Source organism: Kluyvera sp. CHPC 1.2972 (assembly GCF_036759925.1).
Classification (GTDB): domain Bacteria; phylum Pseudomonadota; class Gammaproteobacteria; order Enterobacterales; family Enterobacteriaceae; genus Kluyvera.
The window spans coordinates 1-57,671 of the sequence record NZ_JAPKIB010000010.1; the positions used below are offsets into that span (position 1 = coordinate 1).

Below are 57,671 nucleotides of genomic sequence, written 5' to 3' on the forward strand. Positions count from 1 at the left end.
CGAAGGTGCCCGCCGGAACGGTGAGGCTAAAGCTGCCGTCCTGCGCCACGCTTTGAGTCGGGATCGCTATTGCCACTTCCGGTGCGTCGTTCACGTTCACCACAAACAGGTTAAAGGTGGTATTGGCGGTGGCGTTGCCCGGGTCGGTGGCGGTGAGTTTAACGCTCAGGATACCGACATCGGCGTTGCCCGGTGTGCCGGAGAAGGTATGGGTTGCTGGGTCAAAGTGCAGCCAGGTCGGCAGGGAAGAACCGTCTGCCAGGGTGGCGCTCAGGGTCAGAGTGTCGCCATCCGGGTCGCTAAAGGTACCGATTGGAACGGTGAAGTTCAGGCTGCTGTCCTGCAACACGCCTTGTGCCGGGATCGGCGTGGAGACAACCGGCGCGTCATTGACGTTGATAACTGTCAGGCTAAAAGTGGTGCTGACAGAGGCATCACCGTCATTGGCGGTGACTTTGATGCTGATGCTGCCCACATCACTGTTGCCCGGTGTGCCGGTAAAGGTATGGGTTGCCGGGTCAAAGTGCAGCCAGGTCGGCAGGGAAGAACCGTCTGCCAGGGTGGCACTCAGGGTCAGGGTATCGCCATCCGGGTCGACGAAGGTGCCCGCCGGAACGGTGAGGCTAAAGCTGCCGTCCTGCGCCACGCTTTGAGTAGGGATCGTTATTGCCACTTCCGGTGCGTCGTTCACATTCACCACTAACAGGTTAAATATGGTGCTGACGCTGGCATTGTCCGGGTCGGTGGCGGTGAGTCTGATGTTGAGGTTGCCCACATCCGCATTGCCCGGCGTGCCGCTAAAGGTGCCGGTGGTCGGGTTAAAGTGCAGCCAGGTCGGCAGGGCAGAGCCGCTCGTGAGGGTGGCACTCAGGGTCAGGGTATCGCCATCCGGGTCGCTGAATGTACCTGCCGGAACGGTAAAGCTCAGACTTTGGCCCTGCCACACGGCCTGTAGCGGGATCGGCATGCTGACCACCGGGGCATCGTTGACGTTAGTGACCGTCAGGTTAAAGGTGGTGCTGACGCTGTTTCTGGCGGTATCGGTTGCCGTGACTTTAATGCTGAGACTACCGACATCGGCATTGTCCGGCGTGCCGGAGAACGTCCCCGTTACCGGATCGAAGTTCAGCCAGGCGGGCAGGGCGGAGCCGTCAGCGAGGGTGGCGCTTAGGGTCAGCGGGTCGCTATCCGGATCGGTAAAGGTACCCGCTGGTAAGGTAAAGCTCAGGTTGCTATTCTGCGCCACGCTTTGTGGCGGAACAGGGGTGGAAACCACCGGTGGACTGCCCGTGATAATGGTCAGGCTGGATGTGGCGGAACTGATGGCGTCATCGTTGACGGTGACCGCTATCGTGCGGATACCGCCGGTTGGCGTGTTCGCCGTGTTGACGTACATTATCGCGCTTAGCACGGCCTGGAAGGCTTCCCGCGTGGCGCCGCCGGTGAGGGTTATCGTCTGGCCGTCGCTGATAATATTAATCCCTGCAGCGTGGGCCGCGAGGCGCGCGCTCTGCGACAGGGTCAACAATTCGCTGCCGCTATCCTGTACGCCGTTAAGCGACAGGGTCATGCTCCAGATACGGCTGTCGCCGTCGGTCTGAATAAGTGTGGCCAGCGCATCGGCAACGGGCACCCCGTTGCTGAGTCCGCTATTGACCGTGGCGGCATAATTGCTGCCTGCGCCCGTACCGCCGAGATCGATCTGCGGAGCGGTGCCTGCGGCAAACTGCGACTCATACGCGCCGATATCGACTCCGCCCTGACGGATGCGATTCAGGCCGCGTACGTCGGTATCGCCTGTGACATAGAAGAGGTCGCCCTGGTTGATGGCATTGGCGGCGTTTGCAGCCAGGCGCGGATCGGTTGCGGTGAGCTGGTTAAGCACGTTGGTGCCGATCAGGTTATTGGTGCCAAGGACATTGAGAGTAGGGCTTGTCCCACTGCCGTAATTATTCATCACCATGGCTACGTCGGTGGCGTTAATGACCGAGTTACGTACCGTCAGGTTCCAGATTTTGGCGTTATTGAAGTAGTCAAAAATAATCCCGTGTTTTTGCCCGGTGATCGTCACGTTATTGAGGGTAATAAAGGTGTTGACCGGGTTGGCCAGGTTACCCATAAAGTCCAGCGCGGCGTTGCCCGTGCTGGTTGGGTCTGTGTAAACCGATTGATTATTGTTAACGAATGCTGTGTTAGTGATCGACATGGACACCGTTTGCATGGTGCCAGAGACAAAGAGCCTGATGACGGCGTCACCGTTGGCGACGCCGTACAGAATATTGTCGTGAAAATTGACCCGATCGAAATCGAAGTTAAATGTCCCGGCGCCCAGGTTGAACATATCGATAATGCCGTTACCCCAGCCATTATCGATATTGTTAGACATATCAACGTTGTAAAGGCGTAGGTTGGCACCAAACAGATTTGGCTGGAAGCCAATGACGCCCCCGCTAACCCCATTATTCTCGGTGGTGAAATTGGTCAGCGTCAGGTTCTGAATGGCGAAGGTGATCGACGAGGTGGCTATCTGGAAACCAGAATAGCCGCCGCCGTTAAGGGTGAAGCTCTGGCCGTCAATCAGCATGGTTTGCGTTGGCGCGATGATGGAGCTGGCGAGCGTCACGTCGGTCTGGAAAACAATACGATCGACGCCCGGCATCTGGTTGGCCCAGTAGAGCGCTTCACGCAGGCTCAGGCCGCCACCGTCGTTAACGTCATCCTGAATGGAGCCACCAAAACCGGCATCGTCGCCGGTGTCGCTGCCCGAGGTGACGTACAGTGCAGCGTTGCTGGCCAACACGTTCACCGAGGCGCTGATGTTCACCACGGTGCTGTTATTGCTGCTGCCGCTGTCGCTGATATTCACCAGGGTCACCTGCCGGATGCCTGCTGTGACGTTCTCGTTGCTGTTGCCATAGCGCAGGCCGTCGACCAGCCCGTTAATCTGCTCGCTGCTGGCGTTCAGTTCGCTCAACACCAGGATAGCGAAATTACCCGTTCGGAAGATGGTATATTTGCCGATACCGCTCAGGGTGCCCGAATCGCCGCCGTCAAGGCTGAGATTGGTGCCGCCCACGTTAATAAATTCGCCGCTGTTGCTAAGACCTTCGACGCGCAGTGTCATTGAGCGGAAGGTCTGTCCGCTGTCGTTGGTACTGGAGATTACTCCGCTGAATAGATCCACAGAACCCGCCATACCACCGATAAACACCGTATTACTGCCCGTCGCGCTCACGCTGGGTGCAGTGCCTGCCGAGGCGGTGGTGGCATCCATTTTGACGACGCTAACCGTATTATTGCCCGCGCTGTCTTTTGCCACCACGTAGACATCGTACATGGTGCTGGCGGCAAGGCCGCTAAGGGCCAGGCTGAAATCATAAGGCGAGGCATTCAGGAGCTGGTAGCCAGAGGCGTTCGCGAAGCCTCCGCTGGCGTTTTGCCCGGCGATAACCTGTGCTGCGGTCGGTGCGCTGGCGCCGTCCGGTACTACCACATAGTACAAGGTGCTGGCTTCGGTCACGCTACCGCTAATAGTGAAACCGCCGGAGGTCGCGTTGCTGATAGCCGGTGCCTGGTCAAAGGTCGGGGCGATATCATCGACAACGGTCAGGAGGACCACTTTGTCGAAGGTTGCCTGGCCGTCTGAGACCTGAAGACGCACGGAGTAGGTTCCGGCTGACATGCCAGAAGCATTAACCCGCAGGGTATCGCCGAGCAGCGTAAAGCGGGCGTTATCGGTATCGCCAGCGCCTGAAACCAGGCTGTACGTAAAGGCGCTGGAATCCACATCGGTGGCTGTCAGTGTGGCAACCACTGCGTTGCTCCCTGTGGACTGGCCGAATGCGGTGGATGATAGGGTGATCCCGGTCGGCGCGTCGTTGACCGGCACTACCGTGACCGCGCTGCTGATATTGGGGGCAACGGTGTTGTGGCTGGTGCCGGAGTCGGTCAACTGGGTCAACGTGACGACGCGCGTGGTGTTGCCTGGGTTGTCGCTGCTGTTACCGTAGGTGATGCCGGAGAGCAGGCTGCTCATATCGGCATTGCTCAGCGTGGCTCCGCTCAGGGTGATGGTGGCAATTCCCCCGCTCAGGCTGACGCTGGCGGTGCCGTAGCTGCCGCCCAGCAAAATGCTGTTGCCGTTACTCAGGGCGACGTTCACGCCATGAATAGTCAGGTATTCGGTGTTTGCCGACACGTTGCTGACGGTGAGCAGTGCGCCGGTGAAGGTCTGCCCGGTGTCGTGGGTATCGGCGGTGACGCCGCTGAACAGACCCACTGCCGCACCGTTTTCGGTGAAGGTCGGATTGCTGGCCGTGCCGCTCACCGTCGGGGCAGTGTCTTGTACCGTATTGGTCGAGGTAAAATGCCAGACCATCACGCCATCGCCGCTGGTTTCATCCGTGTTTATATGGAAGCTAATCGTTTTGTCGTTGCCGTTGACGCTGGCTGAGATATCCGCTGCGCTGGTAGTCCCGGCGTTATCTTTAGTGATTGACGTAATCGCATCCAGGGTGCTGCCTGAAAAGTTGAGCTGAAAACCGGTCAAGCCGGTGTATGCTGCTACCCCGTCACGCATCGTCATGGTGATGGTCGATGTAGTGGGATCGATATCGACATACCACAACGAGGTGTCTGTATCTGGCATCAGATCCAAAAACACTTCGACACCCGCCCCAACCGGGCTGGTGGAGTAACTGATACCGTTAAGCACATACTCGACGTTGGTATCGCTGACATCCAGCAGATGCTGATAGCCGTCAACATGTAGTGCCGCGGCTTCAATGCTGCCGGTATGGCTTTCCAGCGTCCAGTCGCCGCCCTGCGCGCTGTCGCCGGTGAGATCGCTGGAGGCGGCGATATCCGCCCCGGTCAGCTGTGCTAACAGAGAGACAAAGCTTTGCCCGGTGTTTTCTGCTACATCGCAGCCGTAGAGCAGCAGATCGCCGGATTCGGTCAGGGCTGAGCCGAGCGTGGCCAGGTCGGCGGCGCGCGTCGTGGCAGTGGCGCTGTTCAGCATCAGCGTACCCAACTGCACTTCCCCTTCTCCGCCGTGGCTCAGGATATGAATGGCGTCATAGCCGCTGTGGCTCTGCGCCCATTGAACGAGCTGGCTGAGACCATCTTTGCTGCCGTCAAATAGCTCAACTTCAATGCCTGCCGGAACGTTGTCCACCAGGGTTTTATAATCGGTCAGTGAGGTGTCGATAAACACCACTTCTTTACGCGTGCTCTCTCCGGCTGCCGTGATATCGCTGGCGGCATGGGTATCACTGTCGGTGTGGTTGTCTGTCGTGCCCTGCGTTTTCTGGTTGTCCTGGCTTTCCGTGTGCTGGGTCTGGGTGCCGTCCCCGGCATGGGCGCTGTCGCTGTTGGCCACGGTCGTCGTGGCGCTGGCCGCAGTGGCGGCAGCATCGGCGGTTGGTTGGGCATTCTCAGCCTGGTTGACCGTGGCGGCGATTGCACCATCAAACATCATGCGCGCTTCAAGCGCGAAACCGATCGGGGCAGGCGAGGCGCTTGGCTGGGCGCTGCGGGCCTCATCGCTGTTTCTGTGTGTTTGTAACAAATGGCGCCATAACATAATGGGTACTCCAGAAAATCAACGAGTTATCAAAAAGGCCCGCGCTGTAATACGGAGGGACTGCAAAAGTGATGCGACGAAATGGTAATTAAATAATTGCGAAATAATTGCTTTGTTTTCTATATGTAAAATTAAGTCAAAATAATAGTGTTTGTAATGTTAATTTCATGCATCTAATAAAAAAGTATGAGTTCTGCTTCTGATTTCAGATAAGGCCACCATTTCACGCACTGGTGGCCTGTAATAAGCATTATGGGCGCGAGGGGTAAAGGCCGTTCGCCGCGATACAAGCAGTCAGACCAATCGCCGGATCGCGTACTGAAAATGCCTGCCCACCCCCGGTTACACCAATCTGGGTTTCCGGCACCTTAAAGGAGAACGATGGGATGGTCGGGGTACCGGTGACGCTGACATCCGCAGGCAGGGTGGAACCCGACGCAGGTTTGCCCTGCACATACGGGCCTTTGAAGGTGGCATTTTGTGCCGCCAGCCCTACAGGCACCGTTGCGCTGATCGCCGAGAGGTAGTTGGCGCCTACAGTGGGTGCCGCTCCGCCCGATGCTGGCGTGGTGGTGGCAAGCGGTAGGCTGGCGGTAATCGACTGATTCCCCGTTATTTCAGGAATCGTGACGTTATTATTTGTGGGCTGAACGGTGGTGACCGGATGGTTATGGGGAGCTAGGTTACTGACGGTTAATGTCGCGGTTTCCGCACCAGGTTTCTGACCAAGAATGATGGTGCTTAGCCCCGGTCCTTGCCCGGTGCCGATAGCGCTTCTGCCTCGCAAGTCAGGCAGGTAAAACGCGGTAGCGGTTGCCGGGCCGTAATTAGAACCCAGCAAGGAGTAGAGCGCCTGATTCACATTAATATTTACTGACCGCCCATCTGCTGGCAAATAGCCTATCGGGCAGAAGTTTGCCGCGGTGTAGCAGATGGACCCTATATAAGTACTGTCAACTTCGGTACAGGCTGCGGCATTTTCAGCATGGAAGATAACAAAAGCAAAAGACGCGGCCAGTGCGGATTTAACGAATAACGACGAGGTATTTTGCATATTGATTATCCTTGTAATAAACACGGTTTGAGATGAGAAAACACGGATGTAAAAAATCTAGCTGTACTCTTGTTTTTTTAATGCAGTAATAAAGTGGCAAAAAACCGTTATATAAAAACCATAGACCCAGGATCTTTAACTTGAAACCAGATGGCTGAAAAATAATTCGATGAAATTAAAAGGAAATATCGTGATGTTTATATCCGCTAATTAACTATTTAGCAGGGGTTACTTATTCTCATTTTATTTGGGATAAATAATCCCGGCTATAAAATATATTCTGATGGGAATCAGAACCCGCTCTCGCGTATTCCCAGCGCCGCAATACGTCTCCATATTGCCCTGACGAACGATTCATTATCGCCGTCCAGAATCACGCTACCGCGCAGAGGCTGCTGCGGGATCTGGCTGTCTGCCGCCAGCGTAAAGCGCACGCTGTACTGTGCCTGCACCGGCTGCGCTAACTGCTGGCTGTCGCGACGCACGGCAATAGGACCGTGGCGATCGGAGGCCAGCATCTCCTGCTGCAAAGAGGCGCTGCCGGTCGGGGCAATCGACAGCAGGCTAACGTGCTGGCGTGGATACGCCGGGTCGTCGGAGATAAACACACCTTCCATGCCCGCGCGGGCCTGCGCCAGATTATCTTCTGGAATATAACCCACCACGCGCCCCAGAGTGGGCTCCACCACGCGCAGCAGCGGCGTATCGGCGGAGACCCAGCGGCCTGGCGTCATATCACGGGCAATATCCCGCACGATACCCGCCTGCGGCGCACGCAGAGACAACTGCTGTTGCTGGGACGCCAGACCGCGATAGCGTGCCAGCGACTCGGCCAGCTGCCGGTCGAAGACCTGGGTTTCGCTGGCGGTTTCTTGCCGTGCGGCGCCGCGTCGCAGCTGCTGTTGCAGCAAGGCGATGCGCTGGTGTTCAATGTCGAGGCGATAATCCACATCGCTGGAGGTCAGTTCCAGCAGAATATCCCCGGCCTTAACCTGCTGCCCGTCTTTGACGTGCAGGGTTTTCACCTGGGCGGCCAGCGGCGAATAGAGCGTACTGACGCTGGCGGCTTCCAGCACCGCCGGAATGCGCACGCTACCACGCCACGGGAAGAACAGAACAAACAGCAGCACCACGAATAACAGGGCTGTGCGGAGCAGTTTTGCAGGATGTATGGCAGAGCGCATAGACCACCAGGTAACCATTTCTTTTACGACAGGCATCGCGATAAACCAGATGATTTCGACCAGCATCAGACCGATGCCAACCACTTTGATAAAGAAGTGATAGACCACCAGGGCGATGCCGAAGAACAGGAAGAAGCGCCAGATCCACGAGGCGTATCCCCAGATAAGCAGTTTGCGCTTCATCATGGGTGACCAGGTTTCCGGCGGCGGATGACCGTAACCAAACAGCATCTCCCGCAGCCGCCAGCGACACAGGGCGTAAGCGCGTTCTTGCAGGTTCTCCACCCGCCAGAAATCGCTCAGCAGGAAGTAGCCATCAAAGCGCATCAGCGGGTTGAGGTTGACGGCCAGCGTCGTTATCCACGTGGCGCTGGAGAGCATAAAGGCCGCCGTGCGCAAAGGTCCGTCTGGCAACAGCGTCCACACCAGCAGCGCGATAACTGCCAGCAGTATCTCGGCCAGAATGCCGCCTGCGCCAATCAGCAGTCGCGAGCGGCGGCTTTTGAGCTTCCACGCGTCGCTGACATCGGTATAGAACAGCGGGAAGAGCACGATAAAGGCCACCCCCATGCTCTGCACCCGGCAGCCCGCGCGCTTGGCCATAAAGGCATGGCCAAGTTCATGAATAAATTTGGCAATGACCAGCGACACGCCGAACACCGCCATCCCTTGCAGGCTGAACAGGTGCGGGAACGAGTGGCTGTAACGCACCCAGTCGCGGCTGACCAGAAACAGCCCTAGCGCCAGGATCAGTGGGAAGACCACCATCAGCAGCGGCGTGCCGTAGCGCTTAAGCCAGGGCCAGCAGCGGTTGAGAATGGGGTCGGGTCGCCAGAGTGGGATACGGAAAAACAGATACTGGTGTAGCACCTTCTTCCACAAGCTGGTGCGCATGGCGCGGGCTTTGCCGAGATAACGCTGGCGCTGTTCGGCGTCGCCCGAGGTCACCAGATCGTGCTGGCGTAAAAACTGCAGCAACTGTTCCAGCTCTTTGACCTGCAACGGCAGCCCCGGCTCCTGGTTGGCCGCCGCGAGGATCTGTTGCGGCAGGCGTAGCGACCAGTGACGCAGCAGGCGAATGGCCGTGGGCGTCAGGGTGAAATAGCGCCCCGTGAGCGGGTCCGATAGCACCCATTGCGGCGCACCGTTAATGCCTGCGGCAGATTCTGCCACCTGGAGATCGGAGCGCAGCGCCGGTAACAGCGTGTTCATAGGCCGATAGCCTGGCGGATCACTGAGAGCGGACGGCGGAACAGGTAGACCGCCAGCGGCACATATTCGCCGGACAGTTTGGCGGTACCGCGCAGGCCGATACGCGGTGGCGCGTCACTAAAGCGCCCATCCAGTCGGTACGCCAGGTTACCTGCTGGGGTCTGCTCGGATTCATACGCAATGCGCTCGAGCCTGGCGGCATGCGGCGTGATGGGGTCGCTGTCGAGGAACAGGGTAATGAGCGCATCCTGTTTTAACTGGATAGCGTCACCCACATCCAGCTCAATGCGCAGCGCGGCCAGCGTCGGGTCTGCCAGCTCCATTAAGCGCTCACCGGTGCGAACTGGTTTGCCAATCCAGCGGTCGGCGTCGGCAAATACGGCAATGCCGTCCCGGTCGGCGCGGATTTCAGTACGGTTAAGCAGGGCGCTGGCGTAGTCGCGTTCGGCCCGTTTCTGCGCCACCTGTGCGGCCAGGAAATCGAGTTTGGCTTTGGCGTCTGCATCCTGGAATGCGCGTTGCGAGCTGGCGCGAAACTCGGCTTCTGCCACATTCAGCGCGCGTTCGGCCACATCGGCCTGTGCTCTCAGGGTGGTATCGTCGAAGCGAACCAGCACGTCACCCTGGTGCACGCTCTGGTTTGGCTGCACGGCAAAGGACTGGATCACCCCGTCCAGCGGGGCGGCGACCACACGCCCCTGGTGAGGGACCACTTCGGCGGGAGCCAGCACCGACTGGCGCACCGGAATAAACAGGCAGGCAAGTATCACCAGCAGCGGGATAGCCATTTTCCAGCGCCTTTTGCGGCGATGCCAGCGGTTGGTTTGCGGCTCCAGCGCCAGCCAGGCGTGGCTGAATGCGCCGCCAAGCTGCTCCGCGAGCACCCGATCGGCGTTTTGCCACGGCTGCTCGCGGGCATACCAGATGCCACCAAAGACTTTTCCCTGACGGTCTTTTAGCGGTGACCACAGGGCTTCCGGGGCGGAAAGGGTCTGCCAGTCGCTGCGGCTTTGTTCGTCGAGCAGTGAGGCTTCAATGATCCCGCACTGGTTGAGCGGTTTGTCGTCCGCCGCCTGTAAGCGGGCGCAGGCGCGTTCGATAAACGCTACAAACGGCGCGTGAGGCGCGGGCTGGGTTACGCCGGTCACCGCGCGCACGCGGCCATTGATCATCAGCGCCGCGTGGCGATAGCCAAACAGCGGCTGGCTGTCGTTGACGATGCAATATGCCAACTCTTCGCTGCTGGTGGCGGCTCTGGCCTGCTGCTCAACATCAAGAAAACGGGCAAAGACCGCCGCGCTGGCTGTGGCAGGCGTGGGGGAAGTACTCACTTCGCCTCCGGGAACTGTGCCGTGCCGCTCATGCCCGCCATGAGGCTGGCGTCAGCCTTCACCAGCGTACCGGTCAGGCCGATGGTCTGGCTGCTTTCATCAATACGCCCGCCGAGTCGGGCGACACTCGCTTCTAGCGGCGTACCGGTTTCATCCGGCGTAAAGGTGAAGGTCAAACCGGGTTTCAGCACCGACAGCAGGCGGGAAGAGACCAGCAGGTTGATTTCGAGGTGGCGGTTGTTGACCACATCCAGCAGTGGTGTGCCTTGAGCGACGCTTTCAAAGGTTTGCGCGCGGCGTTTCACGACCTGGCCGTCAAACGGTGCGGTGATACGGCAGCGGTTGACCTGAATCTGGTAGACCTGGCTTTCGGCCTGCGCCTGGGCTGAATGGGCAGCGGAGAGTGCTACCGCGTGTTTGCCCACCGACTTGAGCTGTGCCAGCTGTTGGTTCTGGCTGAGTTCGGCTTCGGCTGCCCGCGCGGCCGCCTGTGATGCCGAGAGCTGTGCCTGATAAATGCTGCAATCGAAGCGTACGAGGGTATCTCCCTTTTTGAACGCTTCGCCCTCTCTGAACGGCATCTCGACGATGCGACCAGCCAGTTCGCTTGAAAGAGTGGCCTGATCGAGGGCCACCAGAATGCCACGCGCTTGGTTATCGGCGTGCGTCTGTGTGGTGTCGCCAGCGCCAGGGGATGTCAGGAGCGGATTGGCAGCCAGGGCTGGGGTCAGATAGAACAGCGAGCCCATTAACAGCAGCCCCAACGTACAGCGGTAAATCGATACGTTTGCTTTCTTCACGCGTGTCTGCCTTTCCTACGTAACCGGTTGTTAATGCGATGTATTCACAATGCAATTGAATGTTTCATTGTGTTAATTATTTGTAATCTAATGTGTCGCAGTATAGCAAGCAAGGAAAAACTCGGTGGGGGATAAGGATACACAGGGTAAAAAATGCCTGTCTGCGTGACGAGGCATAACACGTCATAATTCAGATAAAAACTATTGACTTTGGCACTTGTAATACCAATTGCATTCTGTAATCTGTTATGGGAATGATCTAATTAAAATAAGGGGCGCCATATGTCCGTTGAGGAAAAACCTGTTTGGGGAATTACCGGTCATCGGCGCATATTGCACCCTGATAATCTATTTCAAATGCTATTACGCCAGGGGGAGATATTACTTGCGAGCGGTAACGAGGTATGTGGATTAACGCCACTTGCAGAAGGTGCGGACCGTATTTTTGCCCGGGTGTTAGTTCAGTTAGGTATCCCTTACAGCGTCCCGCTTCCCCTTGCGCAAAAAAATTACGAAAGCGATTTTCCTGATACCCTCGGAGAATTTCAAATGCTGCTGGAAAAGGCGCAAACCGTGTTTACGCTACCGCGCTGCCCTTGGCTCACCGAGAACGATGTACAGCCTGATGCAGCTGGCCGCAACTTTCAATACCTTAGCGTTGGTGTTTATATTGCAAACCAGTCTGATGTGCTTTTCTCCGCATGGGATGGTAAACCGGCTCGGGGGATGGGCGGTACCGCGCAGATTACTCAGCTTTTTCAGGATTTCACTTCATTGAAAACCTCAGTCACTGAAGAACAATATCGTTATTTTCAGGCATTAGGCAAAAGAAAAACGACAGCTAAACGTAAATTAATATCTTTGGACGTGGTACAGGATAAATGAACCCTTTACATTTTGCGCTTAAACATATTTCAATTCGGCATAACGCTTATTTAAAGAAACACAGCAAACCTCAGGAAGATTCTCATCAGAACGATGCTCATGAGGAGAAAACGCCTACTCTCAATACCGAAGAGTGGCGCGATCTGAGCTGGCATGAGGAGCAGTCACATCATTACAGTTGCTTATTCCGTGGTGGCGTTCTGCTGAGTTATACCCTGGGATTCCTCGCAGTGGTATTCGCTGTTATCCCTATTTCTGGAATGCTAGGGGAAGAGGCGGTCCATCATTATGGTTTTATTTTCGTATTACTTGAGCTTTTCGCGATTGCGTTGATCATCACCATTTATGCCTCTGGAATGGCGAATAAAGATAATAAGCCTGGTCGCGTCCTTTTTCAGGACTGGCGAGGTCATTGGCAGCGGCATCGTACTATAAGTGAAATTTTGCGTTATCAGGATGCGATCGTATGGCTTAAGCCAGATAATGTGATCGATAAATATCAGATCCCTGAGGCCATACTGGCCGCCACGATGCCTTCCGCTGAAACGATGTTGCGTCGTTTGCAGGTACTGCTGGCCGGGCAGCAGGCTTATAATGCGCAAAAAGCACGCGAATATCATTTTATCCAGCATCGTCTGCACGCCATTGCCAAATGGAGCTTCATTCTGACGCTGGTCTGCTGTCTGGCACATTTTGTTGTTCACTCCGCGGCGCTCTCAGCGCTTTCCGCCATTCTTCCGGCATTAGGCTCATGCTGCCACGGCATCGCCTCTACTGCTGAATATGAAAAACTCGCGCAGCAGTGTCACCAAACAAAACGTTTACTGGATAACTTCGCGCAAGGGTTGGTTGCTAACGAACAGCGCTTGCTGGTTGATGATGCTGCGTTGCGCGATGGCGTTAAGACGTTCCTTGATATCGTCTTAGACGATAGGGATAAGTGGTTCATCTTCACCAGTTCAAGCAAATTGCCGTTATGACTTTATTTTGATTTCAGGAAGAGATAGACATGTCATCACCTATTTTTATTAGCCACTCCTCCCGTGACCGGGACTGGGCATATCGACTGATTAACGACCTTGAAAAACGCGGCGTTCCTTGCTGGATCAGTTCCCGTGATATTGAGCCTGGTGCTGATTATCAGAAATCAATCGTTGATGCGCTTGAAGCGGCCCCGGCGATGGTGCTGTTATTTAGCGATCACGCCAATAACTCCAAAGAAATTCCGCGTGAGATGGCCATTGCCAGCGGCAAAAGCAAACCGATGATACCGGTGCGGATTGAGGATGTCGTCCCGCGTAATGCGCTGGAATATAGCCTGACGAACGCCCAGTTCCTTGATTTATTTGCCAACTATGAAGAGACCATGACCCGGCTGACGGAATCGCTTTTGCGTCAGATTGCCGCCAGTAAGCTGAATGTGTCCAGTGCGAAACCGGCTGCCGTGGTTGATAAACCGGCCTCGGCGCAACCGAAGAGCGGGAAAGGCCCAACAATCCCTCCCCGGGCGGAAAAGCCTCAGCCTCTGCCACTGAAGCCGAAATCCAATAACAAAGTTTATATGGGCGTCGGTGCCGTGGCGCTGTTAGCGGTCGCTGGTGTGTTTGTCTTTACCTCACAGGATGATGCGACTCAGGTGCAGACCGTGCAGTCAATACCGGCTCCGCAAGCAGCGCCTCCTGTTGCTAAACCCGCGCCAGCGAGTGTCGAGCAACCGTCGAAAAACGAAGCGAAAAAAGTCACTCCGCCGCCAGCACCTGCTGTTGAAAAGGCACCTGAGAAAGAGGCCACACCTGCTGTCTCTGCTGCACCTGAAGAGAGTGAAGCCGCCGGGGGCATTGATGCGCTGGTCGCGAGTGCTAAACAACTGCGTGCGAGTGACCGCGTTGAGGCATTACAAAAAAGCCCTCTCATAGAAAGTCAGAAGATTAGCGCCGGACAAATGCTGTCGCTATTGAGCGGCACCAGCAACAGTGAACGTAGCCGGTTGATCGAGCGTCTGCTGCCTTTCACGGCGCAGCCTATTGTCGTCGCCGACGCGCTGAAATTACTGAATTTAACCGGAGATAGCTGGGACTCTACCGTGATAACGCTGAATCCGGCGTTACCCGATAATCTTAAAGACGAGGAGATTCTGGCGCTGCTGGGAACCACGGCGTCTTCAAGCCGTGCGCGAGTCCTTGAGTCGCTGGCCCCGAAAGGCGTGGCGCCTTTTGATATGACCGTTGTTGAAAAAATTCTCAGGCCGATGAACGACAGCCGCAGCAGTGCGATTCGTACGCTGGTAAATTTACTGCCACAACCGCTTCCGGAAGACAGTTTCAATATGCTGCTGACTTCCCTCAATGGCAGCACGCGCAACAATACCATTGAAGCGATGCAGCCCGTGCTGGCGAATACGCTGACGCTTTCAGGCTCGCTGAAACTGCTTGAAAATACTAACGATAGTTGGACTTCTGCGCTTTCTACGCTTTCGCCAAGACTGCCTGAGAATCTTACGGCAGCAGAAGGCGCGCAGTTGCTGGGGCGTACACAAAACAGCTCCCGTTCACGCAGCCTGGAAACGGTTGCACCGCACCTGGCTCCCGGCCTGAAGGGAAGCGATGCCGAGTCCATGTTAAGAGGCATGAATGATTCGTGGTACTCCGGCGTCTATTCGCTGGTCCCGCGCCTTGCCAAAGCTCAAGATAACGCCTCCATTTTGACGTTGCTAGGCACGACGAAGAACAGTACCCGTAATCGCACGATAGAAGCACTCGCCACCGTTTTACCCGCCAAAATTAGCGTGGATGACGCTGTCAGTATGCTTGACGGAACCGGGGATAGTCGGTTATCGACTGCGATTTTCTTACTGCCCTATTTGCCACGACTCAGCCAGCAAGACCTGGATAATCTGGCGGGAAATATAAGCACTTCCGATCGACAAAGATTGGTAGAGGCTACCAAAAGGTAATTGCGGTCATTGCCTGAATGGCGGATTGTTGGATGATTCCGCCCTCAACTCAATGTGATGCCTCCAAAATGAAGGAGGCATCCTAAGAGTATGACATTCAAACTTAATGGGAAGTATTGGCGGCCGTGATGACACCATCCGCCATCTTTAAATGTCTCTGGGAAATAAGGTTGCCGATCCTCTCCTCTAGCGATTGAGAAATTTTCGCGGTCGCGCGTCCAAAGCCCAGAAGATCCAACGCGCCAGAAATGGCATCCTCACGACTCATTGAGAAACCGAGCATGATGGTTTCTAACAGCGCCCGATCGATTTCTTCAGGTGCTACCCATTCCAGTTTCCGTTCTGCTGACTCCAAATGGGCACGGTTGCGAATTGGAATCGGTAAACTATCCGTGGAATAGACAAAATCCCCTTTGGTGCTGAAGATGTTGCGTCTGGTACCAAGGTTAATGGCCCCCTCAACGGCAGCGGTGATTCTCGAACCCGCACGGGTCACGCCAAAAGCTTCCATCAGACGTCGGGTGACTTCGCTGGTGTGCACCGGCGCTTCCGTATCAACAACCGTTTGAATCATCTGCATTAAGCGTTCTGGCTTCTCTTGATGGAGATTGATTGCTGCCATCACCGGCGCCAGCCTGGTTTTCACGTAGGGTTGACTCAAGCTGGAGAGCACTTCCGTTTCTGCGGCCGGTGCGCCTCGCTCAATTTCATGTTTGGGCTCGGAAACGGGCTCAACCACACTTCGCCCTTCAGCAATCTTCGCTCTGGCTGCTTCAATAGCCGCGACTGCCCGGGTAATCTCCTGTTGCGGGTTGCGGAACCAATCGGTGCTCCAGATTCGATGGAAGTTCCAGCCTAGTCCTTCCAGGACGCCTTGACGCAAGCGGTCGCGATCTCGAGCTGAACGTGAGCTATGGTAAGCCGCGCCGTCGCACTCAATGGCCAGGATATAGCGTCCTGGATACTCGGGGTCTTTGACCGCAATATCGATAAAATACCCGGCCGTTCCTACCTGCGGCTCAACTTCATAGTTGCGCTCACGCAGCGCCTCAATAACCTCTTGCTCAAACGGTGAATCGGGGGCCTTCCCGGTTTCTACTGCGACCTCAAGTTCGCCCGTTTCCGCATACTTCAGGAAGTTTTTTAGCGCTCTGACGCCAAGGCTGGCGCCAGAATCAATCTCAAGTTCTTCGGCTCTGAAGTTACAAAATACCTGCATCGACAGCTTGGCGCGGGTGATCAGAACATTGAGTCGGCGGTGTCCGCCTTCACGATTAAGCGGGCCAAATTCTTTCGCTATCCGCCCGGATTCATTGCGCCCGTAACCGATGCTGATAAAGATCATATCCCGCTCATCACCCTGGATGTTTTCCAGGTTTTTGACGAAGAACGGTTCGCTACCCGCGCTAGTGAAAAAGGCTTCGGCTTCAGGTCGCTGGCGGCGCAGTAGTTCAACCTCAACCTGGATGAGATCGCGTTGCGCTACGCTGAATGCTGCGACGCCCAGAGAGAGCGTTGGTGTGCGAATGGCGTGATCAATGACGGCCTGGGCAACCGCCCTGGCTTCACCTTTATTGGTACGCGTCCGTCCCCGGTCATATAAGGCTTCAGGCAGATAGTTGAAACTGACTCCGCGCGCATGCGGATGCTGCCCAGCAGAAGGGAATACCACCAGTTTGTTGTCATAGAATTCCACGTTAGAGACGGCAATCAATGATTCGTGACGGCTCCGGTAGTGCCAGCGAAGATAGCGCTCCTGGCTACCAGCGGCCTTAAACATGCTGAGGATACTTTCAATATCGGAAATGGCGGCCTCGTCATCGTCTAGCTCAACGTCGCGGCTGAAGAAATCAGTCGGTGGCATCTGGCGGGTATCCCCGACCACAACGACCTGTTTACCGCGCATAATTGCGCCGAATGCATCAACAGCCTTCACCTGAGAGGCTTCATCGAACACGACAACGTCAAATTCAACCTTCCCTGGAGGAAGGAAGTTCGCAATCGACATCGGGCTCATCATAAAGACCGGTTTGATCTGCTGAATGGCCCGGCCAGCCTTATCAATCAACTGTCTTATCGGGATATGTCTGCGTTTCTTGTTCAGTTCAGCGCGCAGTACGGCCATTTCGCCGGGCTGATTGATGTTAGGCATTCCTTCCCATACCTGCTTAGCCAAATAGGTTTGGGCATGATTAAGCGAAGCCAGATCGAGTGACTTGAAACGGGCAATCTGGTGATCGTGTTTAATGCGATCAAACCGCTGCAGCGCGGGTTTCTCGGCGTATACCTTCTGGACCAGACCTGAATACCATGAGAAGTCTAAAATCGCCGTGAGCCGATCGGGCTTATCAATGCTGATGGCAATCTCTAGCAGATCGTCCAGATTAGCCTTGCGCAATTGCTCTGCCAGTACGTTAAATCGCGCTATCTGATACAGCGCATTCAGGCTTTCCTGCCACAATTGTAACCGTTCGCCAAGCGTGGTGAGACCTTGTGTCCTTACGCTGGATTTGGTGCTTTCCGTCTGCATTCCAGTGACTTCAAGCGCGCTATGCAGTCCCTTTTCCAGTCCGCTGATGTGTTGTTCTATTTCGGCAACGGAATTGCCCAGACCGCTGGCATCGGCATGCCCGGATAGGAAAGCGATGATACCTTTTGGAATCTGCCCATTTCCCAGATCGTCATGCAGTTTAATAACCCAGGTGCTCAAGTGTTCAAGCACTGGCCAATCCGTTTTCTGGCGCTGCCATTGTGCGCCGAACAGGGCGCTACCCAGCACTTCATGCTGATCGTACACTTTCTTACTTTGCTGGTAGGTCAGTACTGAATCCACTAACTCCAGCATCGCCGCGTTGGTCTTCGGTAATGCATTCTGGGATAACCCTTGCAAACGCGTACGGGCTGCCCGGAAACGGCCAGAAAACACCTTCCACCATTTATTGCCATAAGCCACAAGGCTTTGACGGACCTCTAAAAGGTCTTGTTCCCAGGCCGCGTCGATCAACTGGCTATCGTGTCTGGTACGGCAAGCCGTCATTCGCTCACCGGCGTCCAATAGCTCACGGATCTCATCACGCCTTGACTGCCACTCACCCGTAGAAAGCTGCACCCCATCGAGCTGTGGCGCTTCGGCCGCACGACGTGCTGCCCGGCACACGATATCGACGTCTGCCAGCGTTGCGGGTTGGGTGAGCATTAATCGTTCAGAAAGCGCAGACGCCGTGGACTGAAGCGCGTTGAGATGCGAACTCGCTAACTGCAGGGCATCGTTAGCGCTGCTCTGCTCAATCGGTGAAAAGTACGTTCGGTCGCTTCCCCAGAAGGTGCTCTGATCCGGGCGTCCCATCTCTTTAAGATGCAGGACAAGTTCATCAACCAGTTCACGACGCTTTTGCTGATCGGCATAGCTCCAGGCTGCCATTGGCGCAAATGGAATGACGGCCATCCCAGCATTAACGCGTTTAAGCTGCAGATAGCGACCCAGCACGTCGATAAACGGTAGCCCGCTAGACCCGGCTGAAGCACTGACTGCTTCACAATATTCATTGAGGTCGTTTTGCAGCGCATTTAAACTGGAAAGGTCTTCTTCGCCCACTTTGGTCAGCGGGCGTCCTTGATCCAGCGTTCTGCCTAACTCTTTGAGTACCGATTGCTTTGTGGATTTATGGCTGTGTAATTCGAGGACGGCGTCGCCCAAATGGCTTTCATCAAGGCGTCGTTTTACCACCTCAAGTGCAGCCATTTTTTCGGCAACGAAAAGCACCGTTTTTTTCTGACCGATCAATTCTGCAATGATATTCGTGATGGTCTGTGACTTGCCTGTCCCCGGCGGCCCCTGAATGACCAGGTTGGACCCTTCACGCACTTCCAGAATGGCTTCCGTTTGGCTGCTATCGGCGTCCTTCACAAAATGCACGTCACCCGGTTTAATGACCGAGTCAATGTTTACACCTTCACTGTATGCCGCGCGTATATCGCCGAAGCCTGGCCCAAGTAAACGCTTCATGACCGCGTTGGCATCAGGCTGTTTCTCATCAGGCCAGCTTTTAGGATCCAGATCCTTAAACATTAAAAACTTACCGAAAGAGAAAAAGCCGAGTGCTATTTCGTTGTTGGCAACCTTCCAGCGTCCCTGTTTGCTAACCACATCGGTAACATCATTGTAGAATTGATCAAGGCTGTTCTCATCTGCCGCAAAGCTATCTTCATCAAATGAACAGGACGCCATATCCAGACCAAAATCCGTCTTGAGTTTGGCTATCAAAGAGAGGTTTGCGACCAGTTCGTCGCCTGAATATTGCAGCTTGAAAGCATCTTTGGCGCCGCTGCGTTCAAGGCTTACTGGCAGCAACAGCAAGGGGGCTTTACGCAGGTTTTCCGAACTGTCCGCTTCATACCAATGCAGGAAACCGAGGGCCAGAAACAGCGTGTTAACGCCCTGCTCCTCAATAAATCCTTTTGCCTCAGTGTGTATTTTCAAGAGCTGAAGGAAGAGCTTTTCATCGGACAGGGCCGTCTGCAGGCGCGTATCCAGATGGCGGCGCGACTTGCCGGTTTCATCCTCATCATCAGCCTCGGCAAATATGCCAGCGTAGTCCTGGCTCTCCAGTTCAGACAGCAACGCCTCTTCGCTCTCAGCCCCTTCCTGTTTCGCCAATTCTTCCAGCTTCTTGCGAGCCATCGGCGAAAACGTCATCGCCTTTTCCTGGCGATAGAGGAGGTTAAATACCTCTTCGGAGAGTTCATCCACCACCATCAGCGTTTTAGCTGTCTTACGGAAATTGAGCATGTTGTTGCGAAGCCCAATATCCAGCAACTCTTTACGGCTGCTTTGTAGCTTCTGATTGATTGCTGTTGTCATTGGAAACCTACTTATTAAACACTGAGACCTGAATGGCTGGAGATATCTTCGGCTATGAACTTTAGCTCATGGTTTATTTTTGTCTCGCCGAACCGGACCTTATTTGCCGCTATTATTGAACTCGCGAGACAACCACCAGGCTTGATGAGAATGCGCCTGTTCCAGAAAAACAAAAGCGTACGCAGGGAAGCGTCATAGCGATGATTTAATTGGAGGGGTGCGGGTATATCAGGGATCATACCCTGATGTCTAAGCGATACCAAGATAAGGGCATCGTTTCCGCATCATTACCTTGAATAATGGCTACACGGCCTCTCCCCATCTACGCTCTATGATGTCATTCACTCACACAAGGCCTTCCCCCATGAGCGAAGTTAAGATAGTCGCCACACTCACGCCTCTGCCCGAACACCTCGACGCCGTCCGCAATGCGGCGAAAGCCATGGTGCCGCTCACCCATCAGGAAGCCGGATGTCTGCAGTACGATCTCCACGAAAGCAGGGCGATTGCGGATGTGCGCGTGCTGGCAAACGAAGGCAAGGTGTCGTTCGTGTTTATTGAGCGCTGGAAATCAGAGGACGATTTGAAAAAACATGTCGCCATGCCCTATCACGATGATTTTCTGGCAATTCTGGATGGTAAGCTGGAAAGTCTGAACGTGCAGAGACTGAGAGCGCTATAAGTCAGCAATAACAAGGGAGCGGCATGCGCCGCCCCCTGAATCATCAGGATTTCGGGAATACCCAAACGTGTTTTTCCGGCAGCGACAGGTGGCAGTGCTGCGGGTCGCGGAGTTCGTTGCCGTAGGCGCGGATAGCAAAATCATCCCCGGCCGTGCGGAACAGATACTCCCAGCGGTCGCCGAGGTACATGCTGGTGACCAGCGGCAGCTCAAGCTGGTTATCTCCCGGGCCATCGACCAGCGCCACGCGCTCAACGCGGATCACCGCCGTGCCGTCGTTGCCAACTTGCACGCCTTCTTCTGCCTGGCCCCATAGCGCCCAGCCGCTGCCTTCCACGCGCGCTTTGCCGTCGCGGATTTCGGTCACTTTACCGTGCAGACGGTTGTTGCTGCCCATAAACTCGGCGGTGAACAGCGTTTTCGGCGAGCCGTACATCTCCTGCGGCGTACCCTGTTGCTCGATTTTGCCGTTGTTGAGCAGCAGGATACGGTCAGAAATCGACATCGCTTCGTTCTGATCGTGCGTGACCATCAGCGCCGAGAGGCCGAGCTTGATGATAAGCTCGCGCAGGAATACACGAGCCTCTTCGCGCAGCTTGGCGTCGAGGTTGGACAGCGGCTCATCGAGCAGAATCACCGGCGGGTTGTAGACCAGCGCGCGGCCAATCGCCACGCGCTGCTGCTGGCCGCCGGAGAGCTGGTGCGGGTGGCGTTTGCCAAGGTGCCCAAGGCCTAGCTGATCCAGCACGCCTTGCACCCGCTGGTTGATCTCTGACGTAGACACTTTACGCAGCTTCAGCGGGTAGGCCACGTTTTCAAACACCGTTTTATGCGGCCACAGGGCGTAGGACTGGAAAACCAGCCCCAGGTTGCGCTCCTCGGCGGGAATTTCGCTGCGCGGGGTGCCGTCGTAGACCTTGTTGTTGCCGATAGTAATCGACCCCTGCGTCGGTTTTTCTAATCCCGCGACTGCGCGCAGCAGGGTGGTTTTGCCGCTGCCGGATGGCCCCAGCAGCGAGACCACTTCACCGCGCTTGAGGTTCATGGTCACGCCTTTTAACACCGGGTTATCGCCGTAGGTTAAGTGCAGGTTCTCGACCGATAATTCAATCATGTAATTTCACTCCAAAACGAAGGGCAATCCCCAGGCCAATCACCACTAACACAATGTTGATAAACGAGAGCGCCGCGACGATGTCGATAGCGCCCGCCGCCCACAGAGAAACCAGCATCGAGCCGATGGTCTCGGTGCCCGGCGACAGCAGATAGACGCCCGTTGAGTACTCGCGCTCAAAGATCAGGAACATCAAAAGCCAGGAACCAATCAGCCCGTAGCGCGACAGCGGAATGGTGACATGACGGGTGATCTGCCCGCGCGTCGCACCGGTGCTGCGCGCGGCTTCTTCCAGCTCTGGCCCCACCTGCAGCAGGGTTGAGGAGATAAGCCGCAGGCCGTAGGCCATCCACACCACGGTGTAGGCCAGCCAGACGCTGAACATGGTGCTGCGTAACGAGCGCAGCCAGACAATCAGGTTATCGCGCAGCCACTGGGACCACGGCATGCCGGAGAGCCAGCCTGATTTCAGCGCGTTATCGAGCCACATCGGTAAGAACAGGAATACCCACAGGAACGCCAGACCGGCGAGCAGGCCGGGTACCGCGCGGGGCACCAGCACGCTGTAATCGAGGAAGCGGGTGGTGTTATCCGGTTTACGGTGCATGGCGATGCCGATAAACAGATAGCAGCCTACCGCCAGCGCGCCGCCGATCACGCCAATCGCCATCGAGTTGACGATAGCGCGCAGCAGGTTCGGCTGCTCCCAGATGGTGCGGAAGGTGCTGAGCGACAGCTCATCCCACAGCGAAACGCCCACGCCCCAGTTGGAGATAAAGGCACGCAGCACCACGCCCATCAGCGGCACGCCGATGGTGATGGTTAGCCAGAATGCCACCACGGCGCCCGCTACCCAGCGCCATTTGCCGAGCGGCAGCGCGCGGGCCTGCGAGGCTTTGCCCTTCATGGTGACGAAACGGTTGGCGGTGCGCATCAGGCGGCGCTGCAGCATCACCAGCGGGATGGTCAGGCAGATCAGCACCACGGCGACCGCCGCCATCAGGTGGTACGACGGCGTGCCGAGCTTGTTGGTCAACTGGTACAGGTAGGTAGCCAGTACCATGTTGCCTTCCGGGTCGCCCAATACCAGCATCAGGCCAAACACTTCCAGCCCGAGGAAAAACAGCAGCACCACGGCGTAGAGAATTGATGGCCGCACCATCGGCAGGCTGACCGAGGTCATCACTTGCAGCGGGGACGCGCCGGAGATACGCGCGGCTTCTTCCACGTCCGAACTGACGCTGCGCAGCGCTGATGAGATATAGAGGTAGGCGTGCGGTACGTGGGTCAGACCGGCAATCACCACGATGCTCGACATGTCGTAGATGTTCCACGGCACGAAGCCAATCAGCGACTGCGCCCATAGCGACAGGAAGCCCACCGGCCCGGCGGCGACCACGTAACCAAACGCCAGCACCATCGGCGAGACAAAAATCGGCACCAGGATCAGCGGCTCAATCAAGCGTCTGCCGGGCAGGTCGGTACGCACCATCAGGAAGGCCAGAATACCGCCCAGCGGGATGGCGATGATGACCAGGCCGAAGGCAAGAATAAAGCCGCTTTTCAGCGCCTTATAGAAGTCAGGGTCGGTAAAAATAAAGCCAAAGGACTCAAGGCTCCAGGCCTTTGCCGGTGAGAAAAACGGCGCGTTCAGGAAGCTTTGGATCACGATAAACGACAGCGGCGTGTAGATAGCCAGCGCGGTTATCAGCACGACGACGCCGCGCGGCAGGCTCTGCCACTTTCTACGTAATGCGTTCATAAGCAAAGAGATCCGATAACACGAATTCAGGAAGCGAGGACCCTGCGCGCCAGTGAAGGCGCGCGTGGTTCAGGCGCTTATTTGGCCGCGGCTTCACGCCACTGTTTGATGTAATCCAGACGTTTTTTCGGCTGCAGGTATTCCAGCAACGACTCATCAACCGGGATTGGCTTCAGCGCCGTGCCCAGCATTTTGGTCATACCGTCGATGTCGTTTTTGCCTTCGATATCGTTACGGATAGAGGGGATATCCGCCTGATTGGCCAGAATGTTCTGCCCTTTTTCCGACAGCACGTAATCCATCCACAGCTTGGCGGCGTTGCTGTGCTCGGCCTGCTGGCTGATGAAGGAGACGCGTGACAGCACCAGGGTGTAATCCTTCGGATAGGAGATGCCCAGCGATGGGTCGGTTTTGGCGCGCGCTTCGGCATAGGAGCCGAGGATGTTGTAGCCGATCAGGTTTTCGCCCGAAGAGACCCTTTCCATCATCGTGCCGGTGGAGGACTGCACCGCTAAGCCGCCTTTTGCCACGTCCGCCAGCGTTTTGAAGTAGTGAGGATCGGCTTTGTAATCCATCACCGACAGCATAAAGCCGACGCCGGATTTTTCGATATCGTAGGTGGTGACTTTGCTTTTGAATTTATCGACTTGCCCGGCAACCAGCTTCGCCAGCGCGGCGTGTGAATCTGGCACGTCAGACGCCGGGATCAGGCGTTTGTTGTAGATAAACACCACCGGTTCATAGGTGGTGCCGTAGGCTTTGTTGTGCCAGACCGCCCATTTCGGCAGCTGCTTTTGTTCAGCGGAGACGTACTCCATGGCATAGTCGGTCGCGAGCTTCATCGCGGTGTCCATGGAAGAGCTCCAGACCACATCACCGCTGCCGCCGCAGGAGGCCTGCTCGCTGATGAAACGGTTGTACAGCTCGGTGCTGTTCATGTCGTTGTATTCAACCTTGATGCCCGGGTAGGCGGCTTCAAAGCCCTGAATCAGCGGCCCGGCTGCTTTGGTGTCGGTGGTGGAGTAGATCACCACTTTGCCTTCTTTGGTGGCGGCATCGACGACTTTTTGGTAGTCAGCCGGATAGCCCTGAGGCAGCGCGGACAGAGCGGAAAACGACATGAAAACGGTAGCGGAGAGTAGGGCGATACGGAATGTGTTCGACATTATTATTAACCTTTTAGTTACGTTTGAAGAACTAAAAGTAAACATATCGGATGAGAGGTGGGAGACAAGAGGGGGAGAAGAGCGGGCTGGTGGAAATGTGACTGTTGGCGTTGTTTCGGCAATTAACACCATAGAAACCGCGAGTGTGAAGGCATTCAGGAGCGACTTATTGACGTATCTAACGTCATTAAGCCGCGACAGGAACCGATGGGGGATGCCTAGCCTCCCATCACCACCCGATACCCCGCTTGTTCCACCATCGCCTGAATCGGCGCAATCTCCTCGGGCTCCGGCGCTTTTATCCCCGCCATCGCCCACTCGCGATCCAGCAGGGAATACTTCGGCTCGCCGTACTGATGGAACGGCAGCAGATGCACTTCATCAACCGGCAGCGGCGCCAGGAACGCCAGAATCTGCGCGACGTTCTCGGGGTTGAGGGTATAACCGGGGATCAGCGGCAGCCGTGGAATCACCTTGATGCCCTCCGCCACCAGCAGGCGAAAGTTCTCCAGCACCCGCGGCTGGTTCATGCTGAGCACTTGACGCGCCTGCGCGCAGTCCATGATTTTCAGATCAAACAGTACCTCATCGCACGCTTGTGCCAGCGGCAGCAGGCGGCGAGGGGAGGTATCGCCCGCAGTTTCAATGGCGGTGCGAATGCCCCACTGCTTGAGGCGCTGCAAAAAGCGGGTGGCAAACTCGGCCTGCATCAGCACTTCGCCACCGGAAAGCGTTACGCCGCCGCCCGACGCGCGGAAGAAGACGTCGTCTTTGAGCACTTCCCGCTCGAGGGATTCCAGCGTCACGTCGCGGCCAATATGTTCCCACGCCCCGGACGGACACTCCTCGGCATCCTGCAAACAGGTGGCGCAGTGCAGGCACTTGCTCTCCCGGCGGACGGTTTCGATTTTCGGTGACATCGACTCCGGGTTGGCGCACCACGGGCAGGTATGCGGGCAGCCTTTAAAGAACACCACCGTGCGGATGCCCTGACCGTCGTTCAATGAATAGCGCTGGATATTGAAAATGCGCGCCGTGTCGGCGCGCGTCTCAATCACCTCACAGCTGATGCGCGGTGCGGCGGATAATGTCATCCTGAATCTCCTTCGACAGCTCGACAAAGAAGGCGCTGTAGCCTGCGACGCGTACCACCAACCCGGCAAAATCCTGCGGGCGCTGCTGGGCTTCGCGCAGGGTCTCGGCGTTCACCACGTTGAACTGAATATGCTGAAGCTTGAGCTTGGTAAAGGCGTGCAGGAAATCCGCCAGCTTGTTGAGGCCGCTTTCCCCCTCCAGCGTCGCCGGGGTGAACTTGACGTTCAGCAGCGTGCCGTTAGAGAGCAGGTAGTTATCCAGCTTGCTCACCGATTTCAGCACCGCCGTCGGCCCCTGACCGTCCTGTCCGACCATTGGCGACAGCCCGCCGTCCGCCAGCTGTTCACCGGCAAAACGCCCGTCCGGCGTCGCGCCGACCACCGACCCCAGCGGTACGTGCGCAGAAACAGTATAGGAACCCGGCGTAAACTGGCCGCCGCGCGGGTTACGGTAGGTTTCCACCTCTTTGCAGTAAAAACGCAGCAGATCGGCGCTGATGTTATCCACATCGTCGATATCGTTACCGTACTTCTCAAAGCGGTTAATCAGCCGCGCGCGAACCTTTTCGCCCTCCGGCGTGGCGAAGTTGGCCTTCAGCACCGCCAGCAGTTCATCGAAGCTCATGCGCTGCTGGTCGAACACCATTCCTTTCAGCGCATGCAGTGAATCGCTCAGGTTGGCGATGCCGATGCCCTGTACGCCGGAGAAGTTGTAGCGAGCGCCGCCGTCGGTAATGTCTTTGCCGTTGGCGATGCAGTCTTCAACAAACGAGGAGAGCAGCGGCACCGGCGCCCAGTCGCGGTGGCCGATATCGCAGATATTGCTGCCTTCGACCATCAGCTTGATGTAGTGACGAATCTTGTCGCGAATGCTCGCCAGCAGGCCGTCGTAGGTGAGCTGCGGGTCGCCTTCGTGCTCAAGCATGACGATTTCCATCACCTTCAGCAGGTTGAACATGGCGATATCGTGCAGCCCGTAGGTACGCCCTGGAATCGACAGTTCGACGCAGCCGACCACCGCATAATCGCGCGCATCTTCCAGCGACACGCCGCGGTTGAGGAATGCGGGCACCACCACTTCATCGTTGAAGATCTGCGGAATCCCGGTGCCGAGGCGCACGGTTTCGGCGGTTTTGCGCAGGAACGGACGGTCAATCAGTTCGTTGACCCGCACGCCGAGGTTCGGCTGCGGCAGACGTACGTTCTGGTAGGCATCCAGACAGGTAAAGGAGAGGATGTTCACCGCGCTGCGGCCGTTCTCGGTCAGGCCGCCGAGCAGGGCGGTGTAGCCGGTCGGGAAGCCCGCGAAGTAGCGGGCGCTGCTGGTGGAACGCAGCAGCACGATATCGTTGCACTTCACCCACAGCGACTCGAGCAGTTCCTGCATAAACGCCGGGTCGTCGCCGTGGTTCAGCGATGCCTGCCAGAACGGCAGCATGTACTGGTCAAAGCGGCCGAGCGAGATGGAGCTGGCGTTCGACTCATACTGCAAAATGATGTTCATGTACCAGAACAGCTGGCTGGCCTGCCAGAAGTTTTCCGGCTTGTGCGCGGCGTTATGGCGCGAGATGCGGGCGATGGTCTCCAGCTCCTGACGACGCTGCGGATCATGGCAGCCGCTTGCCATCTCGTCGGCCAGCGCGGCGTAGCGCAGGATATGGCGCTGGGAGGCTTCCAGCAGAATCAGCACCGCCTGATAAAAGACGTTATCCGGCTGTTCGCGTAAGTGGGCGTGCATCTCAGTGACCAGCGCGTCCAGGCCGTTATTCAGCAGGCGTGGGTAGTCGATGATGATATGGCCCTGGCCTTTGTCGGTCTGGTTGACGCTGAAAATCTGCGTGCTGACGGCAGCTTTCACTTCATCGGTCATCTGGGCGTTGATGAAGTCCTTCATCGAGCGCTTTTCCCAGTATGGGAACAGCTCGTCGCGGTACAGGCGCTTATCGTCATCGCTAATGTTGAAACGGTCCTGTGGGCGAGTCGGGAACTGGTCCAGCTCTTTTAACAGCCAGTACGGGTCCATCTCCGGCGACATAATCCCGGCGCGTGGTTTGATGGTGCGGTTCCCGGCAATCAGTTCATCGTCACGAATGCTGATGGCGACGTTATCGAGAATATGGGCGGTGGCTTTGGCGCGGCGAATCATCACCGGCTCGCCGTCGGTCTGGCGATGGCTTTCGGTATAGAGGACGGCGCGTTCAAGGGAGATTTCGCGCGGGTTGGCGAAAAGAGCGTCTTTCAGGCGCTGAATACGATTAGTCATTTTGCGGGCTCCTCGGGAGATTAACCTGACGTTTGTTATGGGATCTACGTTAGGCAAATGCGGGGCGGGGAGACAGAAGAGAATGAGGTGATTTACTGGATTATTGTGATCAAAAAGGAAAAATGCGATCTCAATTTTGTCTGGGTGCAATACCCGGCGTCGCGTTGCTCGGCCGGGCTACGGGGCGAGCGCAGCGACGCCGGGGGAATTTAAGGCAGCGAAGCAATCCAGTTCATCGCCAGCTCTGGCCATGCAGCGGCGGGCAGGCCTTTGGCGCCACGGATACCAAAGCCATGCTTCCCTTCGGCGAACAGATGCAGCTCGGTCGGCACGTTGTGCGCGCGCAGGGCGTTGAACATCACCAGCGAGTTATCGACCGGTACCGACGGGTCATCCACCGCGTGCATCAGGAAAGTCGGCGGTGTTTGCGCGGTGACGTTCCGCTCGGGAGAGTAGTGCTTAATCTGCTCGGCCGTTGGCGTATCGCCAATCAGCGCCGTGCGCGAGCCGGGATGGGCAATGGTTTTATCCATCGAGATAACCGGGTAGCCGAGCACCACGAAGTCAGGGCGCGCGCGCTGTTTATCGACGGCATCAAGTGGGGAATATACCGTTTCATCGTAGCGCGTCTCCAGGCTTGCGGCCACGTGCCCACCCGCCGAGAAGCCCATCACGCCGATTTTTTGCGGATCAATATGCCACTTCGTGGCGTTAGCGCGTAGCGTGCGTAGCGCCCGCTGGGCGTCAGCCAATGGCGCATTGGCCCCTTCGGCATGACCATCGGCAGGCATACGGTAGGTCATCACGAACAGGGTGTAGCCTTTGGCGTTAAACGGCGCGGCTAAATCGCTGCCTTCTTTATCCAGCACCACCCGCTGATAAGAGCCGCCGGGGGTAACCAGCAGCGCGACGCCGTTCGGATGCGCAGGGGCATAGACGGTGATTTCCGGGGCGCGGATGCCGGTAACGGCACGGTCCGGCAGACTCGGGTCTTTGCTGCGTTCAACCAGCGCGTAGTGCACCGGGCTATTTTTAGCGCCGGGCGCTTCGCCATCGGGCCAGACGGAAAAAACGGGCAGGGCGGCAACAGCCGTCTGTACGGAAAATGCCAGGGCAAGAGCGGCGGACAGAGGTAAGCGAATCATAGACGTCTCCACGGGGAAAACGCTTATTTAACATCCATGACAGGGTGAGAACGGGAATGAATTCACAAAACGATGTTTCATAAATAGAGAAACGAGAAGGTGTGAGGTGGGTGCTATTCCCGGCGTCGCGTTGCTCGGGCGGGCTACGAAATGAATGTAGCCCGCCCGAGCAACGCGACGCCGGGGAAAACTTACGCGCGGGTGGCGATCAGAATCGCGGACGCTTTGATCAGCGCAATCGCGCGGCTGCCTTTCGCCAGCTTCATCTCGCTCTGGCTTTCGTTGGTGACCACGGCAACAATCTCAAAGCCAGCATCGGTTTTGATGTGTACGGTAGCGTTCACCGCGCCTTCGGTAACCTGAGTTACTTCACCGGCAAACTGGTTGCGGGCGGAGAATTTCAGACCACAGTCTTCGGTTGCCAGCGTGACCCACGGGGCTTTAATCAGCGCAATGGCTTCCTTACCATTGACCAGGCCCAGCGCTTCTTTACTGCTGTGAGTGACGATAGCCACCAGCTTTGCGCCGCCCGGCAGGGTCAGTTCGATTTCGTCGTTGACCGCGCCGGTAGAGACTGCGCTGATGGTACCTGTTAATTGGTTACGTGCTGAAACTGCCATACGATACTGCCTCCATTCACTCGTTATTGAATCAGAGGTCAGTATAGCCACTGTTTTTACATTAACGTATCTTTATCAATACCCAGGCGTTTCATTCTTGAGAGCAATGTCGTGCGCTTAAGCCCAAGACGCTGCGCTGCGCCTTTCGCCCCGGCCACTACGCCGTTGGTCTCTCTCAGCACCCGAACAATCAGCTGATATTCGTCCTCGCCCTCTTTCGGCGCTTCCGCCATCGGCATCGGCTCCGGCGGCGCTTCGTGGGCAAAGGCCAGCTCCGGCAAAGAAAGCTGCAGCACGCTGCCGCGGGTCAGCAGCACCGCACGCTCAATCACGTTTTCCAGCTCGCGCACGTTACCCGGCCACTCCATCTGGCTTAAGGTCCGCAGCGTTTCCGCCGGAATGCTGTCGATGTTGCGCCCCAGACGGCGGGCGATTTTAAAGGTGAAGGCTTTGACCAGCAGCGGAATATCTTCCGGGCGCTCGCGCAGCGGCGGCAGGTGGATCGGGAAAACGTTCAGGCGGTAATAAAGATCGCTACGGAATTCGCGATCCAGCACCATCTGCTTGAGATCGCGGTTGGTGGCGGCGATCAGGCGCACGTCGGTCTGGATCAGCTTATTGCTGCCCAGGCGTTCGAACTCCTGCTCCTGCAACACGCGCAGCAGTTTCGGCTGTAACTCCAGCGGCATATCGCCCACTTCATCGAGGAACATGGAGCTTTTATCCGCCAGCTCGAAGCGACCAATACGCTGGGCGCTGGCACCGGTAAACGCGCCGCGCTCGTGGCCGAAGAGATCGCTTTCCAGCAGGCCAGCCGGCATTGCCGCGCAGTTCATCTTCACCATCCGGCGGCTGTTACGTCCGCTCAGGTTGTGGATGGCGCGGGCAATCAGCTCTTTACCGGTGCCGGTTTCGCCGAGGATCAGCACGGTGCTGTCGCTTGGCGCCACCATCTCAACCTGCTTGAGCACGTTGAACATTGCTTCGCTGCGGCCGATTATTTCGCCAAATTCGCCGTCAACGTTGTTCAGCTGTTCGGTCAGGGCGAGGTTCTCGTCCACCAGACGCTCTTTCAGACGGTGTATTTCCTGATAGGCAAGGGCGTTATCGACGGCAATAGAGACGCGCTCGGCAATCTGCTTGAGCAGCTTCAGGTTGGCGGCGCAGAACACTTTTTCATCGCACTGGGCGAGCTTGAGCACGCCGAGCATCTTGTCGCCCGACATCAGCGGCAGCAGGCACAGCGTCTGAATTTTATCGTCCCACATTTCAAACAGCTGGCGCTCGTACGGGGCCAGTTTGTCCTGCTCGTTGAGGTTGAGCTTGAGCATCTCCTTGCTCTTGAACACCCGCTCGGTCAGCGTGCCGGACTCGTTCACTTCGCTCTGATCGTGTACCGGATCGTTGACGTCAATATAGTGCGTCGAGTAGATGTTCAGCTTGCCTTTGCGGTTGCCGCGCAGCACCACGCTGATGGCGTCGATATTGAAGTAGTAGTGGATCTCTTTGGCGACCGCACCGACCAGATCGTCCATGTCGAGGCGTGACAGCACGGCGTTAGTAATCGCCACCAGAATGCGGAAGTTATCGCGTTCGCGGCACAGCAGATCGTAGTCGACGTTGTTAGTCACCCGGCTTTGGATCTGCTCGGTGACGACGGCGACAATCTGGGTAAAGGTGTGCAGGCGCTGGTACTCTTTTTCAGTCCACGGCTGGTCGTTCTGGCGGATAAACTCGCAGCCGCCGAAAATGCGTCCTTCCGCCGCCAGCGGCAGCAGACAGTAGTGGCCGAACGGCGAGTAGAGCCCGCTGTGGGCCAGTTGCGGCCAGGCTTCGTGAAACTCGCTGTAGCTGCAGTGCAGGGCATCGGGGCGCGACAGCAGTCGTCTGACCGGGCCGTTCGCCAGCGCGTTATCGTCTTCATAGGCGATTGGCTTACCGGCTTCGCGCGTGGTGTGGTAGCCCGCGCGGTGGTTTCCCGGCTGCAGCAGGATGATCGCCGCGCTGTCCGCTAGCGCAGATTGTTTCGCCAGCAGCGCCAGCGTTTCGCTGAGTGCGGCCAGATCGGGTTGTTGGAGAAGAGTCCGGGTGATATCAAACAGCCCTTGCTGGCCGAGATCGCCCATCGGTGTATACGACATGTAGCTTGCCCATAAATGCACCGCGGTGGGTGCGATCGCCAAAAGCCTATCCCGTCATCATACTGACGGGGATAAGCTCTAATAATAATAATAAATTTCAGACCTTGAGCGGCCTGTTAACAGATTCGTGGCAGCGGTTCGGCGTGAGGAAGATCCAGCGTGCGTTTCACGCCGTACAGCCCGGCAACGCGAACCCCACGGCGTTCCGTGACTTCGCCAATGATAGCGGCATCACGCCCCAGCGGATGGGCGCGCAGTGCGGCGAGCACCTCATCGGCTGCCTCGCGGGTCACGCCGATCACCAGTTTACCTTCATTTGCGAAGTTAAGCGCGTCAAGCCCTAATAATTCGCACACGCCGCGCACCGCGTCTTTCAGCGGAATATGTTGTTCATGAATTTCAACGCCGTGGCCGCTGGTGGCGGCAAACTCATGGGCCACCGCGTTGACGCCGCCGCGGGTGGCATCACGCAGCGCCTTCACGCCAGCAATCGGGCGCAGGCTCTGGATAAGCGGCGTCAGCACCGCGCAGTCGCTTTGCAGTTCGCCGTCAAGGCCGAGCTGTTCGCGCAGATTGAGGATGGTCGCGCCGTGGTCGCCGAGCGTGCCGCTGACCATCAGCAGATCCCCCGGGGTGAGCGTTGCCGCGCCCCAGTGAATATCGGACGGGATAGCACCCATTCCGGCGGTATTGATAAACAGCTTATCCGCCGCGCCACGACCCACGACCTTGGTGTCGCCGGTGACGATGGCGATATCCGCCGCTTTGGCCGTCTCCGCCATGCTGTTGACCACCGCCTCCAGCGTCTCCATCGGCAGCCCTTCTTCAATAATAAAGCCGCAGGAGAGGTAGCGTGGCACCGCGCCGCTCACCGCCACATCGTTGGCGGTGCCGCAGATCGCCAGCTTGCCGATATTGCCGCCGGGGAAGAACAGCGGGTCAATCACGTAGCTGTCGGTGGAGAAGGCGAGGCGGTCGCCGTGGGCGGTCAGTGAGGCCAGCGACAGACGCGCCTGATCTTCCTGCTCTGCCAGCCAGGGGTTGGCGAAGGCTTTCATAAACAGGCTGTCGATCAGCTGCTGCATCGCCAGCCCGCCGCTCCCGTGCGCTAACTGAATACTTTTCATGCTTCTGCCTCCTGACTGCGATATTGATACCAGGCGGCGCAGGCGCCTTCGGACGACACCATCAGCGCGCCAAATGCGCTTTGTGGGTTGCAGGTGGCGCCAAACAGCGGGCACTGATGCGGTTTGCAGCGACCGGTCAGCACGTCGCCGCAGCGGGCGCGCGGATCGTCACAGACGCGCTGCGGCTGCGGTTTGAAGTGCGCTTCCGCATCGAACGCTTGATAGTCCGGCGTCAACTGGACGCCGGAGTCGTTGATTAACCCCAGGCCGCGCCATTCGCTGTCGCCTTTGACCGCAAACACCTCGGCAATGGCGTTTTGCGCAAGCAGGTTGCCATCGTCCGGCACCACGCGGCGGTACTGGTTTTCGACGCAAGGCGCGGCGGCAATTTTCTGCTCCACCAGCATGTTCACGCCTTGTAGCAGGTCAACCGGCTCAAAACCTGCCACCACCAGCGGACGCTGATAGTCGCTGGCGATAAAGCCGTAGGCGTGGGTGCCAATGACCATGCTGACGTGGCCCGGTGCCAGAAACGCGTCGATACCGTTGTCCGGCTGGTCGAGCAGACTGCGCAGGGTTGGAATCAGCGTAATGTGCTGGCAGAAAAAGAAGAAGTTGCTGACCTTCAGCGCCTTCGCCTGTTGCAGCGTGATGGCGGTGGTCGGCATGGTGGTTTCAAAGCCTAAGCCGAAGAACACCACTTTACGGTCCGGGTTCTGCTGCGCCAGCTTAAGGGCGTCCATCGGCGAATAGACGATGCGGATATCCGCACCGCGTGATTTCGCCTGCATCAGCGAGCCGTTTTTCCCCGGCACGCGCATGGCGTCGCCGAAGGTACAGAAAATCACCTCTTTGTGGCTGGCGATTTCAATACAGGTGTCGATGCGCCCCATCGGCAGTACGCACACCGGGCAGCCCGGCCCGTGGATAAATTCGATGTTCTCTGGCAGCAGCTGGTCGAGACCGAATTTGAAAATCGCGTGCGTGTGGCCGCCGCACACTTCCATGATGCGCAGGGGGCGTTCAGCGGTATAGGCCAGATGCTGCGCCCGGCTTTTCAGGTGGGCAATCAGCTGCATCACCTGCTCGGGCGCGCGGTACTCATCAACAAAACGCATTACCGTTCCTCGCCAAAAAGCAGCGCGCCAACGTCGGGCTCGACTTCAAACATGTTTTCCAGCGCCGCGAGGGTATCGCGCGCTTCTTCTTCGTTGATGATGCTCATGGCAAAACCCACGTGCACCAGCACCCACTGGCCGATGCGCGACTGACCGTTTTCGTCCACCGCGCCGACCAGCGTCAGGTCGACGTCGCGCTTAATCCCGCACACATCCACCTTCGCCTGTACGCCATCAATGGCAGAAATTTGTCCCGGAATGCCTATGCACATCGCTGCGTCTCCAGCCAGTTCAGCCAGCTATCCATGCCTTCGCCGCTGGTGGCGGAGAGCAGGATGATTTCAATATTCGGGTTCACTTCGCGCGCGCAGGCGAGGCACTTCTCAACGTCGAAGTTGAGGTACGGCAGCAGGTCAACTTTGTTGAGCAGCATGACCGACGCGGCGGCAAACATATGCGGGTACTTGAGCGGCTTGTCTTCACCTTCGGTGACCGACAGCACGGCGACTTTGTGGCGTTCGCCCAGATCAAAGCTCGCCGGGCAGACCAGGTTGCCGACGTTCTCAATAAACAGAATCCCGTTGCTCTCAAGCGGCAGGCGCGGGGCGGCGTCGGCAATCATCTGCGCATCAAGGTGGCAGCCCTTACCGGTGTTGACCTGAATCGCCGGGGTGCCGGTGGCGCGGATACGCGCGGCGTCGTTCACCGTCTGCTGATCGCCTTCGATAACGGCGCAGGAGACGCGGTCTTTCAGACGCATCAGGGTTTCGGTGAGCAGGGTGGTTTTACCGGAGCCAGGGCTGGAGACCAGATTCAGCACCAGCAGTTCGCGGGCGGCAAAGCGCGCGCGGTTGCGGGCGGCAATCTGGTTGTTTTTATCCAGCACGTCGATTTCGACTTCCAGCATCCGACGCTGGCTCATGCCCGGCGCGTGGGTGCCCGCTTCGCCGTGGCCGTAGTGCAGGTCGCCGTTGTCCGTGGCCTGCGGTTCAAATTCTCGGGTTCTGACGCCGGTAATGGACATTGCCGGACGGCCTGCCGGGGCGAAGGGCGCGCTGCGGAACAGCGAGTGCGGGTTACGTTCATCGCCCTCTATATAGAGGTTGCCATCGGCACAACCACAGGTGGTACACATACTTTACTCCTGATCAATTTCAATTCGCTGAATCTGTAAACCGTCGTCGGCGACGATGCGCAGATTGTCGCTATGGCACTGCGGACAACGGCGCACGTGTACTGACACGAGCTGAACATACTGCTGGCAGGATTCACACCAGCATTCCGCCTCCTGTTCCTCGACGTGCAGTGTACAGCCTTCAGCCAGCGTGCCGCGGCACACCAGATCAAAACAAAAGGTCATTGCGCTCGTCTCTACACAAGAAAAAGCGCCGACCTTCATCCAGACGCCGGTGACGCGCTTCGCGCCGTTTTGTATCGCCTGTTGTTCGACAATTTCCAGCGCTCGCTGGCAGAGCGTGATTTCGTGCATAACGCCTCCTGGTACATCACTCGCAGGAGTAATGCAATAACAATGCCAGAGATGAAATACGGGGCGTAAAGACTGTCGATGACGATGTCGTACTGACGAAATGACATGTCACTCTGGCAGTGTCATTTCATTAAATGACAATAAAATCAGTAAATTAAAAACATGGCATGAAAAGTGCTTAGGAGGCTTGTTTCTATTAACCGGGTAACCGACATGACTATTTGGGAAATTAGCGAGAAGGCCGACTATATCGCCGATCGTCACCGCCGCCATCAGGATCAATGGCGTGTCTACTGCAACTCTCTGGTTCAAGGGATTACGTTGTCCAAAGCGCGTCTGCATCACGCCATGAACTGCGCGCCAGAGAAAGAGCTGAGCTTCGTGCTGTTCGAACACTTTGTGGTTTCCGTGAGCCTGGCCAGCGGCTTTAACAGCCACACCGTTGAGTACGTTGTAGAAACCCGCGACGGCCTGAATAAACAGTGCGTGGGCAGCGCTGAACTGAGCATGACCGGCTTTATTGACGGCACCGTCAATATCCGCGACCGCGAGCAGGTGCTGGAACACTACCTGGAAAAAATTTCGCCGGTATACGACACCCTGTATGCGGCGCTTGAAAGCGACAGCCCGGTCAGTTTCGGCCAGCTGGTACAAGAGCCTCAACAGGCTTCTCGCGCCTAATTATCGGTGTGTCGACGGGTGTCGAAATGACACCTGCTCTGCATGATTTCGTCAAAAATGACTGTCACCTGAGGAAGACCTGGTGAATCGTTTTGTAATTGCTGACTCTACCGTTTGTATCGGTTGCCGTACCTGTGAAGCGGCCTGTGCGGAAACGCATCGCCACCACGGCCTGCAATCTATGCCGCGGCTTAGAGTAATGCTCAATGAAAAAGAATCCGCGCCACAGATGTGTCACCACTGTGAAGACGCGCCGTGCGCCGGGGTTTGCCCGGTAAATGCGATTACCCGCGTCGATGGCGCCGTACAGCTGAACGAAAGCCTGTGCGTTAGCTGCAAACTGTGCGGCATTGCTTGCCCGTTTGGGGCGATTGAATTTTCCGGCAGCCGTCCGCTGGATATCCCGGCCAACGCCAACTCGCCGAAAGCGCTGCCTGCGCCGCCGGCTCCGGCTCGCGTCAGTACGCTGCTGGACTGGGTGCCTGGTATCCGTGCTATCGCGGTGAAATGCGACCTGTGCCACTTCGACGAAGAAGGCCCGGCCTGCGTGCGTACCTGCCCTACCAAAGCGCTGCATCTGGTGAACAACATGGACATCGCTCGCGTCAGCAAACGCAAACGTGAGCTGACCTTCCATACCGACTTAGGCGATTTGACGCTGTTCCAGGCGCAACAAGGAGAGGCGAAATGAGCGTCATGACGTTGATTAATAGCGCAGTGGCCTGGTTTGCCGTTGCCGCCGTGCTGTCCTTTGTGCTGTCGTTTAATAAATCCCTGAGCGGTTTCGTTGCCGGTATCGGCGGCGCGCTGGGCAGCCTGTGCGCGGGCCTGACGGGTGTTCAGGTGCTGGTACACGGTTTCCCGGTGATGGGCAGCCTGTCGCTGGCCCACTACACCGTGCTGGTCTCCCCGCTGAACGCGGTATGGCTGATTGCGCTCGGCCTGTGCGGCCTGTTTGTCAGCCTCTACAACATTGACTGGCATCGCCATCCGAACACCAAAAGCAACGGTCTGCTGATCAACATCCTGCTGGCGGCTGCCGTCTGCGCGATCGTAGCGAGCAGCTTCGGTTCACTGGTGGTGATGGCGGAAATCATGGCGCTGTGTGGCGCGTTCCTCACCGGCTGCGCCTCCTCCGGCAAGCTGTGGTTTGCGCTGGGCCGTCTGGGCACTATTCTGCTGGCGATTGCCTGCCTGCTGCTGTGGCAGCGCTACGGCACGCTGGATCTGGTGCTGCTGAACGAACGTGCGCAGATGCTGCCAATCGGTTCTGACATCTGGGTGCTGTGCGTGCTGGGCTTCGGCCTGCTGGCAGGGATTATCCCGCTGCACGGTTGGGTGCCGCAGGCGCACGCCAACGCGAGCGCACCGGCCGCTGCGCTGTTCTCTACCGTGGTAATGAAAGTGGGTCTGCTCGGCATTCTCACCGTGTCGCTGCTGGGTGACGTTCAGCCGCTGTGGTGGGGCATTGCGCTGCTGGTGCTGGGCATGATCACCGCATTTGTCGGCGGTCTGTACGCGCTGATGGAGCACAATATTCAGCGTCTGCTGGCGTACCACACGCTGGAAAATATCGGCATCATCCTGCTCGGTTTAGGCGTCGGCGTGACCGGCCTGGCACTGCAGCAGCCGGTGATGGTGGCGCTGGGTCTGACCGGTGGTCTCTACCATCTGCTCAACCATAGCCTGTTCAAAACCACGCTGTTCCTTGGCGCGGGCTCGGTCTGGTTCCGTACCGGTCACCGTGACATCGAGAAGCTGGGCGGGATCGGTAAACGTATGCCGATGATCTCCCTGGCGATGCTGGTTGGCCTGATGTCGATGGCCGCGCTGCCGCCGCTGAACGGCTTTGCTGGCGAATGGGTTATCTACCAGTCCTTCTTCAAGCTGAGCACCAGCGGGGCGTTTATGGGGCGTCTGCTGGGGCCATTGCTGGCCGTTGGCCTGGCGATCACCGGCGCACTGGCGGTGATGTGTATGGCGAAAGTCTACGGCGTCACCTTCCTCGGCGCGCCACGTACTAAAGAGGCGGAAAACGCCTGCTGCGCACCGCTGCTGATGGCGATCAGCACCGTGGTGATGGCGCTGCTGTGTATCGTTGGCGGCGTTGCCGCGCCGTGGCTGCTGCCCATGCTGAGCGCTGCTGTGCCGCTGCCGATGGCTACCGCGCACACCGTGGTCTCCCAGCCGATGATTACCCTGCTGCTGATTGCCTGCCCGCTGCTGCCGTTCATCATTCTGGCGCTGCTCAAAGGCAACCGCCTGCCAAGCCGTTCTCGCGGCGCGGCGTGGGTCTGTGGTTACGACCACGAAGCATCCATGGTGATCACCGCACACGGTTTTGCGATGCCGGTGAAACAGGCCTTTGCCCCGGTGTTGAAACTACGTAAGTGGCTGAACCCGGTCTCTCTGGTTCCGGGCTGGCAGAACGCGGCGGCGCCGCTGCTGCTGCAACGTCTGGCGCTGGTTGAACTGGCGGTGCTGGTCGTGATTGTCATCTCTCGAGGAGCCTGAACATGACGTTCCTATTTGCTGTACTGCAGGCGCTGGTGCTGTTCGCCGTCGCGCCGCTGCTGTCTGGTATCACCCGCGTGCTGCGCGCACGGTTGCATAACCGTCGCGGGCCGGGCGTGATGCAGGAGTATCGCGACATCATCAAACTGCTGGGCCGTCAGAGCATTGGCCCGGATGCCTCCGGCTGGGTCTTCCGCCTGACGCCGTTTGTGATGGTCGGTGTGATGCTGACGATTGCGACCGCGCTGCCGGTGGTGACCGTTGCTTCTCCGATGCCGGGTCTGGGCGACTTGATTACCCTTATCTACCTGTTTGCCGTCGCGCGCTTCTTCTTCGCCATTGCCGGTCTCGACACCGGTAGCCCGTTCACCGCCATCGGCGCAAGCCGTGAAGCGATGCTCGGCGTGCTGGTGGAGCCGATTCTGCTGCTGGGCCTGTGGGTCGCTGCGCTGGTCGCGGGCTCTACCCATATCAGCAATATCACCAACACCCTGTACCACTGGCCGGTCAGCCGCAGCATTCCGCTGGCGCTGGCCTTTTGTGCCTGCGCCTTCGCCACCTTTATCGAAATGGGCAAACTGCCGTTCGACTTAGCGGAAGCGGAGCAGGAGCTGCAGGAAGGCCCACTGTCTGAATACAGCGGCAGCGGCTTCGGCGTGCTGAAGTGGGGCATCAGCCTGAAACAGCTGGTGGTGCTGCAGATGTTCGTTGGCGTCTTTATCCCGTGGGGACAGATGACCAGCTTTAGCGTCGGTGGCCTGGTGATGGCCGTGATTGTCGCCATCGTCAAACTGGTGGTTGGCGTGCTGATTATCGCGCTGTTCGAAAACAGCATGGCGCGTCTGCGTCTGGATATTACTGGTCGCATTACCTGGACCGGGTTCGGTTTAGCCTTTTTAGCCTTCGTCTCCTTGCTGGTGGCGTGATAAGAGAGTTTTGAGCATGTCTGAAGAAAAAGTGGGTCAACACTACCTCGCTGCGCTGCACCAGTCCTTCCCGGGCGTGGTGCTGGACGAAGCCTGGCAGACCAAAGACCAGTTAACGATTACCGTGAAGGTGAACTACCTGCCGGAAGTCGTCGAGTTTCTTTACTACCAGCAGGGCGGCTGGCTGTCGGTGCTGTTCGGCAACGACGAACGTAAACTGAACGGACACTATGCGGTCTACTACGTGCTGTCGATGGAAAAAGGCACCAAGTGCTGGATTACCGTGCGCGTCGAAGTCGACCCTAACACCCTCGAATACCCGTCCGTCACGCCACGCGTTCCGGCGGCAGTCTGGGGCGAGCGCGAAGTTCGCGACATGTACGGCCTGCGCCCGGTGGGCCTGCCTGACGAACGTCGTCTGGTGCTGCCGGATGATTGGCCGGACGAGCTGTACCCGCTGCGTAAAGACAGCATGGACTACCGTCAGCGCCCGGCGCCAACTACCGATGCCGAAACTTACGAGTTCATCAACGAACTGGGCAGCAAGAAAAACAACGTGGTGCCCATTGGCCCACTGCACGTCACCTCCGATGAACCGGGCCACTTCCGTCTGTTCGTTGACGGCGAGAACATTATCGACGCCGATTACCGTCTGTTCTATGTCCACCGTGGCATGGAAAAACTGGCGGAAACCCGCATGGGTTACAACGAAGTCACCTTCCTGTCCGACCGCGTGTGCGGCATCTGCGGCTTTGCCCACAGCACCGCCTACACCACCTCCGTCGAGAACGCGATGGGCATCGTGGTGCCGGAACGTGCGCAGATGATCCGCGCCATTCTGCTGGAAGTTGAGCGTCTGCACTCGCACCTGCTGAACCTCGGCCTGGCGTGCCACTTCACCGGCTTTGACTCCGGCTTTATGCAGTTCTTCCGCGTCCGTGAAGCCTCCATGAAAATGGCGGAAATCCTTACCGGCGCGCGTAAAACCTACGGCCTGAACCTGATTGGCGGTATCCGTCGTGACTTCCTGAAAGACGACATGATCCAGACCCGTCAGCTGGCGCAGCAGATGCGTCGCGACGTACAGGATCTGGTGGATATTCTGCTGAGCACCCCGAACATGGAACAGCGCACCGTCGGTATCGGCCGCCTGGATCCGGAAATCGCCCGTGACTTCAGTAACGTCGGTCCGATGGTTCGCGCCAGCGGCCACGCCCGTGATACCCGTGCCGATCACCCGTTTGTGGGCTACGGTCTGCTGCCGATGGAAGTACACAGCGAGCAGGGTTGTGACGTTATCTCCCGCCTGAAAGTGCGTATCAACGAAGTGTTCACCGCGCTGAACATGATTGATTACGGCCTCGATAACCTGCCTGGCGGTCCGCTGGCAGTGGAAGGGTTCACCTACATTCCAAACCGTTTCGCGCTGGGCTTCTCAGAAGCGCCTCGTGGCGATGATATTCACTGGAGCATGACCGGCGACAACCAGAAGCTGTACCGCTGGCGCTGCCGCGCGGCGACCTACGCCAACTGGCCAACTCTGCGCTACATGCTGCGCGGCAACACCGTTTCCGATGCGCCGCTGATTATCGGTAGCCTCGACCCTTGCTACTCCTGTACCGACCGTATGACCGTGGTCGACGTGCGTAAGAAGAAGAGCAAGGTCGTGCCGTACAAAGAGCTTGAGCGCTACAGCATCGAGCGTAAGAACTCGCCGCTGAAATAAGGAATCGTCATGTTTACCTTTATCAAAAAAGTCATCAAAACCGGCACTACGACATCGTCCTATCCGCTGGAACCGATGCCGGTTGATAAAAACTTCCGCGGCAAGCCGGAACACAATCCGCAGCAGTGTATCGGCTGCGCGGCGTGCGTGAACGCCTGCCCATCGAACGCCCTGACGGTGGAAACCGACCGCGTCAGCAATCAGCTGGCGTGGCAGTTCAACCTCGGCCGCTGCATCTTCTGCGGCCGCTGCGAAGAAGTGTGCCCGACGGCGGCGATCAAGCTGTCGCAGGAGTACGAACTGGCGGTGTGGAAGAAAGAAGATTTCTTGCAGCAGTCCCGTTTTGATATCTGCAACTGCCGCGTCTGCAACCGTCCGTTTGCGGTGCAAAAAGAGATTGATTACGCCATTGCGCTGCTCAAGCACAACGGCGACAGCCGCGCGGAAAACCACCGCGAAAGCTTTGAGACCTGCCCGGAATGTAAGCGTCAGAAATGTTTGGTGCCTTCCGACCGTATTGACCTGACTCGCCACATGAAAGAGGCCATCTGATGAGCAACTTAATAGGGCCACGCGACGACAACGGCATGCCGGTGCCGATGACGGTAGAAGAATCTATCGCCAGCATGAAAGCGTCGCTGCTGAAAAACATCAAGCGTTCCGCCTACGTGTACCGCGTGGACTGCGGCGGCTGTAACGGCTGCGAAATCGAAATCTTTGCCACGCTTTCACCGCTGTTCGACGCCGAACGTTTTGGTATTAAAGTGGTGCCGTCACCGCGTCATGCCGACATTCTGCTGTTTACCGGTGCGGTGACCCGCGCCATGCGTTCGCCGGCGCTGCGCGCCTGGCAGTCCGCGCCGGACCCGAAAATCTGTATCTCCTACGGCGCCTGCGGCAACAGCGGCGGTATCTTCCACGACCTGTACTGCGTCTGGGGCGGCACCGATAAAATCGTTCCGGTAGACGTTTACATTCCTGGCTGCCCGCCAACGCCTGCGGCAACGCTCTACGGCTTTGCCATGGCGCTGGGTCTGCTGGAACAGAAAATCCACGCGCGTGCGCCAAGTGAACTGGACGCGCAGCCGGCTGAAATTCTGCATCCGGATATGGTCCAGCCGCTGCGCGTGCAGGTTGACCGCGCCGCGCGCCGTCTGGCGGGCTACCGCTATGGTCGCCAGATTGCCGACGACTATATGCTGCATCTGGGCCAGGGTGACACTCAGGTTCAGCAGTGGCTGGCCACAGAAAACGATCCGCGTCTGACGGAAATCGTCACGCAGCTTAACCACGTAGTAGAAGAGGCACGTATTCGATGAGCGAACAGGTGGTGTTCAGTCAACTGAGCCGTAAATTTATTGATGAGAACGATGCCACGCCTTCCGAGGCGCAGCAGGTTGTCTATTACAGCCTGGCGATTGGCCACCACCTCGGGGTCATCGACTGCCTCGAAGCCGCGCTGACCTGCCCGTGGGATGAATATCTGGCGTGGATTGCTACGCTTGAAGCGGACAGTACGGCGCGGCGCAAGATGGAAGGCGTGCCGAAGTACGGCGAGATTGTCATCGACAGCAACCACGTGTCGATGCTGGCGAACGCGTTTGATAAGGCGCGGGCGTCACAAACCCCGCAGCAAAAAGAGTGGAGCCAGGCGATGCTCAATATGTTGCACGCCATTCATCAGGAGAGCGCCATCTATCTTATGGTGCGTCGCCTGCGCGACTGATTTTACGATTGAGGAATGACCATGACTGACGTTTTACTCTGTGTCGGCAATAGCATGATGGGCGACGATGGCGCTGGCCCTCTGCTGGCAGAAATGTGTGCAGCCCAGCCGAAAGGGGCGTGGGTTGTGATTGACGGCGGCAGCGCGCCGGAAAACGATATTGTGGCGATCCGCGAGCTGAACCCGGCTCGCCTGCTGATTGTCGATGCCACCGATATGGGGCTGAACCCGGGTGAGATTCGCATTATCGACCCGGACGACATCGCCGAAATGTTTATGATGACCACCCACAATATGCCGCTGAACTACCTGGTGGATCAGCTGAAGGACGACGTGGGTGAGGTGATTTTCCTCGGCATTCAGCCGGATATCGTGGGCTTTTATTACCCAATGACCCAGGCGATTAAAGATGCGGTTGAGGTGGTTTATCAGCGTCTTGAAGGGTGGCAGGGGAACGGCGGGTTTGCGCAGTTGGAAGCTGAGGACGAAGAGTAATTCCCGGCGTCGCTACGCTCGGCCGGGCTACATTTGACTCGTAGCCCGGGCGAGGCGTTGACGCCGACCCCGGGATGGCACCTACGCCAAATCTTCCCCGTTACTGGCAATCACCTTCTTATACCACCAGAACGACTTCTTACGCGTCCGCGCCAGCGTCCCATTCCCCGCGTCATCACGGTCAACGTAGACAAACCCGTAGCGCTTGCTCATCTCACCGGTTGAGGCCGCCACCAGATCGATACAGCCCCAGGTGGTGTAACCCATCACCGGAATCCCATCCTCAATGGCTTCCCCCATCGCCCGAATATGCTCGCGCAGATAGCTGATGCGGTAATCGTCATCAATCTGCCCGTCAGCGTTAACCACGTCTTTCGCGCCAAGGCCGTTTTCCACCAGGAATAGCGGCTTCTGGTAACGGTCGTACATCATGTTCATGGTGATGCGCAGGCCGAGCGGGTCGATACCCCAGCCCCATTCGCTGGCTTCGATATACGGGTTTTTCAGCGACTTCACGATATTCGCCGCGTTGGTATTGTTGGCATTCATCTCCGCCGACGCGCAGCGCGAGGCGTAATAGCTGAACGAAACAAAATCGACGGTGTGCTTGAGGATCTCGTCATCGCCCGCTTCTTTAACAATCGTCACGCCTTTCTCACGGAACACCCGCGCCGAGTAGGCCGGGTAGCGACCGCGCGCCTGCACGTCGATAAAGAACAGGTTCTCGCGGTCTTTCTCCAGCGCTGCCCACACGTCTTCTGGCTTGCAGGAGTAAGGGTAGAAATTACCGCCCGCCAGCATGCAGCCGACCTGGTTTTGCGGGTTGACCTCATGGGCGATTTTGGTCGCCAGCGCGCTAGCCACCAGCTCGTGGTGCGCGGCCTGGTATTTCACCTGATCCTGATTTTCACCCTCTTCAAACACCAGCCCCGCGCCGGAGAACGGGCTGTGCAGCATGATGTTGATTTCGTTGAAGGTCAGCCAGTACTTCACCAGCCCGTCGAACGCCTCAAAGCAGGTGCGGGCGTAACGGGCGAAAAAATCGACCATTTTACGGTTGCGCCATGAACCGTACTCGGTGACCAGATGCATCGGCACGTCGAAGTGGCACAGGGTGACCAGCGGCTCAATGCCGTACTTCCGGCACTCGAGGAACAGGTCGCGATAGAAAGCGATGCCCGCTTCGTTTGGCGTCAGTTCGTCGCCGTTCGGGTAGAGTCGGCTCCAGGCAATCGAGGTGCGGAATACGGTAAAGCCCATCTCCGCCATCAGCGCGATATCTTCTTTGTAGCGATGATAAAAATCGATCGCCTGATGGCTCGGGTAGAACTCATCGTCGCGCAGGGTAAAGCGCTTCTCTTGCCCCAGCTTCACCGGCAGGCGGTTTACGCCGTGCGGGATCATATCCACGGTGGTCAGCCCTTTGCCGCCCTCAAGATAAGCCCCTTCGGCCTGGTTGGCGGCAATGGCGCCGCCCCAGAGAAACCCTTGCGGAAATGTCGACATGCGTTACCTCGCTAAAAAATTATGAAATTCGTGCCGCTGCCGCACCGGCAGGCGCGGTGGCCTGACGCTTACGCGCCTCAGCGGCGGCCTCTTCGACGGGAATATCTTCAAAACCAAGAATCAACGTCAGCACAAAGGAGAGCACCACCGCCAGCGCCATCACCCCAAATACCCAGACGATGGTCATCGGGTTGGCCGGGTCGAAGAACTGCACGCTGGTGAACAGGCCCGGTGCCGCCATGGAGTGGCTGGCAAGACCTGCGGCACCGGCAATCCCGCCGCAGATAAAGCCGCTTATCAGGCTGGCAATCAGCGGGCGCTTCAGGCGAACAGCCACCCCGTACAGCGCTGGTTCAGAAATCCCGGCCAGAATGGCGGACGCGGCGGCCGCCAGCGCGGTCTGGCGCAGCTCCGGGTTTTTGGTTTTCCATGCCACCGCCAGCGACGAACCGCCGAGCGACAGATTGGCGCCGATTTCCGATGGCATCACCATGCCCTCTTTGCCGGTCTCGGCGATGGTCTGAATGATGGTGGGCGTAAAGACGCGGTGCATCCCGGTCATCACCAGCAGCGGCCACAGCGCGCCCATAATGGCAACCGACAGCCATCCGAGGTAGCCGTGAATGGTGTACACCAGTGCAGAGATGGCGCTACCGATCCAGATGCCAATCGGGCCAATCAGCAGGATCGCCAGCGGCGCGGCGATCAACACGATCAGCATCGGTTTGAGGAAGTTTTTGGTGACCGCCGGGGTAATTTTATCGACCCAGCGTTCAATGTAGGAGAGGCACCAGGTCATCACCAGCGCCGGGATTACGGTATAGGTGTACTTTACCGCCGTCACCGGGATAAAGGCGAATTCGACGTGCTCGCCCTGGGCCGCTTTCGCCATCAGCTCAATAAAGCTCGGATGCACCAGCACCCCGGCAATAGCAATCGCCAGCGACATATTGGTTTTGAACTTCACCGCCGCGGAGGCAGCGACCATCAGCGGCAGGAAGAAGAACGCGCCGTCGCCGATCACCGTCAGAATAGTGAGCGTCGGTGCGCCTTTTGGCAGCACGCCGGTCATCTCGAGGATCATCGCCAGCAGCTTAACCATCGATCCGCCGATAATCGCCGGGATCAGCGGCGACATGGTGCCGATCAGCGCGTCGAGGATCCCGGCGCCGATGCGGCGTAAGGTGAGCTTCGGTTTTCCGACCGGGGCGGCAGGCTGTAGGTTGCTCGGCAGCAGGTTCACCACCTCACGGTAGGCCTGGGAGACGGTGTTGCCGATAATCACCTGGCACTGGTTGTCATTACGCACCACGCCCAGCACGCCGCTGATGCCCTTGAGGCTGGCGCTGTCGACCTGCGTTTCATCTTTCAGTACAAAGCGCAGGCGGGTCATGCAGTGCGTGACGGCGGAGATGTTCTCCACGCCGCCAAGCGCGCCCACCACGGATTGCGCCAGAGCCGCATAGTTTTTAGACATCGGAAAATCCTGTTTTATCAGTAGGGTACTTATCGCTCATCGCCCGGTGTGGCGGGGTGATGAAACGCTGCATAGGAAACCGGTTCCACATAATATTCATGTGTTATTTTTGTTACATCAAGATCTAATTTTTGTTTTTGGTTAATTCGTGAAACCGATCACATGAACCAACATTGGGCAAAAAGCGCGCAGATCGGTGGATGCTGAAAATAGCGAAACGGTGAAGTACACTGCTGGCAAATGATTTCTCAAAGGTATGACTATGACGACAATGCTGGAGGTGGCGCGACGGGCGGGCGTGTCGAAAGCCACCGTATCCCGGGTGCTATCGGGCAACGGTTATGTCAGTCAGGAGACGAAAGACCGGGTGTTTCTGGCCATTGAAGAGAGTGGCTATCGGCCTAATCTTCTGGCGCGTAATCTGGCGACCAAAAAGACGCAGACGCTGGGGCTGGTGGTCACCAACACGCTCTATCACGGGGTCTATTTCAGCGAACTGCTGTTCCACGCGGCGAGCATGACCGAAGATCAGGGGCGGCGGTTGATTCTGGCGGACGGTAAGCACAGCGCGCAAGAAGAGCGGGACGCGATTCAGTATCTGCTCGACCTGCGCTGCGACGGCATTATTATTTATCCCCGTTTTCTGAGCGTCGACGATATTGACGACATTATTCAGCAGCAACAGCAGCCGATATTAGTGATTAACCGTCGGCTGCGGCGAAATAGCAGCCACTGCGTGTATTGCGATCAAAAATCCGCCAGCCAGAATGCGGTGGAGCGGTTAATTCTCCTTGGCCATCGCGATATTGCGTTTATTACCGGCTCGCTGGATTCTCCTACCGGTATTGAACGCCTGTCCGGCTATAAAGACGCGCTGACGAAGCACGGCATTACCGTGCGTAATGAGCTGATTGTGCAAGGAAAGTGGACGCCCGCGACCGGCGCCGCCGGAGTGGATGCGCTGCTGGACAGCAAGGTGAACTTTAGCGCGCTGGTTGCCAGTAATGACGATATGGCGGTCGGGGCGATTAAACGTCTGCATGCGCGCGGAATAAACGTACCGCAGCAGGTTTCGGTGCTGGGTTTTGATGATATTACTCTCGCACCGTATATGGTGCCGTCGCTCTCCAGCGTGCGAATTCCGGTCACGGAAATGATCAAAGAGACCATCCACCGCCTTATTTTTATGCTCGACGGCGGGGATTTTAAATATCAGCAAACCTTCCCTGGTGAACTGATTGAGCGTGAGTCCATCGTCCCCGGTCCGCACGCTTAGCGTCGTCATCTGTCATCTGTCATCTGTCATCGTCATAAGTGACGATGACAGCTTATCTCTCATCATCATCAATAAAATCTCCTTAAAAAACAGCTAACTAAAAGTTGGCTCGAATAATGCATTCTCCCGCGAATTCACTGTCATTGCTGGAGAAGTTGATGAACCGTTTCATCATTGCTGATGCGAGTAAATGTATTGGCTGCCGGACATGCGAAGTCGCATGCGTGGTTTCCCACCAGGAAGATCAGGACTGCGCCGCGCTGACGCCGCAATCTTTCCTGCCCCGTATTCACGTTATTAAAGGCGTAGATGTCTCTACCGCCACCGCCTGCCGCCAGTGCGAAGACGCGCCGTGCGCTAACGTCTGCCCGAACGGCGCAATCAGCCGCGACAAAGGCTTTATCCACGTGATGCAGGAACGCTGCATCGGCTGCAAAACCTGCGTGGTGGCGTGCCCTTATGGTGCGATGGAAGTGGTGGTGCGTCCGGTGGTTCGTAACAGCGGCGCGGGCCTGAAGGTGCGTGCGGAGAAAGCGGAAGCCAACAAATGTGACCTCTGCTACCACCGTGAAGCCGGTCCGGCCTGTATGGAAGCCTGCCCGACTCACGCGCTGTTTTGCGTCGACCGCAGCAAGCTTGAGCAGTTGAGCGCGGAAAAACGCCGTCGCGCCGCGCTTGATAGCGCCGCGTCTATCTCTCTTTAATCATCCTTATTTCTCTTTTAACAGGTCTGTTACTGATGAAAAAAATCACGAGTGTGTGCCCTTACTGTGGGGCTGGTTGCAAACTGAAGCTGGTTGTCGACAACGGTAAAATTATCCGCGCCGAGGCCGCCGACGGTAAAACCAACCAGAATGAGCTGTGCCTGAAGGGCTATTACGGCTGGGACTTTCTGAACGACACCAAGCTGCTGACCCCCCGATTAACGCAGCCGATGATCCGCTATGAAAAAGGCGGCAAGTTCACTCCCGTGAGCTGGGATGAGGCGATTCGCTACACCGCGAAGCGTCTTGGCGATATCAAAGCCAAATTCGGGCCGCGCGCCATTATGACCACTGGGTCATCGCGCGGCACCGGCAATGAAACCAACTACGTGATGCAGAAATTCGCCCGCGGCGTGCTGCACACCAATAACGTCGACTGCTGCGCGCGCGTCTGTCACGGCCCTTCAGTGGCCGGGCTTCAGGACGTGCTGGGCAACGGCGCGATGAGCAACAGCATCGGCGATATTGAAAACTCTCGCTGCCTGCTGGTCTTTGGCTACAACTGCGCGGACTCGCACCCGATTGTGGCGCGTCGCGTGATTAAGGCGAAAGACAAAGGGGCCAAAATTATCGTCTGCGATCCGCGTCGTATTGAAACCGCGCGCATCGCCGACCAGCATCTGCAGATGCGTAACGGCAGCAATATGGCGCTGGTGAATGCTTTCGCCCACGTGCTGCTGGAAGAAGACCTGTACGACCACGAGTACGTTTCTCGCTACACCACCGGGCTTGATGATTTGCGTGAAGTGGTTAAAGACTACGCACCGGAAGCGGTGGAATCGTTGACCGGTATTCCGGCCATGCAGGTTCGCCAGGCGATGCGTACCTACGCGGCCGCGCCGTCGGCGACCATTATGTGGGGCATGGGCGTCACCCAGTTTGGCCAAGCGGTTGACGTGGTGAAAGGGCTGGCAAGCCTGGCGCTGCTGACCGGTAACCTCGGGCGCGAAGCGGTCGGTGTTGGCCCGGTGCGTGGGCAGAACAACGTGCAGGGCGCGTGTGATATGGGCGTGCTGCCAAACCAGTTCCCTGGCTATCAGGATGTGGTGGATGCCGCCGTGCGCGAGAAGTTCGCCAAAGCCTGGGGCATCGATGCCAGCCTGATGGACGACAAAGTGGGCGTGCGTATTACCGAAGTGCCGCATCTGGCCATCGAAGGGAAGGTGAAAGCCTACTACATCATGGGCGAAGACCCGCTGCAAACCGAGGCGGATTTAGGTCTCGTGCGCAAAGGGTTTGAAGCGCTCGACTTTGTGGTGGTGCAGGACATCTTTATGACCAAGACCGCCGAGCAGGCGGACGTGCTGCTGCCCGCCACCTCATGGGGTGAACACGGCGGCGTCTTCACCTGCGCCGACCGCGGCTTCCAGCGCTTCGAGAAAGCCATCGAACCGACCTACAACGTCAAGCGCGACTGGGAAATTATCAGCCTGCTGGCAAGCGAAATGGGCTACCCGATGCATTACGACGATAACCAGCAAATCTGGGACGAAATGCGCGAGCTGTGCCCGCTGTTCTACGGCGTCACCTACGAGAAAATGGGCGAGATAGGGCATGTACAGTGGCCGTGCCCGACCCTTGACCATCCGGGGACACCGTATTTGTACGAAGGCAATCAGTTCGCCACGCCTGACGGTAAAGGCCACCTGTTCGCGGCACCGTGGCGTGCGCCAGCCGAAACGCCGGACGCCGACTTCCCGCTGGTGCTCTGCACCGTACGCGAGGTCGGGCACTACTCCTGTCGCTCGATGACCGGCAACTGCGCGGCGCTGCAATCGCTCGCCGATGAGCCAGGCTTTGTGCAGATGAATCCGCAGGATGCCAACCTGCTTGGCGTGCATGATAAGCAGCTGGTGTGGGTCTCCTCACGTCGCGGCAAAGTGATTAGCCGCGCCTGCGTGAGCGAACGCATCAACCACGGCAGCGTTTATATGACCTACCAATGGTGGATTGGCGCCTGCAACGAACTGACCCAGGATAACCTCGACCCTATCTCAAAAACGCCGGAAACCAAGTATTGCGCGGTGAAAATCGAGGCGATTGAGGATCAGAACTGGGCCGAAATCTACGCGCAGGATAGCTATCAGTCGATGAAAACGCGCCTGAACGCGGCGCTCAACGGGTAATCAGATGAACGCAAACGGCGTGCAGATCCGTATCTGCGGAAAAGTACAGGGGGTGGGTTTCCGTCCTTTCGTTTGGCAGTTAGCCAAACAGCGCGGCTGCCTCGGTGATGTCTGCAACGACAGCGCCGGGGTACTGCTGCGCCTCTACGGTGATGAAGCGGACTTTATCGCCGCGCTGTACCAGTACTGCCCGCCGCTTGCGCGCATTGATAGTACCCACGTCGAGCCCTTTGAGTGGCCGACGCTGCCAACCGATTTCACCATCCGCCAGAGCGGTGCCGGGGCGATGAGCACCCAGATTGTCCCCGATGCGGCAACCTGTCCGGCGTGCCTGGCAGAAATGAACGACCCGCAGGAGCGGCGCTATCGCTACCCGTTTATCAACTGCACCCACTGCGGGCCGCGCTTTACCATTATTCACGCCATGCCCTATGACCGCCCGCTGACGGTGATGGCGGCATTTCCGCTCTGCCCGCAGTGCGAGGCGGAGTACCGAAATCCTTATGACCGCCGTTTTCACGCCCAGCCGGTGGCCTGCGCCGAGTGCGGGCCGTGGTTGATGTGGCAAAGCGGTGAACAACGCGCGGAAAAAGAGGCGGCGCTTGCCGCCGCTATTGCCATGATTGATGCCGGTGGCATTGTGGCAGTGAAGGGCATTGGCGGCTTCCATCTGGCCTGCGATGCCGGAAATTCCGCGGCGGTGACGACGCTCCGCGCGCGCAAACATCGCCCGGCAAAACCGCTGGCGGTGATGGTGGCGAACGCTGACGCGCTGTCAATTGACGCGCGCTCGTTGCTGAAAACCCCCGCCGCACCGATTGTGCTGGTGGATAAACATCTGATTCCCGGGGTCTGCCCGGAGATTGCGCCGGATCTTGCGGAGGTTGGCGTGATGCTGCCCGCCAACCCGCTACAGCATTTGCTAATGCAGGCGCTGGCGCGCCCGCTGGTGATGACCTCCGGCAACCTGAGCGGCAAACCCCCGGCGTTGACTAACGATGATGCACTGACCGATCTGGCTGATATTGCCGACGGCTTTCTGCTGCACAACCGCGATATCGTGCAGCGTATGGACGATTCGGTGGTGCGTCAGAGCGGTGAGATGCTGCGCCGTTCGCGTGGCTATGTGCCGGATGCATTGACCCTGCCGCCGGGCTTTCGCGATGTGCCGCCGATGCTCTGCCTCGGCGCGGACATGAAAAATACCTTCTGCCTGGTGCGCGGTGACCGGGCGGTACTCAGCCAGCACTTTGGCGACCTGACCGACGACGGCGTGGAAGCCCAGTGGCGGCAGGCGCTGGCGCTGATGCAGTCCATTTACGACTTTGTGCCGCAGGCGGTGGTGGCGGATTACCATGCGGCCTATCGCTCGTCGCAGTGGGCGGCGGAACTGGCGCTGCCGCAGCATCAGGTGCTGCATCATCACGCGCACATTGCCGCCTGCCTTGCCGAGCACGACTGGCCGCTTGACGGCGGCGAGGTGATCGCGATGGCGCTCGACGGTATTGGCATGGGCGAGCACGGTGCGCTGTGGGGCGGTGAGTGTCTGCGCGTGAGCTACCGCGAGTGTGAACATCTTGGCGGCCTGCCCGCCGTGGCGCTGCCGGGCGGTGACCTGGCGGCACGTCAGCCGTGGCGTAACCTGTTGGCGCATTGCCTGGCGTTCGTGCCCGGCTGGGAAACGTTTGATGCTACGCAGACCGTACAGCAGCAGAACTGGCCGCTGCTGGCGCAGGCGATTCAGCGCGGGATCAACAGTCCGGTGGCGTCTTCCTGCGGCCGCCTGTTTGACGCGGTGGCCTGTGCGGTCGGCTGCGCGCCGCTGGCGCTGAGCTACGAAGGCGAGGCCGCCTGTCGGCTGGAAGCGCTGGCGTCGGGCAGTGCGGGCGTGAGACATCCAGTGACGATGCCGGTTGTTGATAATCAGCTGGATCTCGCCACCTTCTGGCAGGCATGGCTGAGCTGGCAGGCGACCCCGGCGCAAAAAGCGTGGGCGTTTCATGATGCGCTGGCGCAGGGCATTGCCGCCTTAATGCGTCAGCACGCAGAGCGTCTGTCGCTCTCGACGCTGGCTTTCGGCGGCGGCGTACTGCACAACGCGCTGCTGCGCAGCCGCCTGACGCACTATCTACACGATTTCACTTTGCTCTTTCCGAAGCGTTTACCCGCGGGGGATGGGGCAATTTCATACGGGCAGTCTGTGATTGCTGCAGCTCGCCATCTGGTTTAAGGAGTTACTCATGTTGTGGAATGTTCTTCGTCAACAGCCGCGCGCAACGCTGCTGGTTATGGTTCTCGTGTTGGCGAATTTACTGGCCTGGGGTTGGGCATGGCAGGCATTTGGTCATAACGGCGCGCTGATGGCCGCCAGTCTGCTGGCGTGGGGCTACGGCCTGCGTCATGCGGTGGACGCTGACCACATTGCAGCGATTGATAACGTCACCCGTAAAATGATGCAGCAGGGTAAGCGCCCGTTCGGCGTCGGTGCCTGGTTCTCACTCGGCCACTCCTCCATCGTGGTGCTGGCATCGGTAGCGATTGCCGCTACGGCGACCGCGTTCCAGCATAAGATGAGCTGGTTCCACGACACCGGTAGCATCATCGGCACCACCGTGTCGGCGGTGTTCCTGCTGGCGATGGCGCTGGTCAACCTGATTATTCTGCGCGGCGTGTGGCGCAGCTTCCAGGCGCTGAAAAAAGGCGAGTCGGTCTCCGCCGACCTGCCGGTGACCGGCGGCATGATGAGCGCGCTGTTCAGCCGTACTTTCCGCCTGATTGGCAAGAGCTGGCATATGTATCTGGTCGGCTTCCTGTTTGGCCTCGGTTTTGATACCGCCACAGAAATTGGCGTGCTGGGCATCTCTGCTGCCAGCGCATCCAGCGGGATGTCGATGTGGTCGATTATGGTCTTCCCGGCGCTGTTCGCGAGCGGCATGGCGCTGGTCGATACGCTGGATAACATTCTGATGGTGGGCGCGTACGGTTGGGCCTTCAACAAGCCGCAGCGTAAGCTTTACTACAATATGACCATTACCGGTGCCTCCGTGGTGGTCGCGCTGTTTATTGGTGGGCTGGAAGCGCTGGGGCTGATTATCGATAAGTTCGACCTGACCGGCGGCATCTGGAGCGGGGTATCGATGCTCAGCGACAACCTCGGCAACGCGGGCTTTGTGGTGATTGGCCTGTTCGCGCTGTGCTGGCTGGTGTCGATGGTCAACTACCGCTGGCGTAACTATGACGCGCTGGTGGTGCGTTAAGATTTGAGCCGTTCCCGGCGGCGCTGCACTTGGCCGGGCTACAGATCGAATGTAGCCCGGCCAAGCGCAGCGCCGCCGGGGAAACTCCGGACGCAAAAACAAAAAAAGCCCCGGGGCAGCGGGGCAAAAATCAGACTTTAGCGCTTCCTTGCGCGTGAGGTTAAGTCAAACAGTGGACACAGCGTTTACTTCTTAACTCGCGAGCGACTTCAACAGACCAAAGGCCTCTTTCATTCGCTCCTCGCTAACCACGAATGCCCGCAGCTGCTGGCCTTCGTCGTAGCCTTGCGCCAGCATACCGTCGGCGCGGGTTTCAATCTTCCAGTTCAAATCCTGACGGCGGGTTTCACCGGCCAGATGCAGCGGCAGATCCGGCGTTTTCACCTTCACCAGCATGTTCGGCAGCTTCAGCTCGCCGGACTGGCCGAGAATATTCTTCGCCAGACACATCGCGCTCATCAGAATCGGCTGCAGGAACGGCAGCACGGTACCGTTGATCTCCGCGCAGTCGCCCAGCGCATAGATATCCGGGTTGCTGGTACGCAGGGTACTATCGACCTTCACACCGCGGTTAATCTCGAGACCTGCCATGCGCGCCAGCGCCGTTTCAGGACGCAGGCCGGTGGCGGCCACCACCGCATCAACCTCGACGTGACGGTCGCGGTCAAAGGAGGCACGAATGCCGGTGGCGGTCTGCTCCAGCGACTGCAGCTGGGATTTCAGCAGCAGATGGATGCCCATGTCGGTCAGACGATGCTGCAACCGGCTGCTCACTTCCGGCGGCATCAGCGAGGCCAGCACGCTGGCGGAGTTATCGACCACGGTGACCGCTTTACCGGCGCGACTAAAGTCCATCGCCAGCTCGCTGCCAATCAAACCACCGCCGATAATCAGCACGCGTCGGGCATCGCGCAGCGTACTTTGCGCGGCGCCGAACTCCTGTTGGCTGTTGAGGGTCAGCATCAGCGCCTTGCCCTGTACCGGCGGCACGATGGTTGACGCGCCCGTTGCCAGCACCAGCTTGTCGTACTGCCACTCATGGTTCTGGCTTTTCACCACATGCGCGTTGGCGTCGATGCCGGTCACCCAGGTCTGCGGGAACAGATTCAGGTTGTACTGCTCGGCGAACTCGCCTGCGGTTTGCAGGGTGAGGTCGGCGGCGGTTTGCCCCCGGCTCACCACGTGGCTTAAGTCCGGTTTGTTGTACTCGTCGATGCTGTCGGCGGCGATGAGCGTCAGTTTGACGCTCGCGTCGAGCTTACGAATATTCTTCACCAGCTGGCGGGCGGCGAAGCCCGAGCCGATGATCACGATGCCATGATTCATTTTGCCTCCGTCGCCATCACGTCAAAGACATCTTTCCCTAATGAACATTCCGGGCACAGGAAGTTATCCGGGACTTCGCTCCACGGGGTGCCTGGCTGGACGTCCTGGTTTGGTTCGCCTTTCGCCGGGTCGTAAACCCACTGGCATACGCTGCACTGCATGCTTGGGCCGAGGTCGGCTGCGGCAGCGGCGGCACAGGCGCAGGCCTCTTTCGCGGCGTCTGGTTTTGCCGTGGCTTGTGGCAGCGGAGCCAGTGCCCACTGACGGGCGATTTCACGACCGTGCTGACGGCATACTTCCAGCGCATCAATATCAGGACGCCATTTGGCTTTCAGGCTCAGGGACATTTCAAAGCCGGCATCCTGCAAACGGGTGGACAGACGGTCTACAGCGCCGCCGCTCCAGCCGTGAGAACCAAAGGCGCTCGCGCGTTTGTTACGGAAGCGCAGGCCGGTCATCTCTTCCACCAGGCCAGCGATTTTCGGCATCATCACGTTGTTCATGGTTGAAGTCCCCACCAGCACGCCTTTAGAACGGAAGACGTTGGTCAGAATTTCGTTTTTATCGCTGCGGGCGACGTTGAAGATTTTCACCGCCACGTTCGGGTCTACTTCGTTGATCCCCTGAGCAATCGCATCCGCCATCATGCGGGTGTTGTTGGACATGGTGTCGTAGAAGAGGGTGATACGGTCTTCCTGATAGTCCGCCGCCCATTTCAGATACAGTTCCACAATCTGGGTTGGGTTTTCACGCCATACCACACCGTGGGAGGTGGCAATCATATCAACCGGCAGGTTGAAGCCGAGGATCTCGGTGATTTTTGGCGTCACCAGACGGCTGAACGGGGTCAGGATGTTGGCGTAGTAGCGCTGGCACTGTTCGAACAGTTCGGTCTGGTCAACTTCGTCGTTGAACAGGCGTTCGTCGCAGTAGTGCTGACCGAAGGCATCGTTACTGAACAGCACCGCGTCGCCGGTCATGTAGGTCATCATGCTGTCAGGCCAGTGCAGCATCGGGGTTTCAACGAAGATCAGTTGTTTGCCGTTACCGATGTCCAGGCTGTCGCCGGTTTTCACCACGTGGAAGTTCCACTCCGGGTGATGGTGGTGGCCGTTGATGGAGTCAATGGCGTTGGCGGTGCAGTAGATTGGGGTGTCCGGAATCTGCGACATCAGTTCGGTCAGCGCACCGGCGTGGTCTTCTTCGGCGTGGTTAATGATGATGTAGTCGATATCAGCCAGGTCGATTTCGCCGCGCAGGTTCTGCACGAATTCACGGCTGAATTTATGGTCGACGGTATCAATCAGGACGTTTTTCTCTTCACGGATAAGGTAGCTGTTGTAGCTGCTGCCGCGCAGCGTTTTGTATTCGGTACCGTGGAAATCACGTACTTCCCAATCACGTTGACCAACCCAATGAATGTTATTTTTAACCAGAATAGACATAGCAACCTCAATTAATTCAGCGTTTTTTCAAAAAAGATGTATTGCTAATTGCAGGTTGTGTGCCAACTTTGTAATTATTTGATTTTGCTGGATTAATTAATTTATGCCTCTTTGTTGTTAGTCAAAATGACTATGCTTGATATTGTCAATATGACATTATGCATTGTCAAAATGACTGTAAGAGGTACGCCATGAGCTTTTCCGTTGATGTGCTGGCTGGCATTGCTATCGAACTCCAGCGCGGCGTCGGCCATCAGGACCGATTTCAGCGTCTGATCACCACGCTGCGCCAGGTGCTGGAGTGCGATGCCTCCGCGCTGCTGCGCTATGACGCGCGGCAGTTTATTCCGCTGGCGATTGATGGGCTGGCGAAAGACGTGCTCGGCAGGCGCTTTACCCTCGAAGGGCATCCGCGGCTGGAGGCGATTGCCCGCGCGGGCGACGTGGTGCGTTTCCCGGCGGATAGCGACTTGCCGGACCCGTACGATGGCCTGATCCCCGGCCAGGAGAGCCTGAAAGTCCACGCCTGCATCGGGCTGCCGCTGTTTGCCGGGCAGAACCTGATTGGCGCACTGACCCTCGACGGTATGTCGCCGGACCAGTTTGATGTATTCAGCGATGAAGAGCTACGGCTGATTGCCGCGCTGGCGGCGGGAGCGCTCAGCAATGCGCTGCTGATTGAACAGCTTGAAAGCCAGAACATGCTGCCGGGCGCGCCGACCGACTTCGAGCAGGTGAAAGAGACGCAGATGATCGGTCTGTCGCCGGGCATGATGCAGCTGAAAAAAGAGATTGAGATTGTCGCCGCTTCCGACCTGAACGTACTGATAAGCGGCGAAAC

42 protein-coding genes (1 of these 42 running past the window's edge) are annotated in these 57,671 nt (G+C 57.7%); 19 read left to right on the top strand and 23 right to left on the bottom strand.

The features are described 5' to 3' along the window. The 5 genes from V6944_RS15525 to V6944_RS15545 all read right to left on the bottom strand — a co-directional run. Positions 1-5,584, bottom strand: a 5,584-nt coding sequence (locus tag V6944_RS15525) for a putative Ig domain-containing protein (protein WP_442910747.1), incomplete at its 3' end; no start/stop codon positions are given. A gap of 250 nt (positions 5,585-5,834) precedes the next feature. After that, positions 5,835-6,638 carry a phage tail protein gene (locus V6944_RS15530; protein WP_333499612.1) on the bottom strand — a complete coding sequence of 268 codons (804 nt, stop codon included), beginning with the start codon at positions 6,636-6,638 and terminating at the stop codon, positions 5,835-5,837. Between the two features lie 290 nt (positions 6,639-6,928). Next, the gene (locus V6944_RS15535) at positions 6,929-9,034 is read right to left on the bottom strand and encodes an HlyD family efflux transporter periplasmic adaptor subunit (protein WP_333499613.1); all 2,106 of its coding nucleotides are present in this window, start codon (positions 9,032-9,034) and stop codon (positions 6,929-6,931) included. Then, positions 9,031-10,365 (bottom strand): efflux RND transporter periplasmic adaptor subunit, encoded by a 1,335-nt coding sequence (locus V6944_RS15540; protein WP_333499614.1) that lies wholly within the window; start codon positions 10,363-10,365, stop codon positions 9,031-9,033. Before V6944_RS15540 ends, V6944_RS15535 begins: the two co-directional genes overlap by 4 nt. Further along, positions 10,362-11,165, bottom strand: coding sequence for an efflux RND transporter periplasmic adaptor subunit (locus V6944_RS15545; protein WP_333499615.1), 804 nt, complete (start codon positions 11,163-11,165; stop codon positions 10,362-10,364). Before V6944_RS15545 ends, V6944_RS15540 begins: the two co-directional genes overlap by 4 nt. A gap of 282 nt (positions 11,166-11,447) precedes the next feature. Here V6944_RS15545 and V6944_RS15550 point away from each other — a divergent pair, with 282 nt between their 5' ends. From V6944_RS15550 to V6944_RS15560, 3 genes are read left to right on the top strand one after another with little or no spacing between them, the layout of a single operon-like run. Then, the gene (locus tag V6944_RS15550) at positions 11,448-12,050 is read left to right on the top strand and encodes a hypothetical protein (protein ID WP_333499616.1); all 603 of its coding nucleotides are present in this window, start codon (positions 11,448-11,450) and stop codon (positions 12,048-12,050) included. Beyond that, positions 12,047-13,030 carry a hypothetical protein gene (locus V6944_RS15555; RefSeq protein WP_333499617.1) on the top strand — a complete coding sequence of 328 codons (984 nt, stop codon included), beginning with the start codon at positions 12,047-12,049 and terminating at the stop codon, positions 13,028-13,030. The genes V6944_RS15550 and V6944_RS15555 overlap by 4 nt, the downstream gene beginning before the upstream one ends. Before the next feature lie 29 nt (positions 13,031-13,059). After that, positions 13,060-15,003: a toll/interleukin-1 receptor domain-containing protein gene (locus V6944_RS15560; RefSeq protein WP_333499618.1), complete on the top strand. Its 1,944-nt coding sequence runs from the start codon at positions 13,060-13,062 to the stop codon at positions 15,001-15,003. Positions 15,004-15,106: 103 nt separating this feature from the next. Here V6944_RS15560 and V6944_RS15565 read toward each other — a convergent pair whose 3' ends face one another. Next, positions 15,107-19,864, bottom strand: coding sequence for a DUF3320 domain-containing protein (locus tag V6944_RS15565; RefSeq protein WP_333499619.1), 4,758 nt, complete (start codon positions 19,862-19,864; stop codon positions 15,107-15,109). A 364-nt stretch (positions 19,865-20,228) separates the two neighbouring features. Here V6944_RS15565 and V6944_RS15570 point away from each other — a divergent pair, with 364 nt between their 5' ends. After that, the gene (locus tag V6944_RS15570) at positions 20,229-20,546 is read left to right on the top strand and encodes a putative quinol monooxygenase (protein ID WP_333499620.1); all 318 of its coding nucleotides are present in this window, start codon (positions 20,229-20,231) and stop codon (positions 20,544-20,546) included. Between the two features lie 43 nt (positions 20,547-20,589). Here the strand turns inward: V6944_RS15570 and V6944_RS15575 are convergent, their stop codons facing one another. From V6944_RS15575 to hypA, 13 genes are all read right to left on the bottom strand, one after another. After that, on the bottom strand, positions 20,590-21,660 hold the full coding sequence (locus V6944_RS15575) for an ABC transporter ATP-binding protein (protein WP_333499621.1): 1,071 nt from the start codon (positions 21,658-21,660) through the stop codon (positions 20,590-20,592). After that, positions 21,653-23,422: an ABC transporter permease gene (locus V6944_RS15580; RefSeq protein ID WP_333499622.1), complete on the bottom strand. Its 1,770-nt coding sequence runs from the start codon at positions 23,420-23,422 to the stop codon at positions 21,653-21,655. Before V6944_RS15580 ends, V6944_RS15575 begins: the two co-directional genes overlap by 8 nt. Before the next feature lie 77 nt (positions 23,423-23,499). Then, on the bottom strand, positions 23,500-24,588 hold the full coding sequence (locus tag V6944_RS15585; RefSeq protein WP_333499623.1) for an ABC transporter substrate-binding protein: 1,089 nt from the start codon (positions 24,586-24,588) through the stop codon (positions 23,500-23,502). Positions 24,589-24,806: 218 nt separating this feature from the next. Next, on the bottom strand, positions 24,807-25,682 hold the full coding sequence (locus V6944_RS15590) for a [formate-C-acetyltransferase]-activating enzyme (protein WP_333499624.1): 876 nt from the start codon (positions 25,680-25,682) through the stop codon (positions 24,807-24,809). Further along, positions 25,648-27,945 (bottom strand): formate C-acetyltransferase, encoded by a 2,298-nt coding sequence (locus tag V6944_RS15595; protein WP_333499625.1) that lies wholly within the window; start codon positions 27,943-27,945, stop codon positions 25,648-25,650. The genes V6944_RS15590 and V6944_RS15595 overlap by 35 nt, the downstream gene beginning before the upstream one ends. 209 nt (positions 27,946-28,154) lie before the next feature. Further along, a complete protein-coding gene (locus V6944_RS15600; RefSeq protein ID WP_333499626.1) occupies positions 28,155-29,090 on the bottom strand; it encodes an alpha/beta hydrolase in 936 nt (311 codons plus the stop codon). Positions 29,091-29,281: 191 nt separating this feature from the next. After that, a complete protein-coding gene (locus V6944_RS15605) occupies positions 29,282-29,710 on the bottom strand; it encodes a TOBE domain-containing protein (protein ID WP_123650573.1) in 429 nt (142 codons plus the stop codon). 56 nt (positions 29,711-29,766) lie between these two features. Next, positions 29,767-31,851, bottom strand: a complete 2,085-nt coding sequence (flhA, locus tag V6944_RS15610; protein ID WP_333499627.1) for a formate hydrogenlyase transcriptional activator FlhA — start codon at positions 31,849-31,851, stop codon at positions 29,767-29,769. A 116-nt stretch (positions 31,852-31,967) separates the two neighbouring features. Beyond that, positions 31,968-32,978: a hydrogenase expression/formation protein HypE gene (gene hypE / locus V6944_RS15615; RefSeq protein WP_185668041.1), complete on the bottom strand. Its 1,011-nt coding sequence runs from the start codon at positions 32,976-32,978 to the stop codon at positions 31,968-31,970. Then, complete coding sequence (gene hypD / locus V6944_RS15620) at positions 32,975-34,096, bottom strand: hydrogenase formation protein HypD (protein ID WP_333499628.1); 1,122 nt, start codon at positions 34,094-34,096, stop codon at positions 32,975-32,977. The genes hypE and hypD overlap by 4 nt, the downstream gene beginning before the upstream one ends. Further along, entirely contained in the window at positions 34,096-34,368 is a 273-nt protein-coding gene (locus V6944_RS15625) for a HypC/HybG/HupF family hydrogenase formation chaperone (RefSeq protein WP_035892574.1), read from the bottom strand. Before V6944_RS15625 ends, hypD begins: the two co-directional genes overlap by 1 nt. After that, positions 34,359-35,231: a hydrogenase nickel incorporation protein HypB gene (gene hypB, locus V6944_RS15630; protein ID WP_333499629.1), complete on the bottom strand. Its 873-nt coding sequence runs from the start codon at positions 35,229-35,231 to the stop codon at positions 34,359-34,361. The genes V6944_RS15625 and hypB overlap by 10 nt, the downstream gene beginning before the upstream one ends. Before the next feature lie 3 nt (positions 35,232-35,234). After that, entirely contained in the window at positions 35,235-35,585 is a 351-nt protein-coding gene (hypA, locus tag V6944_RS15635; RefSeq protein ID WP_185668044.1) for a hydrogenase maturation nickel metallochaperone HypA, read from the bottom strand. Positions 35,586-35,798: 213 nt separating this feature from the next. Here hypA and hycA point away from each other — a divergent pair, with 213 nt between their 5' ends. The 9 genes from hycA to hycI all read left to right on the top strand — a co-directional run bounded on the left by hycA (position 35,799) and on the right by hycI (position 43,653). Beyond that, positions 35,799-36,266 carry a formate hydrogenlyase regulator HycA gene (gene hycA / locus V6944_RS15640; RefSeq protein WP_333499630.1) on the top strand — a complete coding sequence of 156 codons (468 nt, stop codon included), beginning with the start codon at positions 35,799-35,801 and terminating at the stop codon, positions 36,264-36,266. An 82-nt stretch (positions 36,267-36,348) separates the two neighbouring features. Beyond that, positions 36,349-36,957 carry a 4Fe-4S dicluster domain-containing protein gene (locus V6944_RS15645; RefSeq protein WP_185668046.1) on the top strand — a complete coding sequence of 203 codons (609 nt, stop codon included), beginning with the start codon at positions 36,349-36,351 and terminating at the stop codon, positions 36,955-36,957. Further along, the gene (gene hycC / locus V6944_RS15650; protein WP_333499631.1) at positions 36,954-38,780 is read left to right on the top strand and encodes a formate hydrogenlyase subunit 3; all 1,827 of its coding nucleotides are present in this window, start codon (positions 36,954-36,956) and stop codon (positions 38,778-38,780) included. Before V6944_RS15645 ends, hycC begins: the two co-directional genes overlap by 4 nt. Positions 38,781-38,782: 2 nt before the next feature. Continuing rightward, the gene (locus V6944_RS15655) at positions 38,783-39,706 is read left to right on the top strand and encodes a respiratory chain complex I subunit 1 family protein (RefSeq protein ID WP_333499632.1); all 924 of its coding nucleotides are present in this window, start codon (positions 38,783-38,785) and stop codon (positions 39,704-39,706) included. Positions 39,707-39,722: 16 nt separating this feature from the next. Then, positions 39,723-41,432, top strand: coding sequence for a formate hydrogenlyase subunit HycE (hycE, locus tag V6944_RS15660; RefSeq protein WP_185668049.1), 1,710 nt, complete (start codon positions 39,723-39,725; stop codon positions 41,430-41,432). Positions 41,433-41,441: 9 nt separating this feature from the next. Continuing rightward, on the top strand, positions 41,442-41,984 hold the full coding sequence (locus tag V6944_RS15665) for a formate hydrogenlyase complex iron-sulfur subunit (protein ID WP_035892566.1): 543 nt from the start codon (positions 41,442-41,444) through the stop codon (positions 41,982-41,984). Beyond that, positions 41,984-42,751: an NADH-quinone oxidoreductase subunit B family protein gene (locus V6944_RS15670; RefSeq protein WP_035892565.1), complete on the top strand. Its 768-nt coding sequence runs from the start codon at positions 41,984-41,986 to the stop codon at positions 42,749-42,751. The genes V6944_RS15665 and V6944_RS15670 overlap by 1 nt, the downstream gene beginning before the upstream one ends. Then, positions 42,748-43,158 (top strand): formate hydrogenlyase maturation HycH family protein, encoded by a 411-nt coding sequence (locus V6944_RS15675; RefSeq protein ID WP_065357866.1) that lies wholly within the window; start codon positions 42,748-42,750, stop codon positions 43,156-43,158. Before V6944_RS15670 ends, V6944_RS15675 begins: the two co-directional genes overlap by 4 nt. Positions 43,159-43,179: 21 nt before the next feature. Further along, positions 43,180-43,653 (top strand): hydrogenase maturation peptidase HycI, encoded by a 474-nt coding sequence (hycI, locus tag V6944_RS15680; RefSeq protein ID WP_185668050.1) that lies wholly within the window; start codon positions 43,180-43,182, stop codon positions 43,651-43,653. Between the two features lie 81 nt (positions 43,654-43,734). On the opposite strand, the gene V6944_RS15685 is transcribed toward hycI, so the two are convergent. Further along, a complete protein-coding gene (locus V6944_RS15685) occupies positions 43,735-45,159 on the bottom strand; it encodes a 6-phospho-beta-glucosidase (RefSeq protein WP_333499633.1) in 1,425 nt (474 codons plus the stop codon). Positions 45,160-45,178: 19 nt separating this feature from the next. Beyond that, complete coding sequence (ascF, locus tag V6944_RS15690; protein ID WP_333499634.1) at positions 45,179-46,636, bottom strand: PTS cellobiose/arbutin/salicin transporter subunit IIBC; 1,458 nt, start codon at positions 46,634-46,636, stop codon at positions 45,179-45,181. Positions 46,637-46,898: 262 nt separating this feature from the next. On the opposite strand from ascF, the gene V6944_RS15695 reads away from it, so the two are divergent. From V6944_RS15695 to V6944_RS15715, 5 genes are all read left to right on the top strand, one after another. Continuing rightward, positions 46,899-47,912: a LacI family DNA-binding transcriptional regulator gene (locus tag V6944_RS15695; RefSeq protein WP_333499635.1), complete on the top strand. Its 1,014-nt coding sequence runs from the start codon at positions 46,899-46,901 to the stop codon at positions 47,910-47,912. Between the two features lie 158 nt (positions 47,913-48,070). After that, positions 48,071-48,616 carry an electron transport protein HydN gene (gene hydN / locus V6944_RS15700; RefSeq protein WP_185668054.1) on the top strand — a complete coding sequence of 182 codons (546 nt, stop codon included), beginning with the start codon at positions 48,071-48,073 and terminating at the stop codon, positions 48,614-48,616. 35 nt (positions 48,617-48,651) lie between these two features. Continuing rightward, positions 48,652-50,802 carry a formate dehydrogenase subunit alpha gene (fdhF, locus tag V6944_RS15705; RefSeq protein WP_333499636.1) on the top strand — a complete coding sequence of 717 codons (2,151 nt, stop codon included), beginning with the start codon at positions 48,652-48,654 and terminating at the stop codon, positions 50,800-50,802. Positions 50,803-50,806: 4 nt separating this feature from the next. Further along, complete coding sequence (gene hypF / locus V6944_RS15710; protein WP_333499637.1) at positions 50,807-53,032, top strand: carbamoyltransferase HypF; 2,226 nt, start codon at positions 50,807-50,809, stop codon at positions 53,030-53,032. Between the two features lie 10 nt (positions 53,033-53,042). Next, entirely contained in the window at positions 53,043-54,059 is a 1,017-nt protein-coding gene (locus V6944_RS15715; RefSeq protein WP_220439910.1) for a HoxN/HupN/NixA family nickel/cobalt transporter, read from the top strand. 192 nt (positions 54,060-54,251) lie between these two features. Here V6944_RS15715 and norW read toward each other — a convergent pair whose 3' ends face one another. Both norW and norV read right to left on the bottom strand, forming a co-directional pair. After that, positions 54,252-55,385 (bottom strand): NADH:flavorubredoxin reductase NorW, encoded by a 1,134-nt coding sequence (gene norW, locus V6944_RS15720; protein ID WP_333499638.1) that lies wholly within the window; start codon positions 55,383-55,385, stop codon positions 54,252-54,254. Next, complete coding sequence (norV, locus tag V6944_RS15725; RefSeq protein ID WP_333499639.1) at positions 55,382-56,830, bottom strand: anaerobic nitric oxide reductase flavorubredoxin; 1,449 nt, start codon at positions 56,828-56,830, stop codon at positions 55,382-55,384. The genes norW and norV overlap by 4 nt, the downstream gene beginning before the upstream one ends. 191 nt (positions 56,831-57,021) lie before the next feature. On the opposite strand from norV, the gene norR reads away from it, so the two are divergent. Continuing rightward, positions 57,022-57,671, top strand: the beginning of a protein-coding gene (gene norR, locus V6944_RS15730; RefSeq protein WP_333499640.1) for a nitric oxide reductase transcriptional regulator NorR. It continues 874 nt past the right edge of the window; 650 of the gene's 1,524 nt are visible here — the first part of the coding sequence; its start codon is at positions 57,022-57,024; its stop codon lies beyond the right edge, outside the window.

Excerpts from the sequence above, each read along its gene's own strand:
- V6944_RS15530 (WP_333499612.1), bottom strand. The coding sequence starts at position 6,638 with ATGCAAAATACCTCGTCGTTATTCGTTAAATCCGCACTGGCCGCGTCT.
- V6944_RS15535 (WP_333499613.1), bottom strand. The coding sequence starts at position 9,034 with ATGAACACGCTGTTACCGGCGCTGCGCTCCGATCTCCAGGTGGCAGAA.
- V6944_RS15550 (WP_333499616.1), top strand. The coding sequence starts at position 11,448 with ATGTCCGTTGAGGAAAAACCTGTTTGGGGAATTACCGGTCATCGGCGC.
- V6944_RS15555 (WP_333499617.1), top strand. The coding sequence starts at position 12,047 with ATGAACCCTTTACATTTTGCGCTTAAACATATTTCAATTCGGCATAAC.
- V6944_RS15560 (WP_333499618.1), top strand. The coding sequence starts at position 13,060 with ATGTCATCACCTATTTTTATTAGCCACTCCTCCCGTGACCGGGACTGG.
- V6944_RS15565 (WP_333499619.1), bottom strand. The coding sequence starts at position 19,864 with ATGACAACAGCAATCAATCAGAAGCTACAAAGCAGCCGTAAAGAGTTG.
- V6944_RS15570 (WP_333499620.1), top strand. The coding sequence starts at position 20,229 with ATGAGCGAAGTTAAGATAGTCGCCACACTCACGCCTCTGCCCGAACAC.
- V6944_RS15575 (WP_333499621.1), bottom strand. The coding sequence starts at position 21,660 with ATGATTGAATTATCGGTCGAGAACCTGCACTTAACCTACGGCGATAAC.
- V6944_RS15580 (WP_333499622.1), bottom strand. The coding sequence starts at position 23,422 with ATGAACGCATTACGTAGAAAGTGGCAGAGCCTGCCGCGCGGCGTCGTC.
- V6944_RS15585 (WP_333499623.1), bottom strand. The coding sequence starts at position 24,588 with ATGTCGAACACATTCCGTATCGCCCTACTCTCCGCTACCGTTTTCATG.
- V6944_RS15590 (WP_333499624.1), bottom strand. The coding sequence starts at position 25,682 with ATGACATTATCCGCCGCACCGCGCATCAGCTGTGAGGTGATTGAGACG.
- V6944_RS15595 (WP_333499625.1), bottom strand. The coding sequence starts at position 27,945 with ATGACTAATCGTATTCAGCGCCTGAAAGACGCTCTTTTCGCCAACCCG.
- V6944_RS15600 (WP_333499626.1), bottom strand. The coding sequence starts at position 29,090 with ATGATTCGCTTACCTCTGTCCGCCGCTCTTGCCCTGGCATTTTCCGTA.
- V6944_RS15605 (WP_123650573.1), bottom strand. The coding sequence starts at position 29,710 with ATGGCAGTTTCAGCACGTAACCAATTAACAGGTACCATCAGCGCAGTC.
- flhA (WP_333499627.1), bottom strand. The coding sequence starts at position 31,851 with ATGTCGTATACACCGATGGGCGATCTCGGCCAGCAAGGGCTGTTTGAT.
- hypE (WP_185668041.1), bottom strand. The coding sequence starts at position 32,978 with ATGAAAAGTATTCAGTTAGCGCACGGGAGCGGCGGGCTGGCGATGCAG.
- hypD (WP_333499628.1), bottom strand. The coding sequence starts at position 34,096 with ATGCGTTTTGTTGATGAGTACCGCGCGCCCGAGCAGGTGATGCAGCTG.
- V6944_RS15625 (WP_035892574.1), bottom strand. The coding sequence starts at position 34,368 with ATGTGCATAGGCATTCCGGGACAAATTTCTGCCATTGATGGCGTACAG.
- hypB (WP_333499629.1), bottom strand. The coding sequence starts at position 35,231 with ATGTGTACCACCTGTGGTTGTGCCGATGGCAACCTCTATATAGAGGGC.
- hypA (WP_185668044.1), bottom strand. The coding sequence starts at position 35,585 with ATGCACGAAATCACGCTCTGCCAGCGAGCGCTGGAAATTGTCGAACAA.
- hycA (WP_333499630.1), top strand. The coding sequence starts at position 35,799 with ATGACTATTTGGGAAATTAGCGAGAAGGCCGACTATATCGCCGATCGT.
- hycC (WP_333499631.1), top strand. The coding sequence starts at position 36,954 with ATGAGCGTCATGACGTTGATTAATAGCGCAGTGGCCTGGTTTGCCGTT.
- V6944_RS15655 (WP_333499632.1), top strand. The coding sequence starts at position 38,783 with ATGACGTTCCTATTTGCTGTACTGCAGGCGCTGGTGCTGTTCGCCGTC.
- hycE (WP_185668049.1), top strand. The coding sequence starts at position 39,723 with ATGTCTGAAGAAAAAGTGGGTCAACACTACCTCGCTGCGCTGCACCAG.
- V6944_RS15665 (WP_035892566.1), top strand. The coding sequence starts at position 41,442 with ATGTTTACCTTTATCAAAAAAGTCATCAAAACCGGCACTACGACATCG.
- V6944_RS15670 (WP_035892565.1), top strand. The coding sequence starts at position 41,984 with ATGAGCAACTTAATAGGGCCACGCGACGACAACGGCATGCCGGTGCCG.
- V6944_RS15675 (WP_065357866.1), top strand. The coding sequence starts at position 42,748 with ATGAGCGAACAGGTGGTGTTCAGTCAACTGAGCCGTAAATTTATTGAT.
- hycI (WP_185668050.1), top strand. The coding sequence starts at position 43,180 with ATGACTGACGTTTTACTCTGTGTCGGCAATAGCATGATGGGCGACGAT.
- V6944_RS15685 (WP_333499633.1), bottom strand. The coding sequence starts at position 45,159 with ATGTCGACATTTCCGCAAGGGTTTCTCTGGGGCGGCGCCATTGCCGCC.
- ascF (WP_333499634.1), bottom strand. The coding sequence starts at position 46,636 with ATGTCTAAAAACTATGCGGCTCTGGCGCAATCCGTGGTGGGCGCGCTT.
- V6944_RS15695 (WP_333499635.1), top strand. The coding sequence starts at position 46,899 with ATGACGACAATGCTGGAGGTGGCGCGACGGGCGGGCGTGTCGAAAGCC.
- hydN (WP_185668054.1), top strand. The coding sequence starts at position 48,071 with ATGAACCGTTTCATCATTGCTGATGCGAGTAAATGTATTGGCTGCCGG.
- fdhF (WP_333499636.1), top strand. The coding sequence starts at position 48,652 with ATGAAAAAAATCACGAGTGTGTGCCCTTACTGTGGGGCTGGTTGCAAA.
- hypF (WP_333499637.1), top strand. The coding sequence starts at position 50,807 with ATGAACGCAAACGGCGTGCAGATCCGTATCTGCGGAAAAGTACAGGGG.
- V6944_RS15715 (WP_220439910.1), top strand. The coding sequence starts at position 53,043 with ATGTTGTGGAATGTTCTTCGTCAACAGCCGCGCGCAACGCTGCTGGTT.
- norW (WP_333499638.1), bottom strand. The coding sequence starts at position 55,385 with ATGAATCATGGCATCGTGATCATCGGCTCGGGCTTCGCCGCCCGCCAG.
- norV (WP_333499639.1), bottom strand. The coding sequence starts at position 56,830 with ATGTCTATTCTGGTTAAAAATAACATTCATTGGGTTGGTCAACGTGAT.